Below are 53,967 nucleotides of genomic sequence, written 5' to 3' on the forward strand. Positions count from 1 at the left end.
AAACGGCCGAGGCAAACACCGTCGGCGATGACGATCTGCGCTGGAAGCTTTCGCGTCCACGCCCACACATTGACCCTGGCAACAAGGCGGTAGGGCCAAAGCAGGAGACGGCTGGCCAGCGACACGCGGCCATCAGCTGTTTTCTGGAACACTTTGGCGCCGGCGCCGGCATAGGCGAAAGCGACGATGGCCAGCGCCAGTGCCGGCCACAACAGGATGAGCCACAGCGCCGAGACCAACGCGCCGGCAGCGGCACTGGCCAGCGCAAGGCTTGCGCCGAGCGCATAGAACAGCGCCAGCCGCCGCGCTTTCGGGTCAACGCTCAGGCGGAAGCCGTCGAATGGCAGCTCGCCGTCGCGCGGAAACAGCCACAGAGCGAAAAGGCCGAGCAGCGCGCCGGTCGGAATGTCGATGAAATGGTGCTGCCACGTCGTCAGCACCGAGGCGCCGATCAGGAAACACCAGACATGCCAGGCGGCGCCGGCGATGCCGGTCAACCTGTGACGCCAATGGTCCCAGATGATGACCAGTAGTGCGATGTGCAGCGACGGCGCCTGGTTGAAGGGCTTGTCGAAGCCGCCGAGCACGGCGAACATGAAACCGGGCAGGCCGCTTGTCTGCGGACGCACGAAGGTCGCCGTCAGCGGGAACAGGATAAAGCAGGCGACGGCGATGATCTGCGCCGTCAGATAGCGGCCGGCGAGGCGGTCGACGCCGTTCTTCGAATTGTTCAACAGCAGCGACAGGCCGTAGAATAGATTGATCGACCAGTAGGGCACGATCGTCCAGGCAAGGAACGGGATGCCATGCTCCCAGCCGAAGACGATGCTGCCGACATCGTCGCGCCGCGACGCCAGCCAGTTGGCGAAGCCGTAGGTGGAGTAGAAGAACGGCGCCAGAAATGCCAGCCACAGCGCGGCGCGCAGGACTATCCCGGGATACGGCTCGCGCGGCAAGGCCGGAAGGGCAGGGGCATCGCGAGGCAAGGCAGAGGCAGGCAAGTCCATGCTCAGACGCGCCGGGCGATCGAAACGGTGAAGATGCCCCACTGGTCGATGCGCTGGTCGAGCTTCTCGAATCCGGCGCCCGCCACCAGCTGGTCCATCTCGGCCTGCGTGCGCCGACGCATCACCCAGGCCTGGCCGCCGCGATGCGAGGTCAGGCTGCGCGCGATCATCTCGAGCTGCGGATGCCAGGGCTGGTTGGTGTAGACGAGCAGGCTTCCGGGCTGCATGGCGCCGGCCAGTCCACCGAGCGAGCGGGCGATCATGGCATTGTCGGAAAACAATTCGTAGAGCCCCGAGACGATGGCGAGATCCGGCGCCGGGTCGAGGCCGGCCAGCATCGTGGCGTCGAAGGCGTCACCTTGATGGAACGAGACGCTCGCCGGCAGCTTGCGCTCGGCGATCAGCTTGCGGCCGAGCGAGATGTTGAGCTCGGAGAAATCCTGCAGCCGCACGCTGGCCGGCGGCTCGGCGCATTTCTGCACAGCATCGAGCACGTAGCGGCCATGGCCGGCGGCGATATCGACGATATGGACCGGCCGGCCGGCGGCCTTCAGCGTCTCAGCGGCACTGCCGATCAGCTCTTCCAGATGCAGCTTGCGCTGGCGGATGCCGCGCCAGCCAATAGCATCGAGAAAGGTGCGGTCGATCATGCGGCCGCCGGGGCCGATGCCCCGCGCATCGTTCTCGTAGACATAGTCGAGCGTCGAGCCGGAATCGAAGCCGGTGGCAATCCCGGTCTTCATGCCGGACGACAGCCATGCGCCCATGCGGATCGAGGCGCGGCTCGTTGCCCAGTAGAGACCTTTGGGTGACAGTAGCGGCAGCGGCGAGGCCAGCCGGTCGGCCTCGTCGCGTGTGTAGCCGGCGCGGTCGGCCCCGGTCAGGTCGAGCGGCTTTTCCGGCGCCGCGAACTGCTTTTCGAGGAAAGGCCTGATCAGGTCGAGTGCCTTGTGGCGGTCGCGCTCGCCCAAAGTGTCGTGGAAGAAGCCGGGCAGCACATGCCGCTCCTTGGCCGGGCTCGCCAGATTGACGAAAAACTCGTGCTGCGGTCCATGCCGCACCACCCAGTCGCTGCCGGAGATCAGAAGCTGTGTCGGCACGGTGATGGCGCGGGCATCGGCGACGATGCGCGCTGCGTGGTCGTAGAGTTCGACCAGGATGTTGGAGGCGATCGGCCGGGTGATCAGTGGGTCGGCGTCGAAGGAGGCGATGCGCTCGGGATCATGCGTCAGGAATTTCGCCTTGACGTAGGAATTGACGAAGAAACGGCCCTTCAGCTTCTGCCACAACGCAATGCCTTGCTTGGCGAAGGGCACGTAGAGCTTGACCGAGAAGGCCGGCGAGGCCAGCACCAGGGCGCGAATGTCAGGCGCATAGTCGTGCACCCAGGCGGCGGCAAGCACGGCGCCGAAGGATTGCGCGATCAACGCTATATCGCGCCGGGCAAAGCCGTCACTGCCGATCTCGTGCACGAAGCAATCGATGTCGCGCACCAGCGCGGCAAACGACGGCGCATAGCCGCGCTCGCCGGCGGAGCGGCCATTGCCACGCGCGTCCCAGGCATAGAAGGCGTGGTCGGGCATCTGGAGCTCGTCGACCAGATGCGCCATGCGGCCGCCATGCTCGTGGCCGCGATGGAACAGCAGGATGGCACCCTTGCGATGTTCCGACAGCGCCGGCCAATAGCGATAAAAGATCTCGGTGCCGTCATGGCTCTTGAAGCTGCGCTCCTGCGCCACCCGCTCGACGTTGGCTGGAGCCACGGCGGCAACCGTCTGTTGGTGAAGCATGTTGTTCTCCCTGGCGAGACCGGAATTCAGCTGCCGTTCCCGTTAAGGCCGCCGCGTATCCGGTTGATGGCGGTCACCAGCGAGAGTGTAGCCATGGCCGGAAACACGAGCGGCGTGAGCGCCGGGACCCACAGGCCGGACGCGATAAGCACCGCGAGGATGCCAAGCGCCAGCGCCCGATCGCTTTTGCCGAAGGGGCCGGCATAGTTGCGCCCCGCTCCGGCCGCGATGCCGAGCACGCCGGCGAATTCCGCAATCACCGCCGCGATAGCGAATGCAACGACGCCCCAGGCAGGAAAAATGACGGCAAAGGCCAGGATCAAAGCGAGATCGGAGACAACATCGCAGAGCTCGTTGAGATACATGCCGAGCTTCGAGGCCTGGCCATGTTCCCTTGCCAGCATGCCGTCGATCGCGTTCAGCGCCATTCGCGTAAACAGCACGAGCGGCATCAGCAGAAAGACCATGCGGTGGCCGGCAAGGGCTGCCACCACAAGGCCGGTGACGAGCGAGAGGGCAGCGGCCAGCAGCGTGATCTGGTTGGCGGTGACGCCGGCCCTGGCCAGTCCGTCGGCAAGCGGCCGCAACCTGGCCTGGAAGGCCGGTTTCAGCTCATAAAGCGTCGGCATATGCGAACCCCCCGGCCGCGGTGCAAATAATGTTGGCGAGGATGGTCAATTGGCGCGCAAGACGCAAGGGCGCCGCCCTGCCACTTTTCGACATCCGGATGTGTCGGCGCTAGCTTTCGCTGTTGACATTGTCGCCCGGGAACAGTGCGGGCAAGCTTTGTTCGGCCGCCGCCCACGCGCGACTGTGGTAACGCCGCAGGATGAGAATGCATGCGGCGAAGACCAGCAGCCCGCAAATCACGCCGAGCGTCATGCCCCCGCCAAACGCGGACTTTACAACGATGCCGGTGAAGACGCCGGCGATGGCGCCATTGATCGTGCCCACCATCCCCGCGGTGGTCATGAAATATTGCAGCGGTGAGGGCCTGAGGCCCTTGTCGACCAGCACCGCCGAGGGATCGTCATGGGTGGAATTGACAAGGTATCTTTGCAGGACGGGCGTCAGCTCGACGAAATAGTGGCGGATCCTGGCCATGCCGCGGGCATGCACCATGTCCTCGATGGCAACCTGCACCGCGCGCACGAAGGTGACCAGGCCGATGAAGAAAAGGCAAGGCAACAAGATCAGGCTGAACAGCACGAACGGCCTGCCCATCTCCGTGACCTGCGCGACGAAGGACAGGGCAATGGTTGCGCTCGAGACCGAGGTTAGGAACAGATCGGCTCGCTGGTTCGCTTCCTGAATGGTCGCGGCGCGAGCATTTTGCAGCACGAAATGCTCGGTCGTCAGGCACTGCAGGGCCTGCTGTGCCTGGTCAGGCGGAACCGGAGCGTCGGGAGAACGGGTCATCGACAGTTGCCCTCTTCCAAGAGCCGGCGCTCCCGGGGTTCGCCGGCCCCATTTCGGCGACCTGTGCTTTCGATCTGGTGGTCGTCCGCCGCAAGTCAAGACCCGGTGGTTTTCTTGTGCCGGAACGTGGCGCCAATCTCGCAAAGAGGCGCCGTCGGCGAAGTTGCCAATCTCCCCCTCTAGTGTCCCTCTAGTGGAGAGATTGGCGGTTTCGCCAGCTGGCTTCAATCGCCAACGTCGACTTCCCCCGGCCGGTTATTGTCTGCCGCAGGTCAAGACCCAGATTCTTGTGTTGCCGGGCCCATTCCCGGCACTCGCAGATGGAGCTGACCATGACACGCGACGAGATCATTTCTGTGCTGGGCCCGGTCGACGATGCCGTCATCGCCGACATTGCGGCGACGGACGGGACGGTCCAGGAATTGCGTGAGGCCCTGGCCTGGATCGCCGCCGACGAGGCGCTGGTGAACGAGGGCCGACCGCTGCCGACGGCAAGAGTAGCGATGCTGATCGAACTGCTGCAAGGGCCGGACGAGGAGGAATAACCGGCTTGCTCTTTAGTGGACGGTGATGATGCCGTTTACGGCCCGCCATTCGGAGGGCTGGATCAGGTGATGATGGGCGACGCGCACCGAATGCAACGGGCCTTCGATCTCGCGCTCCCAGAAATCAAGGAAATGCTTCAGCGTCGGGAAATCAGGGGCGATATCGTATTCCTGCCAGATATAGAGCTGCAGCAGGCTTCGATGATCGGGTAGGCGGTAATGGATCTCCGCCGTGGTGAGGCCAAACCCTTGCATCTGGAGCTGAAAGTCCCTGCTGGTCATGCAATCTTCCTTCCGTTGAAATCTCCGTCCGCGAAAACGCCTCTTGTTCCACATAGGTTCCAGTCGCGTCGGGAGAGCGACGAATGTGCAAGCAATTACAGTACATTGGCACTCTCATTGATCGAGTGCTAAAATTTTTGCGTGACCCTCTTGAAAGCAGAAAAAAGCGCGACTAGTTCGTATGCGCGCGATGCCTGATGAAGGGGTCGCGCACCCCGTGCCGGGCCGATATTGCCGGTCCGGTCAGGAGGATCTTCGAAAATCTGTTTGTCCCGAGAGGAGAACGACATGACGTTCCGTCCATTGCACGACCGTATCCTGGTCCGCCGTATCGAGGTCGACGAGAAGACCGCCGGCGGCATCATCATCCCCGACACTGCCAAGGAGAAGCCGCAGGAGGGCGAGGTCATTGCCGCCGGCCCCGGTGCGCGCGACGACAGCGGCCAATTGCAGCCGCTCGATGTCAAGGTCGGCGACCGCATCCTGTTTGGCAAATGGTCCGGCACCGAGATCAAGCTCAATGGCGAGGATCTGCTCATCATGAAAGAGAGCGACGTGCTGGGCGTTATCGAGGGCGCCGGCGAGATGAAGAGGGCTGCCTGAGGGGGGCCTGAACAAGCATTCCAGTCAACGAAAAGCTGCCTATTCGAAGGAGTGATCCAATGGCTGCCAAAGATGTGAAATTTCATACCGAAGCCCGCGAGAAAATGCTGCGCGGCGTCGATATTCTCGCCAATGCGGTGAAGGTAACGCTCGGTCCAAAGGGCCGCAATGTCGTCTTCGATAAGTCGTTCGGCGCGCCGCGCATCACCAAGGACGGCGTGACTGTCGCCAAAGAAATCGAGCTCGAGGACAAGTTCGAGAACATGGGCGCGCAGATGGTGCGCGAGGTCGCCTCGAAGACCAGCGACACCGCAGGCGATGGCACCACGACCGCGACGATTCTTGCTCAGGCCATCGTCAGGGAAGGGGCCAAGGCGGTCGCTGCCGGCATGAACCCGATGGATTTGAAGCGCGGCATCGACAAGGCGGTCGACGCCGTCGTCGCCGACCTGAAATCCAATGCCCGCAAGGTGACCAGGAACGACGAGATCGCCCAGGTCGCCGCCATCTCTGCCAATGGCGATGCCGAGATCGGCCGCTTCCTCGCAGAGGCGATGGAAAGGGTTGGCAATGAGGGTGTCATCACTGTCGAGGAAGCCAAGACCGCTGAGACTGAGTTGGAAGTGGTCGAAGGCATGCAGTTCGACCGTGGCTACCTCTCGCCCTATTTCATCACCAACCAGGATAAGATGCGCGTCGAACTCGAAGAACCCTATGTGCTGATCCACGAAAAGAAGCTGTCCAACCTGCAGGCCATGCTTCCTGTGCTCGAAACCGCCGTGCAATCCGGCAAGCCGCTGTTGATCATCGCCGAGGACGTCGAAGGCGAGGCGCTGGCGACGCTGGTCGTCAACAAATTGCGCGGCGGCCTGAAGGTTGCGGCCGTCAAGGCGCCGGGCTTCGGTGACCGCCGCAAGGCCATGCTCGAAGACATCGCCATCCTGACCGGCGGCACGGCGATCTCGGAAGACCTCGGCATCAAGCTCGAGAACGTCACACTGGAGATGCTCGGCCGCGCCAAGAAGGTGCTGATCGAGAAGGAGAACACCACCATCGTCGACGGTGCCGGCCGCAAGGATGAAATCCAGGCGCGCATCAGCCAAATCAAGGCGCAGATCGAGGAAACCACCTCCGACTACGACCGCGAGAAGCTGCAGGAGCGGTTAGCCAAGCTCGCTGGCGGTGTCGCCGTCATCCGCGTCGGAGGCTCGACCGAGATCGAGGTCAAGGAGCGCAAGGATCGCGTCGACGACGCCATGCATGCCACACGCGCGGCGGTCGAGGAGGGTATCCTGCCCGGCGGCGGCGTGGCGCTGCTGAGGGCGGCGAAGGCGCTCGATAACGTTGTCGTCGACAATCCCGATCAGAAGACCGGTGTCGACATCGTGCGTCGCGCCATCGAAGCGCCGGTGCGCCAGATCGCCGAGAACGCCGGTGCGGAAGGTTCGATCATCGTCGGCAAGCTGCGCGAGACGACCGACTTCGGCTGTGGCTGGAACGCCCAGACCAACGAGTTCGGCGACCTGTACGGGCAGGGCGTCATCGATCCGGCCAAGGTCGTTCGCACTGCGCTGCAGGGTGCCGCCTCTGTTGCCGGCCTGCTGGTGACGACCGAGGCGATGGTGGCCGAGAAGCCGAAGAAGGAAACGCCCATGCCTCCGATGCCCGGCGGTGGCGGCATGGACTTCTAAGATCAGGCTTTCAAAGCGAGATTTCGAAACGGCAGATGGGCCCTGTCCGCCAACGCGGGCACGGGCTTGCCGGTTCGGGTCGAATGCTGAGCAGGTGTTGCCATGGATATGATGGACAGTTTTGGGAAGATCGCGGCGCCGACCCGCCCGAAGAACGATTTCAACTATGAAACCGATTGCAGGGCGGCGCTGGCGCCTTTGGTCGACGGCCTGCTGGATATGGCCGAGTCGGCCGGCTGGGACCGCCGCAAGGCTGCCTACACGCTGATGTTTCTGTCGGCTCAACGCGTGGGAGCCGGCAAGGAAAGAGCGTAAATGATCGCGGCGCGGATGCGCGATTGCCTGCTCTAGTGGGGAAATTGGCAGCTTCGCCGACAGCGCTCTAAGCCATCGGTAGTAACCGGCGCATAATCAGCGAGGCGTGGCCGCCCACCCCGTGTGCAGCCGGCCGGCGCTCGACCACTTCGAAACCGTGCTTGCGATAAAAGGCGATTGCCCGGTCGTTGCCCTCGATCACCTCCAGCGCGATGCTGGGAATCCCCGCATGCGCTGCAAGAACCGCGTGCAAAAGATCGGCCGCCAGCCCGGTGCCGTACTCGCTTTTGTCGATATGGAGCCGCTCGAGCATGACATCGCCCTTGTTGCCCATCGCGGCCATCGCGTAGCCGGCGAGCGAGCCGTCCGCCCGCTCGGCCACGAACCACATCTTGCTGTCGTCCCCGAGCTCGGTCACCAGCCGCTCCGGCGCGTGCTTCTCATCCGACAGCCGTGCCGTGGTCTCGGCACCCAGGATTGGCGAATAGGTGTGGCGCCAGGATTGGCCCAGCAGCCGCGATACCGAGGGCACGTCCTGTTCGGTCATGGTTCTTATTTGGGTCATTGGCACCTCGCCTCAGAAACCTGCCCCTTTTGAGCGGAGATGTTCGGCAGGACAGAGAGGTGCTGTCCCGCCGATCCTGCACGGCCGAGTTCAGCGCACATCCGCGCCGGCCGTCATGACTATGTGCTGGCAGACATTGTCGATATCGCGAATGACGTCGTCGTTCCAGAAGCGCAGGATAGTCCAGCCCAGCGCTTCAAGGCTCGCGCTTCTTGCTGCATCCGATGCCGAAGCTTCGGCCTCAGCATGCTGAGAGCCGTCCAACTCGACAATGAGTTTTTTGTCCGGACAGGCAAAATCGACGATAAAGCCGGCGATGGGCATCTGGCGCCGAAATGGCAGTCCCATGAGACGATGCGCCCGGACCTCATTCCAGAGCTTCAGCTCGGCATCCGTCATGGCCTTGCGCATCTTGCGCGCATTGCCGCGACTACGGGGAGGTACGGGATAGTGGTTCACTACTTCTGTTCCTCAGCGCGAAACTTGCCTATCCCTCTCCGCTGCGCTTGAACACCCCCCTCTGTCCTGCCGGACATCTCCCCCTCAAGTGGGGAGATTGGCAGCTTCGCCGAAAGCGCGCTTCTTTGGAGAGTGGCGAAAGCTGGAGCGACATCCGATCTCCCCCCTTGAGGGGGAGATGTCCGGCAGGACAGAGGGGGGTGCTGTCCCGCCGACCTGACCTGGATCACCGCCTTACCCGCGATTTCAGCCAGCGGTCGAAGGCGACGGCGAGGATGAGGATCAGGCCGATGACGATGCTTTGCGTGTATGACGAGACGTTGTTGAATTGCAGCCCGTTCTGCAGGACGCCGATCAGCCCTGCACCGACCACCGTGCCGCCGACGCTGCCGATGCCGCCGAACAGCGAGGTGCCGCCGATGACGACCGCCGAGATCACCGTCAGCTCGTAGCCGATGCCGGCGACGGCTTCGGAGGAGTTGAGCCGCGCCGACAAAACGAAGGCGGCAAGGCCGGCGAAGAAGCCGACGATGATGTAGACCGAGATCAGGATGCGGTCGACGCGCAGGCCGGAGAGCCGCGCGGCCTCGGCATTGCCGCCGACGGCGTAGACGGCGCGACCGTAGCGCGTGTAGCGCAGCACGATGTGGCACAGGATTGCGGCAATCGCGAAGATGATCGCCGGCACCGGCACCGGGCCGATCAGGCCGGTACCGAACCAGCGCATCGAGGCGTCGAAGCCGGAGATCGGGCCGCCATTGGAGATCGTCAGCGTTAGGCCGCGAAACACGGTGAGGCCGCCGAGCGTGACGACGAAGGGCGGTACTTTCAGCCTGGTGATGGCAAAGCCCTGGACACCGCCGGCCACGGCGCCGACGACGACGGCGGCGAGAAGGGCGGCGAACCAGCCATAGCCCAGCGTGCCCGTTGTCGACAGCGACAGCGTGTTGGCGGTGCCGCCCTTGGCCACCACCGCCGCGACCATGCCGCAGAAGGCGAGCAGCGAGCCGACCGACAGGTCGATGCCGGCGGTGAGGATAACGAAGGTCATGCCTAGCGCGATCAGGCCGGTGATCGAGATCTGGCGCATGATGTTGAACAGGTTGATCGGGTCGATGAAGCTCGGCTTCAGCACGGTGAAGACGACGATCAGCACCGCCAGGAACATCAGCGGGCCGAAGCTCATCAGCAGGCGCGCAAGATTGACGCCGCCGCGCTGGCTCCGTTCGGTCGTGCTGGTCATTGCGTTGCTTCCTGATTCTGGGCTTCCTGCTTCTGGTCGAGCGCCATCAGTTCCATCAGTTTCTCCTCGGTCGCCTCGATGCCAGGCATCTCGCCGGTGATGCGCCCGCGCCGCATGGTGACGATCCTGTCCGACACGGCAAGCACTTCGGGCAGCTCGGACGAGATCATCATGATGGCGATGCCGCGCGCAGCGAGCTCTACCAGGATCTGATGAACCTCCGCCTTGGCGCCGACGTCGACGCCGCGCGTCGGTTCATCGACGATCAGCACCTTGGGATCGCGTGCCAGCCAGCGGGCAAGGATGACCTTCTGCTGATTGCCACCGGACAGTCCCTCGATCGCCTGCTCGGGCGAGGCCATGCGGATCGACAGCATCTTCCTGTAGTTCGCCAGCGCTTCTCGCTCGCGCCGCTCGGCCATGAAACCGACATTGGAGTAGCGGTCGAGCGCGGCGATCGAGAAATTGGTGAGGATGGCGAGTGCGGCGAAGATCGCCTGGTGCTTGCGGTCTTCCGGCACCAGGCCGATGCCGAGCTCGATGGCATCGGCGGGTGAGGCCGGCGCGATCGGCCTGCCATCGAGCCTGATGGTGCCGGCGGCAATGCGGTCGGCGCCGAAGATGGCGCGGGCGAGCTCGGTGCGGCCGGAACCGACGAGCCCGGCGACGCCGAGGATTTCGCCCGCCTTGAGGTCGAGATCGACGCCTTCGAGCACGATGGCGTGCGGCGCCTGCGGATCGCGCACCGTGCGCAGGCCGCGCACCGAGAGCCGGACGTCGCCGGCGACATCGCGCTGCGTCGGCCTCGCATAGAGCTCGGAAGCGGCGCGGCCGACCATCTTCTCGATGATCTTCGGCAGTTTGATCGGCCCACCTTCGCGGTCGAGATGGCCGGCCAGCCTGCCGTCGCGCAGCACCGTCATACGGTCGCAGATTGCCGATGCCTCCTCCAGCCGGTGGGTGACGAACATGATGGCGACGCCGTCTTTGCGCAGCCGGCCCATAATCGCCATCAGCTTCTGCACTTCGGTTTCGGTCAGCGCCGAGGTCGGCTCGTCCATGATGATCAAGCGGCTCTTCAGCGATAGCGCGCGGGCGATCTCGACCAGCTGCTGTTCGGCCACCGACAGTGCGGAAACCGGCGTCGCCGGGTCGAGATCGAGGCCGACACGAGCGATGATCGCGCGGGAATCTTCCTCCATTCGCCGCCAACTGACCAGCCCGAACCGGCCGAGCGGTGCGCGGCCGATGAAAATATTCTCCGCCACGGTCAGCGTCGGGATCAGGCTCAGTTCCTGGTAGATGGTAACGATGCCGTGGCGTTTCGCATCCTGCGGATTGTGCGGATTGAATTCGACGCCGTCGAAGACGATGCGACCGCTGGACGGCGGCATCACGCCGGACAGGATCTTGAGCAGCGTCGATTTGCCGGCGCCGTTCTCGCCGAGCAGGCCGAGTATCTCGCCGGGGCGGACTTCGAGCGAAACGTCGTTCAGCGCGGTGACGCCGGCAAAGCGCTTGGTCACGCCCTCGACGGTGAGCAGGGCGGGGGAGGGCACAATAGCGGCTGCCTTGGGCAAAGTTTGCTCCTCGATCATTCGGTTGTACGCAAGGCTGGCGGGACAGCACCCCCCTCTGTCCTGCCGGCCATCTCCCCCTCAAGTGGGGAGATTGGCAGCCTCGTTGGCCTCGCTTCTTCTGCAAGATCGAAAATTAGCGAAAGCCCGGGTAACATCCAATCTCCCCCTTGAAGGGGGAGATGGCCGGCAGGCCAGAGGGGGGTGCTGTCCCGCCGGCTTCGCCTACTTCGTCTCGCCCAGCCTCTCCGCCTTGTCGAGATTGTCCTTGCCGATGACGATCGGCGTCAAAAGCACCAGCTTTTCCTTCGGCTCGGTCTTGTCCCTGGCGTAGGCGACCGCGATCTGCACGGCGGTGCGCGACTGCTCGCCGGGGAATTGCTCGACCGTGCCGGCCAGCTTGCCGTCGCGCACAGCGACCAACGCTTCGGGAAGCGCGTCGAAGCCGTAGATCTTGACGTCGGTGAAGTTGCGCGCCGCGCAGGCTTCAACCGCGCCAAGCGCCATGTCGTCATTGGCGCAGATGATCGCGTCGGGCTTGCCGTTGGCGGCAAGGCCGGCCTCGGTGACGGACAGCGCCTCGGCGCGGGCGAAGTTGGCGGTCTGCTCGAAGATGATCTGGTACTTGTCCTTCATGGGATCAAGGACGTTGTGCACACCCTTGTTGCGGTCGATCGCCGGGCCGGCACCGGGCTGGCCCTGCAGATGGAAGATCTTGGCGCCGTTCGGGAACGCCGCCACCATGGCCTGTGCTTCGGCCTCGCCGCCCTTGACATTGTCGGCGCCGACATGGGCGAGGATGCCTTCGACGCCCTCGACGCGGCGGTCGATAGTGACGACGGGAACGCCGGCCTTCACCGCTTCCTCGATGGCTGGGGCCAGCGCGTTGACGTCGAGCGGCGAGATGACGATGGCGTTGACCTTTTGCACCAGTGCCGCCTCGATGTCGGCGGTCTGCTTGGGCGCCGAATTCTGGCCGTCGCTCTCGACCAGGTTGACGCCTTGCGCCTGCGCCTCAGCCTTGATCTGGTTCAGCATGTGCACGAAGAACGGAAAGCCGAGGCTCGGCACCGAACCGAGGATGGTCAGCTTGTCCTGGGCGAAAGCCAATTGCGGAGCGGCCAGCGCCAAGGCGCCCATCGCCGCGGTCGACAGCAGGAATTCACGTCTGTTGATCAATTTAGTCTCCTCCCAGATGAGCGCACGACCCCGAAACCGGAATGGGTTTTCCGGAAGGTTCCTTGCGTCGATTCAAAAATGGAGTGTCCTTCGAGCGCCCAACTCGTGTTTGAAGGGACGCAACGGCGCTCCAGCCGGTCCACCGCGACGTTCTCCTCCGCTCGGTGCCTGCCGGCGGATGCTAGCCAAGGCCGGAGCTTTGCGCAAGAACGGGAGAAGGCAAGACCTACCGATCGATCATCACCATGGTGCGCTCGCCGTAGCGCGGACCGGCGACCTTGCCCGGCGCCAGCGCGTCGTCGAGCACCTGCATCTCGGCGGCGTCGAGCCTGATCGAAGCCGCGGCGACGTTCTCCTCGAGATATTTTCTGCGCTTGGTGCCGGGGATCGGCACGATGTCGATGCCGAAGTCGCTCCCCTTGTGGAGCAGCCAGGCCAGCGCGATCTGGCCTGGCTTGACGCGCTTGGCCGCGGCGATGTCGAGTACCGTGGCTGCCGCCTGCATGTTGGCGTCATAGTTGGCGCCCTGGTAGCGCGGATCGCCGCGCCGGTAATCGCCCTCTGGATAGTCTTCGGCGCGCCTGACATCGCCGGTGAGAAAACCGCGGCCGAGCGGCGAGAACGGCACCAGGCCGATGCCGAGCTCCTTCAGCAGGGGAATGATTTCCGGCTCGAGATTGCGCTCCCACAGCGAGTATTCGCTCTGCACTGCCGACACCGGATGCACGGCATGCGCCCGGCGGATATTGGCGGCGCCGGCCTCCGAGAGGCCGAAGAAGCGGACCTTGCCCTGAGCAATCAGCTCGCCGACAGCACCCGCCACCTCCTCGATCGGTACCGCCGGATCGACGCGGTGCTGATAGAGGAGGTCGACGTGGTCGCTGGCTAGCCTCCTCAGCGAACCTTCGACAGCCTCGCGGATATGCTCCGGCCGGCTGTCGCGCTCGGTGCCGACTTGCTTGCCGTTTTCGATGCGAAAGCCGAATTTCGTCGCGATCGTCACCTCATCGCGCCGGCCCTGCAGCGCGCGGCCGAGCAGTTCCTCGTTAGCGTGCGGCCCATAGACTTCCGCAGTGTCGAGGAAGGTGCAGCCGAGTTCGATGGCGCGGTGCAGCGTGGCGGTCGATTCCGCCTCGTCGGCCGGGCCGTAGGACTGGCTCATGCCCATGCAGCCGAGGCCGATCATGGAAACCTGCAGCCCCTGGCCGCCGAGTTTGCGTGTCGTCAACGTCATGTGAAGTTCTCCAGGTCAGCATCGCGTTCCAAGCCGCCACGTTCAATATAGCGCGCCGGCTCGGTTTCCACAGAGCCAGAGACGCCACCGCGCGAGGGCTCGCAGCGGCCGCCAAATTGACAGCCGACCCGCTCTCGGCCATCCTTAGGCATGCCGCCTTGCGGCTTTGTGCGTGAGTAACCAGCATGGCCAGTTCCGTCACCAGCCAGAAATCCAAGCGCGCCGCGGTGCGCAAGGCGCTCGACCGCCACAAGGTCTACATCACCGCGCAGCGTTTTTCCGCCGGCGGCTACAGTGCGCGGGTGCTGGTCGACGGCGAGGCCTATTGGGTCGACGAATTCCGGCTCAGCCAGCTGCAGCAGGGCCTGTCGCCGGCCGAGCTCGAATTGACGCCGGCCACCGACGATTGAGCGGCGTGACCTCCCATCCTTCGTCATCCCAGGGCGGAGCAGGAGCGAAGCGACGTCGCGGAGACCCTGGGATCCATGCCGTGACATTGGAGCGCCGCTGCGATGGGATTTTGATGCTGCGTTCGTTGCTTTTGCCCACCACCTACGCCTAGTCCATGCCAGCTCCTTCGAAGCTCAAGGCCTATCGCGCCAAGCGCGAGTTCACGAGGACGCCGGAACCGGCCGGTGGCCTGGCTGCCGGTGAAGGCAACCGCTTCGTCGTCCACAAGCACCACGCCACCGCCGATCACTATGATTTGCGCCTGCAGGTCGGCGACGTGCTGAAGAGCTGGGCGGTGCCGCGCGGCCCGTCGCTGAACCCGGCCGACAAAAGGCTGGCGGTCGAGACCGAGGACCATCCGCTCGAATATATCGATTTCGAGGGCGTCATTCCCGAAGGCGAATATGGCGGCGGACCGATGATCGTCTGGGACACCGGCGTCTGGGCGCCGATGGACGACGTCGAAAAGAGCCTGCGCACCGGCTCCTTCAAGTTCCGGCTCGCCGGCGAGAAGCTCAATGGCGGCTGGATGCTGACGCGGCTGAAACCGAAGCCCGGCGAGGATGAGGGCAAGAAGAACTGGCTGCTGTTCAAGGAGCGCGATCTCGCCGCCGATGCCACGCTCGACATACTGGAAGCCCGGCCGGAAAGCGTCAAATCCGGCCGTCGTATTGAGGAACTGGTGGCACCGCCGAAGCCTGCCGCCAAACCTGCCAAGCCGGTGGTGCTGAAACCCGGCGCTTTGCCGGGCGCCGTCAAGGCGCCGCCGCCTTCCCGGATCGAGCCGCAGCTGGCGACCTCCGTGGCCAAGCCGCCGGGCGGTGAGGATACTGGAGAGGAATGGCTGCACGAGATCAAGTTCGACGGCTACCGCACCATGGCGCACCTGGCCGACGGTGCGGTCAGGCTGATCACCCGCGCCGGCCTCGACTGGACGAAGCGCTATGGCGACCTGCCGCTTGCCTTCGCCAGGCTGCCGTGCCGGGAGGCGATCATCGACGGCGAGGTCGTCGCGCTCGACGCCAGGGGCATCAGCCGCTTTGCGCTTTTGCAGGACGCGCTGGCCGAAGGCGCCGGCAACAAGCTTCACTTCTACGCTTTCGACCTCGTCTATCTCGACGGCTGGGACCTGACAAAAGCGCCGCTTCGGCGGCGCAAGGCGCTGCTTTCGCAACTTCTGTCCGGTCTCGGCGCCAACTCCGCCATCCAGCTCAGCGATCATGTCGAAGGCGACGGCCAGGCGCTCTATGACCAGGCATCCGAGATGGGGCTGGAGGGTGTGGTGTCGAAACGCGCCACGGCGGTCTACCAGAGCGGCCGCACCAAAACCTGGACCAAGACCAAGGCGCTCCAGACCGGCGACTTTGTCATCGCCGGCTACACCGTCTCCGACGCGGCCGAGGGACTCGCTGCACTTGGCCTCGGCGAATTCGAAGACGGCGAGCTGCACTATCGCGGCAAGGTCGGCACCGGCTTCGATGCCGCGACCGCAGGCGAATTGCTGGCGCGGCTGGAGCCGTTGCGGGCCGGTGCATCCGCGCCCGAGGGCGTTCCGCGCGAGATCATGCGCGAGATGAACTGGGTGCGGCCGCTGCTTTCGGCGCATATCCATTACGCCAACCGGACCACCGACAATGCGCTGCGCCATGCCGTGTTCCGCGGCCTGCGTGACGTCGGCCTGTCGACGCCGGTTTCGGCCAAGCGCAAGCGGCTGATCGCCGAGGCCGACCTCGCCACAATCTGGGTGACCAACCCGACGCGGCGGCTGTTCGGCAAGACCGGCCCGACCAAGCTCGACATCGCCGTCTATTACGCGCTGGTCGGCGATTTCATGCTGCCGCACATTCTCGGCCGGCCGGTCTCGCTGGTGCGCTGCCCGACCGGCAAGCCGCAGGACTGTTTCTTCCAGCGCCACGCCTTCACCGGCATGCCTTCCTCGGTGGCGACCTTCGAGGCGACGAATTCGGAGGGCGAGACCAAATCCTATCTCTCGGTGGAAGACGCCAAGGGCTATCTGGCTCTGGCGCAGTTCGGCGTCGTCGAGTTCCACACTTGGGGCACCCATCGCACGCGGCTCGACAAGCCGGACCTGATCGTTTTCGACCTCGACCCGGGCGAAGGGATCGCCTGGCGCGAGGTGGTTGAGGCGGCGGTGCACATTAAGGGCGAGCTGGAAGCGCTAGGGCTGGTGCCGTTCGCCAAGACCTCCGGGGGGCACGGCATCCACATCACCGTGCCGGTGACGCAAAAGCAGAACTGGAAGAAACTGCACCAGGCGACCAGCGCCATCTCCACGCATCTTGCCGCCACCGCGCCCGACACTTTCACCACCACCATGGGCAAGGACAACCGCAAGCGGCGCATCTTCATCGATTTTCACCGCAATGCGCGCGGCCACACCTCGGCGGCTCCCTATTCACTGCGCGCCCGCACCAATTTGCCGGCCTCGACGCCGGTCAGCTGGAGCGATCTGGAATCCATCGATGCTCCGCAGGATCTGAATTATTCCTCGCTGCCGGGCCTTCTGGCGACGTCAGGCGACCCTTGGGCCGACATGGAAGATTTCGCCAGGGATTTGCCGGCGATAGGCACCGCGACGTAGTTCTGCGAGCGCGGCCCAGACTCCATCGACGCTCCGGAAAATTTGAATTATTCTTCGCCACGGACCTCTTGCCTGCAGGCGGCTCCCAGCGGAGGAAGATTTCGCTAGGGATTTGCCGGTATTGTAAGGGGCAATGTAGGATTTCGGCAGCCGCATTCGTCCTCCGGACGAAACAGCGCTGCGAACAGTTCGACAGCACAAGGCCGCGTAGGAGTATTTCATGGCGCCCAGGGCAAGTTGGAAAGGTTACCTCAAGCTCAGTCTGGTCAGCTGTCCGGTCCGGCTCTATCCGGCGACCAGTGCCAGCGAGCGCATCAGCTTCAACCAGCTGCACAAGAAGACGCACAACCGCATCAACATGAAGCCGGTCGACCCTGAACTCGGGTTGGTCGAGCGTTCGGACCTGGTCAAGGGCTACGAATACGAGGACAAGCAATACATCATCATCGACGATACCGATCTCGACGCGGTGCGCATCGAATCCAACCATACGATGAACATCGAGGCCTTTGTCGACGAGCGTTCGGTCGACGTCATCTACCAGGACGCGCCCTATTACCTGGCGCCGGATGGCGCAATGGCCGAGGAGACCTTTGCCGTGTTGCGCGAAGCGATGCGCAAATCCGGCAAGCTGGCGATCGCCCGCCTTGTGCTGTCCAGCCGCGAGCGCGTGGTGACGATCGGCGCGCGCGAGAACGGCATGTTCGTCTGCACCTTGAGGAATCCGAACGAAGTGCGTGGCACGGCTGAATATTTCGGCAATATCCCGGCCGGAAACCCCGATCCGGAAATGCTGCAATTGGCCGAAGCGCTGATCAAGCAGAAGGAAACCACCTTCGACCCGAAGAATTACGAGGACCGCTACGAGATCGCGTTGATGACGATGATCCGCGAGAAGCTCAAGGGCCACAAGCCTATCATCGCGGCGGCACCTGAGCGCGGCAACGTCATCAATCTCATGGATGCGCTGAAGGCGAGCCTGTCGCAGTCGGCCAAGCCACCGGCCAAGTCGAAGAGCAAGGCCGATGAAACAGCCAAGCCTGCGGCGAAATCCGCCAAGGCCGGCGCTGGCGCGGCCAAGGAAAACCCGCTCAAGGCGAACCTTCTCAAAGCCGTCGGCAAGAGCAAGGCGTGACGGCTCTTGCCGGCACGGTCTTCGGCATCGTCGGCGCGCTGGCGGCCTTTCCGCTCAGGCTGGCGGCGCGCGAGGTCGCGCGCCAGCACGGCCAGTTGCGGCGCGGCGTCACTCGGCGCACCACGCATGTCGTGTTGGGCCGCATGTTGCTCGCCAGGGCCGGCGACATCGAGATCGAGCGCCGCGTCGCTGCGGAACGTGCAGCCGGGCGCAGGCTGGTCAGCGAGAACGGCTTCCTGCGGCTGCTCGGGTTGATGAAGGCACCGGAAGCCTCGACGCTGTCGCGGCAGTCGCTGATCGATCAGTCGCGGCTGACCGGCGCCGATCTCGACCTTTTGTCGCTGTTCGACGCCTTCGAGCATGATTGCGAACCGTATTCCTTCCGCGACCTGATCCTCGCCCGCAAATATGCCGGGCTGGTCGCCGGCGGCGCCTCATGGGGGGCGATCGTGCGGTCGGTGCATCGCTCCGGCCCGATCGCCTCGCTCACCGCCAAATCGCTGAATGTCGGCTCGCAGCACGGGCGGGCCGACGCGATCTATCTCGAGGGCGGCCAGAGCGAAGTCAACGGCCAGCTGCTGTTCGATCTGGGAACGCAGGATGACGACACGCTGGAAGAGCTGTTCGCCGATGCCGAGGCGGCGGAAGAGGCTGAAGACCACGAGCAGGCCGCGGCACTCTACCAGCGCTGCCTAGCCATCGACCCGAGCGATGCCATCGCCGCCTTCAACCGCGCCAACTGCCTGCGCGCCTCCGGCCACGCGGCCGAGGCGGCGCACGACTATGCCCGCGCCATCAAGTGCGACCCGGTGTTCGTCGAGGCATGGTTCAATCTTGCCGGGCTGATGAGCGAAGAGGGGCGGGTGGCGTCGGCTCGGCGGCATCTGCTGAAGGCGATTTCGCTAGATGCGAAGTACGCCGATGCGGTGTTCAACCTTGCGAGGCTGGAGTTCGACGCCGGCAATCTAGCCGAAGCGCGGCGGAACTGGGCGCGCTACCTCGAACTCGACGCGGATTCCGAATGGGCACGTATGGCGGCCAAGGGTATCCAGTTCGTCGATTTGCAGCTGGCGCGGATGTCGGCGGGTTAGGGCTTCATTTGGTCACGCTTGAACACCCCCCTCTGTCCTGCCGGACATCTCCCCCGCAAGGGGGGAGATCGGCAGCTTCTCCTTACCGCCCGCCTTCCAACGTTGGTGATTGGCGAAAGCGATGGCGACATCCAATCTCCCCCCTTGCGGGGGAGATGGCCGGCAGGACAGAGGGGGGTGCGAAGGAACTCGGCCTTCATCTGCGGGCCACCCCATGACGACCTTCCTCTTCGACGGCCCCGACACCGCCCCAATCACCATCCTGCTCGCCCATGGCGCCGGGGCGCCGATGGATTCGCCCTCGATGACCGCGACGGCAAAAGCGCTGGCCGAGGCCGGCTTCCGCGTTGCGCGCTTCGAGTTCCACTACATGGCGGCCCGCCGCTACGGCCATCGCAAGCCGCCGCCGCGCGCCGAGACGGTGAACCCGGAATATATCAAGGCAATCGCCGATCTCAGGGCGAAGGGCGTGAAGGGTCCGCTCATCATCGGCGGCAAGTCGATGGGCGGACGCGTCGCTTCGATGATCGCCGACGAGATGTTTTCAAAGGGCGAGATTTCAGGGCTGCTGTGTCTCGGCTATCCCTTCCATCCGCCGGACAAACCGACGCAGCTTCGGACGAAGCATCTCGCCGATCTGAAGACGCCGACATTGGTCTTCCAGGGCACGCGCGACGAGTTCGGGACCAAAGACGAGGTCGCGACCTATGCTCTGTCCGACGCAATCGAGATCTTCTGGCTGGAAGACGGCGACCATGATCTGAAGCCGCGCAAAAACATCTCCGGCTTCTCCACCGCCGATCATCTGAAGACGCTGGCTGATGCAGTGAAGGCGTGGACCGAACGGATCGTGCGCTGAAGCAGGCCGATGAAGATCGCCACCTTCAACGTCAACAACATCAACGGCCGGCTGCCAAACCTGCTCGCATGGCTGGCCGCCGCCAAACCCGACATCGCCTGCCTGCAGGAGCTCAAGGCCAGGCAGACGCAGTTTCCGCGCACCGCGCTTGCGGCGGCCGGCTACGGGGCGGTGTGGGTCGGGCAGCCGACCTGGAACGGCGTCGCCATCCTTTCGCGTGGCTCGGAGCCGGTGCTGACCCGCGAGGCGCTGCCCGGCGACGACGGCGACCAGCAGGCGCGCTACATCGAAGCGGCGGTCAACGGCATCCTCGTCGCCTGCCTCTACGCGCCGAACGGCAATCCGCAGCCCGGCCCGAAATTCCAGTACAAGCTGGCCTGGCACGAAAGGCTGGAGACGCATGCGGCGCAGTTGCTCGACACCGGCCTGCCGGTGGTGCTGGCCGGCGACTACAACATCGTGCCCGAGCCGCGCGACATCTACCCGACCCGCTCCTATGACGACAACGCGCTGGTGCAGCCGGAAAGCCGGGCATCGTTCCAGCGGCTGCTCGACCAGGGCTGGCTTGATGCGCTGCGCAAGAAGCACCCGACGGAGACGCTCTACACATTCTGGGACTATCGCCGCAATCGCTGGCCGCGCGATGCCGGCCTGCGGCTCGACCATATCTTGCTCAGCAAGAAGCTGTCGCGCCGGCTGGTAGCGGCGGGCATCGACCGCGACGTGCGCGGCGAGGTCGGCGCCAGCGACCACGCGCCGGTCTGGCTGGAGTTGAAGTGAGGCACGAAAGCTGGCGCCGCCTTTCCGGGCGGCAACCAGTCAGGTTGGCCGCGCCGCTTCGCGGGCGAACGCCTCGATCAAAGGGGCGTATCCCTCAAGGTCGGGCTGAGTAGCGAAACTGTAGGTAGCGGCGGTCGAAGCCCAGGGCAGCTTTTCCGAAGTGAAGACTTCGACGAAGGGCACATACCAATGGTGCTCGTCCAGCATGGTCGCGCGCACGTTGACAAGGAAATCCAGGCCATGCGGACGCGTGAACATCCAGTTCTTGCAGTGCGGGCAATAGAGCTGCCGGTGCGGGCCGTGCAGGCCGCCGACCACCGGCTCGCCTTGCGTTATGGCGAAACCGTCGCTGGGCACGGCGATGGTCAGGGAATACGCGCTGGCGCTCAGCTTCTGGCAGCCGGTGCAGTGACACGCCGTCGTCAGCAAGGGCGGCGCGCTGATGCGAAAGCGTATTCCACCGCACAAGCAACCGCCGTCCCAAGGTAGCTTCCAATCGTCCATCGCTGGCCTCGCCTTAGCCTCTGCCAGCGATCTAGCGCGCGACCGCCAAGCTGCAATCTCACCCTTGAGGGTCCCAGAAGGGAGGAGATCGGCAGCTTCACGTCCTTCCCCCAGGAATCGTGAACACCACGTCGGCGCGGCCGTAGCCGCCATCGGCGACCTCCTCGATCAGCACCATCGTGTAGGGGCGCATGCCTTCGCCGAACATCTCGACGAACAGGGCTGTGGTCTTGTGGACGAGGTCCTCCTTCTGTCCGGCGGACAGCGCGCGCTCAGGCACCTTGAAATTTGCAAACGGCATGATGTCGATTTCCTGTTGATTGTTGGAGGTAAAGTCAGACCGTGCCGCCATTGGCGCGCAGCACCTGGCCGTTGACCCAGCCGCTGTCCGGTCCGGCGAGGAACGACACCACGCCGGCGATGTCGGCGGGCTGGCCGAGCCGCCCGAGCGGGATCATCCTGGTGATCGTTTCGACCAGTGCCTCGGACTTGCCGCCGAGGAACAGTTCGGTGGCCACCGGCCCCGGCGCCACGACATTGACGGTGATGCCGCGCGGCCCGAGTTCCTTGGCCAGCACATGGGTCATCGCCTCGACGCCGGCCTTGGTGGCAGCGTAGACACCGTAGGTCGGCTGGTAGAGCCCGACCACGCTGGACGAGAAGCTGATGATGCGGCCGCCCTCGCGCAGCCGCCTTGCGGCCTCGCGCATGCCGCGGAAGACGCCGCCGAGGTTCACCGCGACCTGTTGCTCGAAACCGGCGTCGTCCGTCTGCGCGATCGGCGCGAGCTTCATGATGCCGGCATTGTTGACCAGCACGTCGAGGCCGCCAAAGGCCTGCTCGGCTGCGTCGAACAGATGCGCGACCCCCTTGGGATCACCGACATCGGCTTGAACTGCGATCGCCGTGCCGCCTGCCGCCTCGATCTCGCGCACCACGCCTTCGGCGGCTTCTGCGCCTCTGGCATAGTTGATGACGACCGAAAAGCCGTCGCGCGCCAGCCGCCTGGCAATTTCGGCACCGATGCCCTTCGAGGCGCCGGTTACCAGTGCCACCTTTCCATTCCGCGTAATCATGTCAGCTCTCCAAAATTTTTGTCGACTGAAAATAGGTGATAAATCTTGCGGGATAATCGCCCGGGACTTGCCAACACCATTCGGATATGGCGAACAATGGCGATGGACAGTCTCGACCGGATGCGCCTGCTTGCCCGTGTGATCGAGCGCGGCAGCTTCACTGCGGCGGCCGCCGATCTGTCGATGTCGCGATCGACCGCCACCGAGGCGATCAAGGGCCTGGAGGCGCGGCTGGGGGTCAGGCTGCTCGAACGCACCACGCGCCATGTCACGCCGACGTTGGACGGCCAGGCCTATTACCAGCGCTGCCTCGCCATCCTTGCCGATGTCGAGGATGCCGAGGCAGGCTTTCAATCGGCGCAGCCGCAGGGCCTTTTGAGGATCGACGTGCATGGCTTCATGGCCCGCCATTTCATCCTGCCGCGGCTCTCCGAGTTCCTTGACCGCTATCCCGGGATCGACCTGCATATCGGCGACGGCGACCGGCTGGTCGATCTGGTGCGCGAGGGCATCGACTGCGTGCTGCGTTCCGGCGAACAGGCCGACAGCGGCATGATCGTGCGGCGGGTGGCAACATTGCGCGAAGTCACCTGCGCCAGCCCCGCCTATCTCGAAAAGCACGGCATGCCGGCAACCCCCGACGATCTCGAAGGCCATCTGATGGTCGGCTTCCGCTCGTCGCGGACCGGCGAGGTCATGCCGCTCGAATTCACCGTTGGCGGCGCGTTGCGCTATGTCAGCCTGCCCAACCGGGTGACGGTCAACGGCTCCGACACGATGGCGGAGCTGGCGCGTCTCGGCTTCGGCCTGGTGCAGGCGCCGCATTACCGCTTCGCCGGGGATTTCGCACGCGGCACGCTTGTCGAAGTGCTGCCGGAGTACCCGCCGTCGCCGACACCGCTGTCGGCGCTCTACCCGCAGAACCGCCAGCTCGCGCCGCGGGTACGCGTGTTCATCGACTGGGTGACCGGGATTTTTGGCGAGGATGGGACATCGGGCCGGGTGTGAAATGCACCGGGGCCGCCGGGCTACTTTGCGAAGGGCCGCGATACTTCACGCCCCCCTCTGTCCTGCCGGACATCTCCCCCACGAGGGGGGAGATCGGCGGCTTCAACGGCGGCGCCGAGCATCCTTGACCCACCTACCACCCACGCTATGCTCGCATCCATGTCAGGGACCAGCCCCGCGGCCACCGCACCGCTCATCGTGATCGACCTTCAGACCGGCATGTTCGACGGCGTTGCCGAGCCGCCGATCCATGATGCCGACGGCATGGTTGCCCGGACCCGCGCGCTGATCGAATGGGCACGGCGCAGCGGGCGCAAGGTCGCTTTCATCAGGCACGACGGCCCGCAGGGCGATCCTCTGGCGCCGGGTGAGCCGGGCTGGCCGGTGTGGCCGGCGCTTGGCCAGGCCGAGGACGAGCCGACTTTCGCCAAGCGTGTCGGCGATGCGTTCAGCAATGCAGCCCTTGCAGAATGGGTGGCCGGGCAGGGCGCCGGCGAGGTCGTTCTCATCGGCGCGCAGACCGATTTCTGCGTGGCGGCCACGGTGAAGGGCGCCTTTGCAGCGGGCCTGGGCGTCACGGTGGTTTCCGACGCCCACAGCACGCTCGACGCCGCCAGCGAGACGGCCGCGGAGATCATCGCCCGGCACAATGCGGCATTTGCCGCCACCGGGGTTAAACTGGTGACGACAAAAGCCCTGACCGATAGCTGATCCGCCGGCTCATCCCTACGCCGTCAAAGCCTGATCCAGCCGGGAAGAAACTGGCGGGTTCAGACAATTTGGCGCGGGGCACCTCACCACTTGCGGGCTTCCGCAAGCGCGGCCTATCGCGTATTGGCGCGGGAACGCTCCTTTGGCCTTTCCCGGAAAACCATGATTCGTCTCGAAAGCATCAGCAAGCAGAACGGCAGGCAGATCGTCTTCATCGAAGCTTCGGCCGCCTTGCAGAAAGGCGAGAAGGTCGGGCTGGTCGGTCCCAACGGCGCCGGCAAGACGACGCTGTTTCGCATGATCGACGGCGAGGAGCAGCCTGACGAAGGCCAGGTCTCGGTCGATCGCGGCGTCACCATCGGCTATTTCAGCCAGGATGTCGGCGACATGTCCGGCCGCAGCGCCGTCGCCGAAGTGATGGACGGCGCCGGGCCGGTGAGCGAAGTGGCGGCCGAGATGCGCGAGCTCGAGCACGCCATGGGCGACCCTGACCAGGCCGACCAAATGGACGAGATCATCGCCCGTTACGGCGAGGCGCAGCATCGTTTCGAGGAGCTCGACGGCTATGCGCTGGATGGGCGCGCCCGCGAAGTGCTGGACGGGCTCGGCTTCAGCCAGGAGATGATGGACGGCGATGTCGGCAAGCTGTCCGGCGGCTGGAAAATGCGCGTGGCGCTGGCCAGGATCCTTTTGATGCGGCCCGACGCCATGCTGCTCGACGAGCCGAGCAACCATCTCGACCTCGAAAGTCTGATCTGGCTGGAGCAGTTCCTGAAGAACTATGACGGCGCGCTGCTGATGACCTCGCACGACCGCGAGTTCATGAACCGCATCGTCAACAAGGTGGTCGAGATCGACGGCGGCTCGCTGACCGCTTACTCCGGCAACTACGAATTCTACCAGCAGCAGCGGGCGATTGCCGACCGGCAGCAGCAGGCGCAGTTCGAGCGCCAGCAGGCGATGCTGGCCAAGGAGATCGCCTTCATCGAGCGCTTCAAGGCGCGGGCGTCACATGCCGCCCAGGTGCAGAGCCGGGTGAAGAAGCTGGACAAGATCGACCGTGTCGAGCCGCCCAAGCGCCGCCAGAAAGTGTCGTTCGACTTCCAGCCGGCGCCGCGCTGCGGCGAGGACGTGGTGACGCTGAAGAACATCCACAAAAGCTATGGCAGCCGCTCGATCTACGAGGGGCTGGATTTTCAGGTGCGTCGCCGCGAGCGCTGGTGCGTGATGGGCATCAACGGCGCCGGCAAGTCGACGCTGCTGAAGCTGGTGGCTGGCGCTTCCGAGCCGGATAATGGCACGGTGGCGCGCGGCCCGAGCGTCAAGATGGGCTATTTCGCCCAGCACGCCATGGAAGTGCTGGAGGGCGAGCGCACCGTGTTCCAGACGCTGGAAGACGCGTTTCCGCAGGCCGGCCAGGCGCCGCTCAGGGCGCTGGCCGGCTGCTTCGGCTTTTCCGGCGACGAGATCGAGAAGAAATGCCGCGTGCTGTCGGGCGGCGAGAAGGCGCGGCTGGTGATGGCACTGATGCTGTTCGATCCGCCCAATTTGCTGGTGCTGGACGAGCCGACCAACCACCTCGACATCGCCACCAAGGAGATGCTGGTCACGGCACTGTCGCAGTACGAGGGGACCATGCTGTTCGTCTCGCATGACCGGCATTTCCTGGCGGCGCTGTCGAACCGGGTGCTGGAACTGACGCCCGAGGGGATTCATACCTATGGCGGCGGCTATACGGAGTATGTCGAGCGCACCGGGCAGGAGGCGCCGGGGTTGAGGAGCTGAGGCGCGGACCCAGCTCTGCCGCTCGATTCCTGAGGCTAAGCACGAGCTGTTCAGCCGTGTATCGCAATTTCGCGCAGCGGATCGCCGCCGTCGATGAACAGCCGGCCTTGCGCGGTCAACACAGCGCCGAGCCGTTGCAGGGCGATTTTTCCCGCTTCGGAATGACGACCGTCCAGCGCGCCGACGCGCACCGCAACGGCAATGTCGAAGCGCTTCTCGTCGGCCTCCAACTCGAAATCTTCGATCGCGACCTGGCGAAGACTCAACCGGCCTGCCGCAATCTCGGCGCGCGAGGCGGCTCCGGCCTGTGCGATGGCCTTGGCGGAGCGATCGATCGCCAGCACATGCCCGCCGCCGATCCGGCGCGCGATCTCGCGCGCCGCAGCACCTGGTCCGCAGCCGATCTCCAGCACGCGCATGCCCGGCCGCAAAGGCAGCGCGTTGATGATCGCCAAAAGCCTTGGCGACAAGTCGTTCGCCATTCCCTGTTCTCCAGCTTTTTCGCGATCCGAGATTAGCGACCGCGGCCGGCGACGGGAAGAGACGCGGACATCGCCGATGCATTCACCCAGCTGCCGGGTCGAGGAGGGACATGATCAACATCGAAGAGAACTGGTCGGTCGCCTCAATTGCGGCGGCCGAGCGGCCCGGCGTCGTTGACCTGAGGGGTAGGGAGGGACTGGCGCCGAGCCTAACCGGTGGGGGGTAGATTACCGGCCGTTTATGTGTATACGCTCAAGCTAATATAAGAGCAAGCTAATGTTATGCGTCAGCGGGCGGGACGTTGGTTTCTGATCAGTGGACGGCCGCCGCCTCCTGGCCGCGCACTCCAACCGGCCCAACACCGCTTATTGCCTTCAAGTCGTGGCTCCAATGCTGTACCCAGCCCGAATTCAAGGAGCCTCCATGACCTCACATCCCGACATCCCCGACGCCAGCATGGCCGTCGATGCGGCCGGCATGACAGCCGATGACGAGCGTGCCGACGAGGCGGATGCCGCATGGCAGGACGATGTTCGCGAGGGCGTGCGGCACATAGGCGATCTGGATTCCCTGCCGCTGTCGCCTGCCGAGCGCGCGGCGGCCGAAGCCGCGGCCATGCGTCACAAGGTTCGCATTCCCAAGGCCTATCTCGACCTGATCGACTGGAGCGACCCGGCCGATCCGATACGGCTTCAGGTCATCCCGTCGCCCAATGAACTGACGGAGCAGGAGGGCGAGCTCGACGATCCGATCGCCGACCACGCCTTCAGTCCGGTGCCGAGATTGACGCATCGCCATGCCGACCGGGTTCTGCTGTTCCCGACCTATCAATGCGCGGTCTATTGCCGGTTCTGCTTTCGCAAGGAGTCGCTGACCTCGATCGGCCGGGGTTTTTCGCGCGAGGCGCTGGAGCCGGCGTTCGCCTACATCGAGTCCCATCCGGAAATCCGCGAGGTGATTCTGACCGGCGGCGATCCGCTCTCCCTGCCGGACAAGGCGCTGACCGAAATCCGCGCCCGCGTCGAGGCGATCCAGCATGTGCGGCTGTTGCGCATCCACACCCGCGTGCCCGTGGCGCTGCCCTCGCGCGTCACCGGCGGGCTGGTTCAAGCCTTGCAGGGCCGGCTGATGGTCACGGTCGTCACCCATTTCAACCATCCGCGCGAGATCACCGAGGCGACCGAGCGGGCCTGCCGTACTTTAAGGCAGGGCGGCTTCGTGCTGCTGAACCAGAGCGTTCTGCTGAAAGGCGTGAACGACACGGTCGAGGTGCTGGAAGAGCTGTGCCGCGAGCTGATGTACCGCCTTGGCGTCAAACCCTATTACCTGCACCACGGCGATCTCGCGCGCGGCATGGCGCACCGGCGCACCACGATCGCCGAGGGCCAGGCGCTGGTCAGCGCCTTGCGTGCGCGCCTGTCGGGCATCTGCAACCCCGTCTATGTGCTGGACCTGCCGGACGGCGGAGGGAAACTGCCGCTCGGCCGGTCCTATCTCGAGGCGCGGGACGGGGAGACGTGGCAGATACGTGGGCTTGATGGGGTTGTGAGGGCGTACAGGGAGGTTGCTGGGGAGTAGGGGACGCGCAGCCACCGAACCGTCGAGGTCGCGTTCAGCTTATGTAGTAATGTCCCATATAGATATCATGGTCTAGACAGGACATGTTCGGTTCTGGGAATGTGCATTGGACGTTCCGCTAGTTTAGTCAACTAATATATATCGCCCAACTCATATCGTCGGTTTTGGGCTAGCGGGAAAACCTGCCTCCTGCTTGTACGACGGTGCCTGAGGCCACACTTTACAACCGGCTGGCAAAGCTCCCTTTTGTTGATGTCAGCCTAAATCCGGCTGGTGTTTCGATGCGGCGTTGAGGCTATAAAGCCGTTCAACCGGGCGGCCTTGAGATGCATTTCGGTCGGTCGAGAGGGGGTATGGTGATCGACGGAACGCCAAACGTGATTCTGCTGATCGGCAGCGCCCCCGATGTGGTGCGCTGCGCGGCCTGGCCCAAGCAGGCCTTCGGCAAGATCGTCGCCATCAACAATGCCTGGCGCGTGCGCCCCGACTGGGATTTCCTCGTCCATGCCGGCGATTTCCCGGCGGAGCGGATGCCGCAAGGCGATCCCCTGCAGCAGGCGCAGATCTTCAGCGCCTCGCATTACGTTCCGGCGCAAAACAGCTTTGGCGGCTTCGTCTATGCCGGCGGCACCATGTCGATGACGGCGGCCTACTGGACGATCCACAGCCAGAAGCCCGACGTGCTGGCATTCCTTGGCTGCGACATGATCTACGACCAGCCCGGCAACACGCATTTTTACGGCGTCGGCCGCGCCGACCCTTTGCGCAACGACGTCACGCTGCGCAACCTCGAGGCGAAGTCGGCCCGCCTGCTCATCCATGCGCTCCGGCGCGGGTGCCTGTGCGTCAACCTATCCGACCTGCCGCGCAGCCGGCTGATCTTCCCGCGGCTGACGCTCGACGAACTCGATGCGCTTTCTTCCTCTCAGCTTTCGGAAATGAAGGCGGAGGTGCTTGCCGGCCTGCGGCTCGATCGCGCGGAGGAGGCCGACAGGATCGAGAAGGAACTCGGCTATTTCTTCGAGGACGGTATGTACTGGAAGCACCTCGACAAGCTCGACGAGAAATTCCTGGCCGATATCGACCGGCTGTGGATGGCGGCGGTGGAGGCGAGCCAGCCGAAGCTGCCAATCTCCCCCACGAGGGGGGAGATCGGCGCGTCGTCCGCTTAGCTTTTGGCCGCCTCGAGCTTGTCTTGCGTCTTCGTCTCGAAGTCGCTGGCGTCATGGCGCTCGTGCAGCTGCATCGAAGGCTGGCCGAAGGTGCGGTTGACCATGCGGCCGCGCTTGACCGCCGGCCGGGCGTCGATGGCGTCGGCCCAGCGCTGCACGTTCTTGTACTCTTCCACCTGCAGGAACTCGCCGGAATCATCATACATGCGGCCCTTGGCCAGCCCGCCATACCAGGGCCACACCGCGATGTCGGCAATCGTGTAGTCGCTGCCGCCTAAATACTCGCTTTCGGCCAGGCGCCGGTCAAGCACGTCCATCTGCCGCTTGGTCTCCATGGCGAAGCGGTCGATGGCATATTCGATCTTCATCGGCGCATAGGCATAGAAATGGCCGAAGCCGCCGCCGAGATAGGGCGCCGACCCCATCTGCCAGAACAGCCATGACAGGGTTTCGGCACGAGCCGGCTGCTCTGTCGGCAGGAATTCGCCGAATTTTTCGGCGAGATAGAGCAGGATCGAACCGGATTCGAAGATGCGGATCGGCTTTTCGCCGCTGCGGTCCATCATGGCCGGGATCTTGGAGTTGGGGTTGACCTTGACGAAGCCGCTGCCGAACTGGTCGCCGTCATTGATCCTGATCGGCCAGGCGTCGTATTCGGCGCCGCTGTGGCCGAGCGCCAGAAGCTCCTCCAGCATGATCGTCACCTTGACGCCGTTCGGCGTCGCCAGCGAATAAAGCTGCAGCGGATGCTTGCCGACCGGCAGTTCCTTGTCATGCGTCGGGCCGGCGATCGGCCGGTTGATGCTGGCGAAAGCGCCGCCATTTGGCTTGTTCCAGGTCCAGACTTTTGGCGGCGTATATTGGTCCGTTGTGTAGTCGTTCATGTCGGGAGGCCTTTGGATTGGAAGGATTGGGGATTGGAAGGATTGGGGAGGATCTCAGGGTATCAACTTGGGTGATGGAGGAGGAACTTTGCATAGGACAGCTTCGGATAGCCGTAGGTACAGATAGGGCGGCCGGCGCTGTTGCAAAACCCCGGCGCCAACGGCGAGGCGCCGGTCCACACCAAAGCCGGCGCCGCCTCTTGCGCCTGGTCACCTGCGCCATACCTATAGCCCATATCGGCCTGCGAACCTCATATCAGCCTGCGAACATTGCCAGGAACCAAAGCATGAATATCGAGCCCCTTTTGCGATCCATCGTGGCCGTCCGCGCCACCGTCCCCGAAGACGCCTTCACGGCAGACGCGCTGGGCACCCGCCGCGAAGGCAGCGGCGTGGTCATCCGCGGCGACGGCTTGGTGCTCACCATCGGCTATCTCATCACCGAGGCCGAGGAGGTCTGGCTGGCCGACCAGGACGGCCGCGTGGTGCCCGCCCATGCGCTTGCCTACGACCAGGAATCGGGCTTCGGCCTGGTGCAGGCGCTGGCGCCGCTCGGACTGCCCGCCATTGCGCTCGGTGATGCGTCCAGGGCGAAGATCGGCGATCCCGTCGTGCTCGCCGACGGCGTCGGCCGCTCGGTGCGGGCGCAGATCGTCACCAAACAGGAATTCGCCGGCTATTGGGAATATCTGCTCGACGAAGCGATCTTCACGGCGCCGGCCCACCCCTCATGGGGCGGCGCCGGCCTCATCGGCGCGGATGGCAGGCTGCTCGGCATCGGTTCGCTGCGCCTGCAGATGAGCCGCAACGGTGAGGTCGCCGACATCAACATGGTGGTGCCGATCGATCTGCTGCCGCCTATCCTCGACGATCTCCTGACGCGCGGCCAGGTCGCCAGGCCGCCGCGGCCGTGGCTCGGCGCCTTCTCGGCCGAGAGCGACGGCAAGGTCGTGGTGATGAGCGTCGCCGAGGGCGGCCCGGCCGCCCAGGCGGGCCTACGCCAGGGCGACGTCATCTCGGATGTCCGCGACGCGGCGGTCGACGGGCTCGCCGATTTTTATCGCAAGCTGTGGAAGAGCGGCCCGGCGGGCGCCGAGATCCCGATCCGCGTGCTGCGCGACGGCCGCGAAACCTGGCTGCGCGTCAAATCCGCCGATCGCAACAGCCTGCTGTGGAAGCCGCCGCTGCAGTGAGGCAACCGAAACCTCTCACGCTCCGCAAGCGCTGAAGCCAGTGCCTGGGGTCCACTCCGCGAACGGGATGACCTTGCCTTCGACCGATACGGTCGCGTGCCTGGTGGTGCCGTCCGCCAGCTTCTTGCTGCTTTTGCCCTTGCCGGTCAGCACATTGTAGTCGCAGTCGCCGGCAACATTGTCGTCCATGTAATCCCAATATTCGTAGGCGAAACCGGCGACGACGAACGTGCCGTTGCGCCAGGCGAGCGTCAGCGTCTTGTTGGTCCGCTCGCTGCCGATCTCCATCGCCGGGATATAGAGCTTGATCGAGCCGTTGGGGAGCGCGGTGAGTTCGGGCTCGGCGTCGGATGTGGCGGGGCCTGGCCGGTCGTAGTCCTTCCATTCCGCGTAAATCTGTTCATGCACGACCCCGGCAGGCCTGAGAAAATTGCCGTCGCGGTCCCTGAGGAACAAATGCAGGTCCATGGAATAGCCGGGCTCGGTCTCGACGATCATCGCCAGATCGGCGGCGCCATCGCCGTTCCAGTCGCCGGTCGCCGCCGTGATGATCTTCTGGGTCTCGATCGGCTCCGCCAGGGCGGCGGCCGGCAGCAACAGGACCAGACCGAATATTGTCGATCGCATGTAAATCCCCCGAGCTTGGGCAGGCCTGAGACGCACGCGATTCTCAGGAGGCCCGGCTCTGCCGCGTCTCGGAACGGCTCGTCTCGTTGAGCAGCCGGCAGAGCGAAACCGCTTCACGACGGCTCAGGCCGATCAGCGCGATCTGCGAAAATTGCGCCGGCAGATCGTGAACGATGTCCCACACCATCCATCGTCCGTTCGGCTCCAAGACACATTCGTAGCGCAATAGTTGTTCCTGCATCCGACCCCCCGGCTTTGCTCACCGGACTGGTACAGTGTCGAGGTAAATGAGTTGTTGCGCCGCGAGAGTATTCCACGGCTATCAAAACCAGGCGTTGAATCCCGCAGCGGCGAGCCTGACACACAGCAGGCCGCCCGGCGGGGCGGATCTCGACAAGGCGGCAGGGCAGGGACGCTTCTGGCGTGAGCGGCGCCGGCCGCCAACGTGGATCAGGCGTTGCGGCTCGCCATATGCGCGTCGAGCTTCCTCCTCGAGGGGCCGTAGCGCTTGATAATGGTCGCGGCCTCGCTTTGCGGTATGCCGTATTTGCGGGCAAACGCAGCGACCTCGTATGGCTCTTCGCCGGAGACCAGTTTGCGATCCTGCTTGGTCTTGGATTTGTCGTCGGCCATGGCGTCCTCCATCACATCTGGTCGTTATAGGGCTCCTTGGTCCGGCCGACCATCCTGGCCAGTTCGGCAAAGGACGGCACGCCGGTTTCGCCCTGGGCATTGTTGGCCGCCTGCAGCAGCCTGAGCGGAAAGCAGACGGCGTCGCGGTTGGACGGCGACATGTCTTCATAGAGACGCTCGTCGCTGGTCATCGCCGCCTCGGCCCGGCGCAACGCCATGTCGACTTCGTCGACCGATAACAGGCCCTTGTGGACCAGCGCGTTGTTGACGGCCGCGATTGCCATCATCAGTCCTTCGAGCTGGAGATTGGCGACGTTCATCGTCTTGCATCCTTGCCGGGCTTCTTGACGGTAGCCTTGCCGTCTGGACGGATCGCTGCGCGCGGCGGGTTCTGGCCCTCCGAATGCCGGGTCTTGTCGTCGAAATCGTCAGCCGGCCTGGTCAATCCCATGCCGCCGGGAGGTGGCTTGTTGCCGGCCGCATCCTGCGAGAATTCGTCGGCCGCGTCGGGGCTCGTCTTTGCCGGATATTTCCTCGCTCCGGTCTCGTAGCGGTTCTGGTCGTCGGCCATGTCCTGTGCTCCGGTTGCAATGAGCAGATAACTTTCATGCGACGGCAGCGGTTCCGTGGCGAAATCGACCTTGCCGGTGCCGCAGCCTTAGCAATCTGTCGGGTTTTCGTGCATTCTTGTGCATGCCAACGATGCTTCGCTCCGACGCGCCGGCAAAATGCTGCTCCTACTGCGGTGGGCGCGACCACAATTACGAGGATTGCCCGAAGCGCAAAAGCGATGCCGAACGGCAGAAGGACGCGTCAGGCAACGCCTACCAGCGCGGCGCTGCGCTGGAGTGGAAGTCCGCTAAAGCGGTTCCAGAAAAGTGTCGGCGGTTTTCCGTCCGGAACTGCGTCAAACAGACAAGCGGTTTTCAAAGCCAATCTCTATTGTCCGCCTAGCCTGGCGAGCTACCAATCGCTACCTTGCATAAACAGGTAGCATGTTATATACAGCCATTGAATTGGAAGTTACGCATGACCGACTCGATCCAGGTGCAGTTGCGAAAAGGCGCTCTCGAGTTGTGCGTCCTGGCCGTGCTGTCGCGGGGCGAAAGCTATGGCTACGAGATCGCCAGCACGCTGGTCGCCGCTGTGAACATGGGAGAAGGCACGATCTATCCGCTGATGCGGCGGATGCAGAATGACGGCCTCGTCGCCACCCGCATCGTCGAGTCGAGCAGCGGGCCGCCGCGCAAATATTACCGGCTCACGCCGCTCGGCCAGCAGGCTTTCGAAGCTCATCGCCGCGACTGGCGCTCGCTCGCGGGCGCAGTCGACAAACTTCTTGAGGATTTGCCATGACCAGGGATGCCTTCCTGCGAAAATTGAGACTGGGGCTCGCCGGCCTGCCAACTCAGGAGATCGAGGATATTATTGGCGACTACGCCGCCCATTTCGCCGATGCCTCGGGCCGCAGCGAAGCGGAGGTCGCGGCGGCCCTGGGTGACCCGGCCAGGCTTGCCCGCGAACTCCGCGCCGAAGCTGGGCTGCGCCGTTTTGAAACTCATTGGAGCGTGTCGAACATGTTGGCGGCGACGTTCGCGCTTGCCGGCCTTGCCTTCGTCGACATCGTCTTCCTGCTGCCGCTGCTCATCACCGCGGTCGTGCTTGCGCTCGGCCTTGGCATCACGCTTGTCGCCATCGGTGCGCTGGGCATCAAGATCATTCTGACCACGCTGCTGTTCGAGCCCGGCGGCACGCTCACGGCGATGCTTGGCCGCGTCTTCATCGGCGCCGGACTGGTGTGCGGGTTCCTCGGCGGCGGCGCCCTGCTGTTGCTGGGGTCGAGCGCCGGCATACAGGTCTTCGGGCGCTATGCCCGGATGCATTCCCGTCTGACCCACCCGGACCGCAACCAGGCTTGAGCGGTGCCAAGATCGCAATTTGTCATCACGTTGAAGGAAACGGACCATGACGGGAAAACTGGCATTCGTCGCAGCGGCGGGACTGGCCGGCGCCGCGCTCTTCCTGGCCGTCGGCATCGGGCTGGCCGGGCCGGACTGGATCAACGCCGGGGGTTCATGGATTGGCGGACAATCCACCTGCGGAGCAACCACATCGACCAGAAAAGAGGTCACGCTGCCGTTCCGCAACGACGGCAGTTTCACGATCGCTTTGCCGGCTTCAGTCCGTTATCAGCCGGGTGACAAGGCCGAGGCCGTCGTCAGCGGCGAGTCGACCCTGATCGACCATGTGCGGATGGAAGGCAGCAGGCTCACCTTGGATTGCGAACCGGGCTGGTTCGCGTCCCGGTTCGATGTCAGCGTGTCGGGGCCGGCAATTTCAGACTGGAAAGTGGTCGGCAGCGGCGACCTTGCCCTGTCGCAGATCAATCAGCCCGGGCTGCAGCTGAACATCCGCGGCAGCGGCAGCGTTACCGCAACCGGAACCGCCCAGACGGTCGATCTGGATATCCGCGGTTCGGGCACCGGCCGGCTCAGGAACCTTATCGCCCAATCCGCGCGGATCGAGATCCGCGGCAGCGGCGATGCGGAGATTACCGCACAAGCGTATGCGGACGTCACGATTTCCGGCAGCGGTGACGTCGACGTCTATGGGCACCCGACCATGCGGCGTTCGGAGGTCAGAGGCAGCGGCAGCATTACGCAGGTGCCGTAAAGCAATTTCGGCGTAGGGAATTGCCCTGGCCGGCCCGAACCACCCGGCCGGTCCGACCGGCCGGCGCGAACATCCTTCCATGTCCAGAGGATTGCAATGCCGCCACTATTGTGGGCAAAACCAGCACGGGCAATCAAGTTGGGGTGGGCAATGACCGATACGCAAGGCAATTCGGGCCGTCCGCAGGGCAAGCCGGGGACGGCGTCGATCGGTTCCGGCCTGATCGCCCTCGTCATCGTGGCGCTCGGCGTCTTTGCGCTCCTGGGATCCTGGTACACGATCGACCAGGGCGACCGCGGCGTGCTCTTGACCAACGGGGCGCTGAGCTCGGTCGTCGATCCCGGGCTGCATTTCAAGCTGCCATGGCTGCAGCGCGTCGAGAAGATCAGCCTGCGCCAGCAGGTGCTCAAATGGGGCTGCGAGAACCAGAACGATTGCAGCGGCCTGCCGGCCATGCAGGCCTATTCGCGCGACCAGCAGCCGGCGGACATGCGCGTCACCGTCAATTTCCACGTGCCGGCCGCCGAAGTCAGCAACGTCTACACCAATTACGGGTCGATCGAGGCACTGGCCGACCGTGTCATCGCCAGGAAAGCACCGCAGGAAATCAAGACGGTGTTCGGCCAGTACGACGCGGTGTCGGTGATCCAGAACCGGGCGAAGTTCAACAAGGACGTCGCCGAGGCCATTGCGGCGGTAACCGATGGCCCGGTGATGATCGACAGCGTGCAGGTCGAGAACATCGACTTCTCCGACGCCTACGAGCAGGCGGTCGAAGCCAGGATGACGGCGCAGGTCGAGGTGCAGAAGCAGGAACAAAACCTGCAGCAGGAAAAGATCAAGGCCGACATCGCCGTCACCCAGGCCAAGGGCCGCGCCGACAGCGTCAAGGCCGAAGCCGAAGCCAGCGCCTACAAGACCAGGATCGAAGGCGAGGCGACCGCGGAAGCCATCAAGGCCCGCGCCGCCGCAATCGCCAACAATCCGCTGCTGGTCGAACTGACCAAGGCGGAGAGATGGAACGGGGAATTGCCGAAGTCGATGATCCCGGGCTCAACCGTACCGTTCCTCGAACTCAGCTCGCCGGCCGCAGCATCGAACTGAGGCGCGGCATCGCGGCGCAACCAGGTCAGAGCGGCGGCGCGGTAGCCGTCCTGATGCGGTCACGGCTGAAGCACGGCGCCTCGGGCGCTTGCTTGCGTTTGCCCGAGAAAAGCCGTCAGCAGCTCCATTCCCGCCGGCCAGTCGCCGAGCCCGCTGTCGCCATTGATGTGGCCAAGCGGTCCGGCGATATGGAGATCGCTGCCCCAGCGCTCGGATTTTGCCCTGACATAATCCAGCGAGCCGTAGGGATCGTTGGTGCTGGCGACAATCAGCGAGGGAAAGCGAAGCCGTTGTTGCGGTGTCTCGGCGAAGGCGCGGGCGGAGGAGGGGAAGGCCGGCGACGCAGGGTCCGGAACCGCAACCAGCAACGCGCCGCCGACCTCGCGGGGCGAGATCCGCTGCCAGTGCGCGACCAGCAGGCAGCCGAGGCTATGGGCGACGAGCACCGGTGGTGTCCTTGCCAGGCCTACAGCGGCTTCCAGCGCAGCCACCCAGTCGTCGAAGTCCGGCGCGTCCCAACTCGCCGGGCTGAACCGCCGCATCGCCAGGTCCGCCTGTTGCCAACGTGTCTGCCAGTGGGCTTTGCCCGATCCGCCGATGCCCGGCACAATGATGAATTCGGTCATGCGAAGCCCTTCTCTCCTGATGCAACGCGCGCAATTCTAGGTCTTCTCCCAGGCGGCGGAATGAGAGATCATCGGAAAGCAGCGAAGAAATCCGATGGATTAAAGGTGATCATGCGGAACGGCGATTATCGGCCAAGGCTCGATCCCACCGATCTGGCGATCATCGAGATCATGCAGGAGGATGGCCGCATCGGCATCTCCGAGCTTGGCCGCCGCGTCGGCCTGTCCCAGCCCGCCGCTTCGGAACGGGTGAAGCGGCTGGAGGAGCGCGGCGTCATCACCGGTTACAAGGCGGTGATCAATTCGGCAGCGCTCGGGCTCGGCACCATGGCGGTCATCCGCTTGCGCACCACGCATGAGCATATCCAGGCCTGCCTGAAGAAGTTCGCCCAGTTGCCGGAGGTGATCGAGGTGCTGCGCGTGACCGGGGAGGACTGTTTTCTGGTCAAAGTCGTAGTCCCGTCACCGCCCGACCTTGAAAGCATCGTCGACAGCATCGGCCACTACGGCACGGTGACGACAAATGTGGTTCTGCGCGCCGAGCCACCGAAGCGGCTGGGGCGCGAATTGGTGACGAGGGCCTGACCGGGGCGCCGCCCCGCCGCCCGTCTATCGCTTTGTCTGCGTATGCCCGACGGCATTGGCGAACGAGATGCCGCCCTTGATCTCGCGCATCGCCATCGAGGTAATCGTGCGCCGCACGCCGGGTAACCGGCTGAGCTCCTCGCGCAGCATCCTGTCGAGCGCCATCATGTCGACGGTGACGATCTGCAGGAGATAGTCGGCCTCGCCTGTCGTGGCGTGGCAGCGGCGGATCAGCGGATGCTTCTGCACCGCCGCCTCGAAGGCGTCCGACAGCTCGAAATCGATCGACACCTGGATAAAGGCTTCGATGCCGAAGCCGAGCTTGGCCGGGTCGATGCGGGTCGAGTAGCCGCGGATGACGCCGGCGTCCTCCAGCGCCTTGACCCGCTTCCAGCACGGCGTCTTGCTCAGGCCAACCTCGTCGGCGAGCGCGGCAAAGGAGATGCGGGCATCGCGTTCGAGCGCCGCGACGATCTTCCGGTCGACCGCATCCAGCAGCATTCGTTCTTTCCTTCCGCTTCAGATGCAGTTTTTGTCCTTTGTTTCCCGCCAGCCGAATAACAGAAAGGGACAATGTTCGGCAAGAAAGCGATTAGACTCGGGGACCGGGACCCAACAAGCGCCTGCGGCCCGACGGCCGGGGCAAGGAGCATGGCCATGGACAAGCAGGACTATTATGCCCGCATCGAAACGCCTGAGATGCGCGACTATGGCGTCTACCTCAAATGCGACAGGCTGCTCGCCTGCCAGAAGCCGCTGGCCGAGATGGTCAATGCCGACGAGCTGCAGTTCCAGATCGTGCATCAGGTCGAGGAACTGTGGATGAAGCTCATCGCCTATACGCTGGTCGACGTCGTCGATTTCCTGGAAAAGCAGGACACGCATCGCATCGTCACGCTGATGGGGCGCGTGCACCGGCTGATGCGCATGATGACGGCGCAGCTCGACCTGCTCGAAACCATGTCGCCCAAGGAATACCAGCAGATCCGGTTGCAGCTCGGCAATGGCAGCGGCCAGGAATCGCCGGGCTTCAAGCAGCTGCTGCGGCTGCCGCCCGATCTGTGGCGGGCCTTCAAGGCGTCCTACCTCGATGGCCGCGGGCTCTCGGTCGAGGACGTCTACGATGCCGGCTACGATCACGGCGACAGCTATGTCGTTGCCGAAGCGCTGGTCGAGTTCGACGAGCTGTTCCAGAAATTCCGCGCCAACCACCTCTACCTCATCCACCGCACGATCGGCCTCGGCGCGAAATCGCTGAAGGGCCGGCCGGTCGAATTGCTGGAGGCCGGCGCCCGCCACCGCTTCTTCCCGGAGCTCTGGGACATACGCTGGGCGATGACCGACCGCTGGGGCAGCCAGTATGGAACGATACGGGAGCCGATCAGCAAGCCGGGGGCCAAGGTGGGGTAGTCCTGAACCTGGTTCCTCGCCCTAGTAAAGGCAGGCAATCGATAGGGAGTCCCCCTCATCCGGCCGCGGAGCCTGTCCTCGGGCTTGCCGGAGGCAAGACCCGTGGGCGGCCACCTTCTCCCCGCTGGGGAGAAGAGGCTGGCATCAACGCAGGCGACCTCCTCTCCCCTCGGGGAGAGGTCGGACTGCCCCGAATTGCCCTTCGCAATTCGGTTGGCAATCCGGGTGAGGGGGCACTTGCCCATATGCGCCCTGCCTCCATTGGGCGAGGAACCAGGTTCTGCAATGTCTGGCCCGCTACGCGCTTGTATCCTGCAGGTTTTTCGGGGGATGATGTCGGGCTTGCGGCTGGTGGTGCGTCCTTGGGGCGAAACCGTCGCAACTCTTGGGAGGACATCATGACCTTGGAAACCACTCAATCATCCGTTCAGTCGCCGTGGCAGACCGCGGCAATCCTTGTCGCCCGCCTGATCTTTGCCGCCGTCTTCCTGATGGCCGTGACCTTCAAATTCATCGATATCGGCGCCACCGCCGGCTATATCGCGGCGGCCGGATTTCCGTTCCCGCTGTTCCTGGCCTGGTGCGCAGCCCTGCTCGAGGTCGTCCTCGTCCTATGCTTCCTGACCGGCGCCTTCTTCTCCTGGGCAGCACTCGTCGCCGGCGCCTATGTGCTGTTCCTGGGCTTCGCCTTCCACGGGCCATCGCACTGGGCCGGCAACCAGGCGGAGTTCGGCTTCTTCGTCGACCATTTCACCTTCCTGGCCGGGCTGCTGTTTGCCGCCGTGCACGGGCCAGGCCGCGTCCTGGCGCTGAAGCTTGGCAGGGGGTGATGCCGGAATTTCGGATCCGGCGTCTCGATCCGCACCAGCATCGTCGTGACATCGAGGACGGCCGGGTCCCGTCATTCAGGCCATCGCAGGTCGAGTGCAATAAAAGCGACAGCTAAAGTAACGGGCGTTCTAGGTTTATGCTTTTTGTAGAGGCGCCTGCATTCCCTCTGTACTTCCAACTTTCGACGGGCTAAGCAAGACACGGGTCTTGAGGGGGAATTCATGAACATCGCCACGCGTTTTGCTGCCGCCATGATCGGCGCGTCACTGCTTGCCGGCTGCACCACGTTGACCGAAGGCGAATTCAACACGATGCATGCCACGCTTGAAGGCAGCCCTGCCGTGAAGCGCCTGGTCATCAAGGACTGCATTGCAAGAGAGAAATCCACGTCGCTCGGCGAAAAGAAAACGTACGCTGCGTTCATGAATGTGAGCGTGGCGAAGTACGAGACGGCCCTGTGCAGCCGTATCAGCAATGCCATTGCCAGTGGCAGACTGACCTACGCCGACTATGTGAAGCTGCATTCGCCAACCGCCGACAACAGCAAGGTCATCAGGATCATGCAGGGCCGCTAGCAGTCGCCGCCAGCCCGGCACGGCAGCCGTTATCGCTGTGTCAACTCCGATCGCGGCGCCAGTTATGATCGCCGCGTCACATCTGGTCGTTGTAAGGTTCCTTGATCTGACCGACCATGCGCGCCAGTTTCGAGAAGGACGGCATGTCCGTCTCCGGCTGACACTGATTGGCCAACTCCAGCAGTCGGATCGGGAAGTTGACGGCGTCGCGGCTCGACGCCGACATGCCTTCGGACCTTTCCTCGTTGGTCTCGCTGGCTTCGGCCTTGCGCAAGGCGATGTCTATCTCCTCGACGGAGAGCACGCCCTTGCGGACCAGAACCTGATTGATCGATGCGATGGCCATAAGCAGGCCTTCGAGTTGCAGATTGGCGACGTTCATGGCTTTTGCTCCCATTGGCTAAGCTTCAAACGCGCGAATGCCTGTTCTGATCCGGACGGTGGCGTCTCGCCGGCCGGTGTGCCTCGCCCACCACCTCGCATTTTTTGCCGCCGCAACGTATTTTGTTCTTGCTTTGTGCCGGCAGCTATGCTACTAATCTGGGTATGGTGCTAACTGGCTCCAACGATCCGCCCGCCGAGGCGGGTTTTTTGTTTCAGGCCGGTTTGGAGACGATCACGGCGAGCGAGGCGAGCTTTCCGTCACTCAGGCTTCGGATGTAGTTGCGGCGGCGCTGCAGGAATTCCGCGCCCATGACGCGCTTTCATTTGCCTGCTGCTGCGCCGGCGAGGGCACGATGCCGGAATTGGCTCTCTGCAGCGCCAGCTCAACATGTTCGCCGGTTTCGTCGAAACCCGGCATCTGCAAACAGGGTTTTCAATTTTTCCCGATCGGCGAGGTGACTGGTCGCCGGCGAAACCGCCCAGGGCGTGGGGTAGTACGGCTCGCCGCCGGCGAGCACGGCCTCGGTCCAGATCAGCCTGCCTCGCGGTTTCAGCACGCGCCAGGCCTCGTCGATGACCGCGGCCTTATTCTCGATGTTCATGCCGACATAGAAGCAGATCGCCGCATTGAACGTGCTGTCGCCAAAAGGCAATTTCGTCGCGTCGGCCTGATGGAAGCGAACCTTGTCGGACAATCCGCTGAGTGCGGTCAGTCGGCTCGACGCGGCGACAAAGGCCGGCGTCAGGTCGATGCCGTCGACCTGGCAGCCATAGGTCGAGGCCAGAAATCTTGCCGGCCCGCCAATGCCGCTGCCGATATCCAAGATCCGATCTATCGGCGAAGGCGCAAGACGGGCAGCATGCTCCCGCGTGGCGATCAGTTCGCGGCCATGGAGCTGATCGAATGGATAGAGTTGCGCGGCGGCGAGTTTGCCGGCCGGGTCGGCGTCCGGGATCGCGGCCAATATGCGATCGACGATGCCGTCGCTGCCGTAGTGACCGGTGACATTGCCCATGACGCGTTCCCCTCAAGCGCAAACACCATCCCATCAACGCAAGTCTCACGCAATGCCCCGCCTTCTCGCCAAAGAACCCCTCTTTCCAGCCGTCCACCGATGAAGGGTGCGAGGTCGTCAGTGCATTTTTTTCCGCTGTTGCCACATTTTGTTCTTGCTTTGTGCCGGCAGCTATGCTACTAATTTGGGTATGGTGCCAATTGGCTCCAACGACCCGCCCGCCAAGGCGGGTTTTTTGTTTCAGGCTTCCTTTTCGATCGAATGGTGTGCGTGCTGCCGGCTGTAAGTCGGCGGGACAGCGCCCCCCTCTGTCCTGCCCTCTTCCCACCACTTGGCATCTCCCCCACGAGGGGGGAGATCGGCAGCTTTGGCGACAGCACCTTTTTTGCATCCTACAAAATTGGCGAAAGCGGTGATGACAGCCAATCTCCCTCCTTGTGGGGAGATGTCCGGCAGGACAGAGGGGGGCGCGAAGGAACGCGACCTCGACGATCCTCAGATTAACGCGCCCGCGTGCGCCCATCCTAGGAAACGCACCATGTCCAACCGTTACGCCACCATCATCACCGACGATGACGGCCACGAGGTCGTCAGCGCCATTGGCGAGTTCGCCGGCGCCGCACCCTATGCACGCATCGGCCGCTTCGAACTGGTCGCCGCCGGCGTGCGGATCGGTATGCTGCGTGGCGGTACCGTCGATGCGGTCGGCGGCTTCGGCTTCCCGTCGGAAGCACTCGACGGCAAGGCGGTGGCAATTCTCAGGGCACGGCTGAATGCCTTGCCTGACGCCGGTGCGATGAAGCCCGGCACGCCGACTGATGCGAAGCCGGCGAGCCAGCCGCACAAGCCGAAGTCGGCACGCGCCGGCAAGAAGGCCAAGCCGCGCAAGCGCATTGTGCGGCCAGCCAACAAGAAGCCGGCGATCTCCGCCGGGACGGCAGAGTAGGGCATGGCCAAGGCTCCTTCCACCGGCGATCCCCAGCCGCACGATCAAGCACCCGGCAAGCGAACCAAGCGGGCGAAGAAGACGCTGGCCGACGGCTTCCTCGAAGCGATCCGCGCCGATTTCCGCGCCCATGGCGCCGGCGTCATCGCCGAGGTGCGCGCCGAAAAGCCCGATCAGTATCTGAAGCTCGTGCTCTCGGTGCTGCCCAAGGATCTTAGTGTCAACATCAACAATCTGGATGAATTGAGCGATGACGAAATCAGGCAGCGCATCCGCGGCCTCGAAGCCGTCCTTAGGCCGTTCCTCGAGAAGCCGGACTTCGCAAAAGGCTTCGCCCAGCCGGGCGGCAAGGAAGGAATATCTCAGCCTGCTGGCGGAACTGGACCGGAGGCGCCGCACTAACCAGCTTGCCGCCTATCGGCCCTATCCCCGACAGGCCGAATTTCACGCAGCCGGCGCGACCAATCGCGAGCGCCTGTTCATGGCCGGCAACCAGCTCGGCAAGACCAGGGCGGGCGGCGCCGAGTGGGCGATGCACCTCACCGGCCGCTATCCCGATTGGTGGCAAGGCAAGGTTTTCGATTGTGCGGTACGGATGTGGGCGGCCGGCGTCACCGGTGAAAGCACGCGCGACAACCCGCAGCGCATCCTGATCGGCCCGCCGCAGCAGCAGGCGGCCTGGGGCACCGGGATGATCCCGGCCGACGCGATCGTCAGCACGATGGCGGGACGGGCGCCGGGCGCGCTTGACAGCATCGTGGTGCGCTGGGGCGGCGGTGGCGATGTCCAGGCCGACGAATCGGTGCTGTCGTTCAAGAGCTACGAGAAAGGCCGCGAGAAATGGCAGGGCGAAACGCTGCACGGCGTCTGGTTCGACGAGGAGCCGCCGCTCGACATCTATTCCGAGGGACTGACCCGCACCAACGCCACCGGCGGCATCACCATCGTCACCTTCACGCCGCTGCTCGGCATGTCGGACGTGGTGCTGCTGTTTTTGTCCGCGGAGCAGGTGGGAGGGATGGGGAGGGGATGACAGGGCTGCGAAATCGCGCAACTCGCGTTCCTTCGCGCCCCCTCTGTCCTGCCGGACATCTCCCCTCTAGTGGGGAGATTGGATGTCGCATTGGCTTTCGCCAATCTCCAATGCTTGCGGATAAGCGAGACGCTGAAGCTGCCATCTCCCCCCTTGAGGGGGAGATGTCCGGCAGGACAGAGGGGGGCGCTGTCCCGCCATCATGAAAACATCTTACCGAACAGCAGCATACGTCCAACACCTGCCACCATGATTCAATGCCGCGAGGGTGAAAACAATGACCCGTCACGTCACCTTCATGACCATCGACGATGCCGAGCATTATACGCCGCAGCAGCGCGCCGAGATCATTGCCGCCTATCCGGCGCATGAGCGTGAGGCGCGGGCCAAAGGCATTCCGGTGCTCGGCTCCGGCCGCATATTTCCGGTGGCCGAGGAGCTGATCGCCTGTGAGCCGTTCCCGCTGCCGCGCTATTGGCCGCGGCTCGGCGCACTCGATTTCGGCTGGGACCATCCCTCGGCGGCGGTCGAGCTCGCCTGGGATACGGAGGCCGACGTCGTCTATGTCACAAAGGCCTGCCGCGCTTCGCAGCAGACTCCCGCCATGCAGGCGCTGACTCTGAAACCGTGGGGCGAATGGCTGCCATGGGCATGGCCGCGCGACGGCCGCCGCGAGACACTGGAGGGTGCCGGCACCGCGCTTGCCAAGCAATATTCGGCACATGGGCTGAACATGCTCGCCAGCCATGCGCAGTTCGCCGACGGTTCGGTATCGGTCGAGGCCGGGCTGATGGACATGCTCGATCGCATGCAATCAGGCCGCTTCAAGGTGTTTTCGACGCTTTTGCCGTGGTTCGAGGAGTTCCGGCTCTATCACCGCCGGGATGGCCAGGTGGTGAAGTTGCGCGACGATTTGATGGCGGCGACCCGCTATGGCGTGATGATGCTGAGGGAAGCGGTGGTCGACCCGGCGGTGTTCAAAGCCGCGCGGCGGAAGGCGGGGCAGGCCGATCCGCTGGGGGCGTTTCGGTGACCATCCGCATCATCCCCGCCACACTGCGCGATCTCTCCTATATCGCCGCCAACCTGCGGCCGGAGGACCGAGCCGAGATCGACTGCCAGTTCGACGAGTGGTCGCCGGCTTTGCTGGCGCTGACGGCGCTGCAGGGGTTTGCCTATGTTGCCGAGCTCGACGGCAATCCGGAGGCCGGCTTCGGCGCCGCCGAACAGCGCAGCGGGCTGTGGATCGCCTGGAGCTGGGGCACGCGCCGCATGAGGCGCTGCGTGCCTGGGATTACGGAATTCTTTCACGCCGTGCTCGGGCCGCAGGTTGCGGCGCACGGCGCCTGGCGGGTCGAGGCGCGAGCGCTGGCCGCCAATGAATTGGCGCTGCGCTGGCTGGCCCGGCTTGGTGCCACGCAACGCTGCCGCCTGCCGGGCTACGGCCGGAACGGCGAGGATTTTCTGCTCTACGACTGGACGAGAATCTCTCACTTTGGAGAAAACCATGTGCCTTTTTCAAAAGCCGCCGGCGCTGAAGCCGTTGCCGCCGACACCGACCATTGCCGACAAGGACGTGCAGGCGCGCGAGGCCGCGTTGCGGGCCCAGCTGGCGGCCAATGATGGGACCGCGGGAACGGTGAAGACCGATTTGTCGCCCAGTGAGCTCACCGGCCAGCGCCGCGTGCTGCTGGGGGTTTGACATGGGCGCGATGAGAAGAGTGTTCCGCAACCGCGTGCTGGCGTGGTGGTACTGGCGCCGGCACGCAAGGTTGGTGAAGAAGAGAGGCGGGTGATGCTGCCGATCTCCCCCCTCGTGGGGGAGATGCCCGGCAGGGCAGAGGGGGGCACTGTCCCGCCGGCCTTGGTGATCAATTTGTAAGTTGCCGCCATCGGCTCATTCCGGCGGGAAACGAAAACAGAGGCTGGCGTTCCTTCGCGCCCCCCTCTGGCCTGCCGGCCATCTCCCCCTCGAGGGGGGAGATCGCAGCTTCCGCGTTTTCCGTAACAACCGAGCGCAAATCGTGTTCCTTCCGCACGGTTGACATTCTTCCCTCAGCCGCCATGCTGCATTGCAACATGGCTATCGAGAAGTTCGGCATGACGGAAACATCGCGCATCGAGTGCCTGGACGGGCTTCGGGCGCTCGCCGCGATCTGGGTGCTTATCGGGCACTGCCTGCTGTTGACCGGCTGGCAGGTTCCTATCCTCGGCGAACCGGACCTCGGCGTCGATCTGTTCATCATGCTGTCCGGCTTCCTGATGGTGTTCCATTACCAGCTGCGCCAGGACAAGGAGCCCTGGCAAAGGCCGGAAACCTGGCTGAAATTCTGGACCCGCCGCTACTTCAGGATAGCGCCGCTGTTCTACATCATGCTGTTCGCTGCCCTGGCGCTTGGCCCCTATCTCTACCAGTCGAGGATGGTCATCGACGAGTTCCTGCTGAGGTCGCCGCAGGCGCCCGAGCGTTATCTCGACAGCGGCCTGAAGAATATTGGCGCCCATCTGCTGTTCCTGTTCGGCCTGGTGCCGAATTTCGCCTATCGCACGCCGCTGCCGGACTGGAGCCTCGGGCTGGAGATGCAGTTCTATGCGGTGTTTCCGGCGATCATGCTGCTGGTGCGCAGGCTTGACTGGGTATGGAGCGCCATTCTGGTCGCGGCCACCGGCAGCGCGATCGTGTTGTTGATGGGGCAATTGTCGGTGCATTTTCCGATGCCGTCGTTCCTGCCGCTGAAGATGCAGATTTTCCTGTGCGGGATGCTGCTGGCGGGCGTCGTCCATCAAAGGCAAAAGCGGCCCTTCGCATATCTGGCGTTGGCCATGGCTCTGGCCGCGCTGCCCTTCGGCGGCGGCTATGGGCTTGGCAAGCTTTTGATGCGGGAAGCGCTCGTATTGGGTTTCTTTGCCCTGGTTCTCTACCGGATGCTGCCGGGAATGATGGGCATCGTGGCCAGAAAGATCGCCATGACGCTCGCCAACAGGTTCTTTCATCTGATGGGTGAGCTTTCCTTCAGCATCTATTTGATCCATCTGCTGGTTCTCCAGCCGGTCGCGGCCCTGGTCATCACCCAGTTCGGCCACGAATTGTCGGCGCCGCTGCGCTTTGCGGTCGTCACTGTCGTCGTTCTGCCGGTGGTGTGCCTGCTGTCCTGGATCACCTACACGCTGATCGAAGTGCCCGGCCAGAAGATGGGACGTTTCGTGGTGCAGCGTTTTGGGCGGAGCCCGGCGCTCGAGGGCAGCGCATGATCAGCTGAAACTGCCGATCTCCCCCCCCTCGTGGGGGAGATGCCCGGCAGGGCAGAGGGGGGCGCTGTCCCGCCGGCTTGTGGATCATTTGTAACGCGACGTTAGGCGAATTCCGGTTGGGCGAATCCGGTCGGAAAAACATAAAAAACGCAGGCTTGCGATCCTTCGCGCCCCTCTGTCCTGCCGGACATCTCCCCCACAAGGGGGAGGTCGGCAGCTTCGGCGTCCCGCCGCTTCTTTTCAATCAAATCCATCAAGCGAGGCTGACCATGAGCGATTCCCGTGCTCGCGATATTCTGTCGCGACAGGCAGAACTGGAGAGCGAACGCAGCCAGTATGAGCATGTCTGGGGGGCGGTTTCCGAATTCTGCGATCCCGATGCGCCCGACATCTGGAGTGGCCGCCGCCAGGCCGGCACGGATTCGCAGGCCGAACGGCAGGAGCGGCGCGGTGCGCGCGTCTACGCCAACACCATCAACTCGGCCGCCAACCGGCTGGCCGCCGGGCTGGAAAGCCTGATCATCCCGCAGTCAGAGAAATGGCATGGGCTGTCGACCGCGGCAATCAACGACGAGGAAACCGACGAGGAAAAGGAATGGGCGGAAGCGCTGCGCGATTTCCTGTTTTCGCTGCGCTACTCCGCCAATTCGAACTTCGTGCCGGCAACACAGGCATGCCTGCGCAATGTCGTGCGCTACGGCCCAGCCTATCTCTACGCCGAGGAGGGTTTTGGCGGCACGCTGATCCGCTATGCCTCGATCCCCGTGGTCGAGGGCTATCTCTCGCGCAACCGCTGGGGCCAGGTCGATATTTTCCACCGCCGCTACGAGCGCACGGCGCGGCAGGCGGCGCAACTGCTCGGCTATGAAAAGCTGCCGGTGCGGATCAAGGTTCTGGTCGACGACCCCTCGAAATGCGAGACGAAGATCTCGCTGATCCAGTGCATCCAGCCGCGCGACGAGCGCAAGATGTACAGTCTGAGCGGCACCTATCAGTATCTCGATACGGCGTTCGCTTCCTATCACGTCATCGAGGACGAGGAGGTGATCGTCAGGGAAAGCGGTTTTCGCTCGTTCCCGGTATCGTGCTTCAACTGGCGCCGCTACGAGGGCGATCCCTACGGCATCTCGCCGACCATCGAGGCGCTGACGACGGTGCGCGAGGAGAACGCCGTGCGGCGCTCCGGCCTGCGCGCCCTGCAGCAGATCACCGATCCGGCGACCGCGTCCAAGGCGCGGCTCGACTATGTGCCGGTGCTCAATCCCGGCGAGAATTATCCGGGCCTGATCGACGATGCCGGCCGGCCGCTGATCGCGCCCATCGCCACCGGCCAGAACCCGACCTATGCGTTCAATTATGCCGACAGCCGGGCCGAGGAGATCCGGGACATGATGTTCGTCAACCTGTTCCAGACGCTGGTGCAGAACCCGCAGATGACGGCGACCGAGGCCTTGATCCGGCAGGAGGAGAAGGGCGCGCTGCTCGGGCCGTCCGGCTCGATCATCCAGGCCGGCTTTGCCAGCAATCTCGACCGCGAGCTGGGTATTCTGGAAGACAAAGGACTTTACGAGGAAGACAGCCGCTTCCTGCCGCCGGCGAGCCTCGCCGGCAAGGCGCTGCGGCCGACCTTCACCGGCCCGCTCGACGTGCTGCGCCGCTCGGCCGAAGCCCGCGACACCATCCAGGTGGTGACGACGGCCATGCAGATGGCGCAATTCGATCCCGGCATCATGGACAATATCGACGGCGATGAAGCACTGAAGATCGTGCAGGGCGCGGGCCGCAGCCCGCAGCGCATCTTTCGCCGCCAGGACGAGGTGGCCGGTATTCGCGATGCTCGTGCCAAGGCCCAGCAGGAACAGGCCGGCATGGCGGCGGTCGCCACCGCCGGCAAGGTCGCCAGGGATGCCGTGCCCGCCGCAGTGCAGGCGCGCGACAGCGGCCTGCTCGATGGGCTCGGCGGGCTGATGCCGCAGGGTGTGCAAGATGCTTCGGGCGGGCAGCGCGCATGAGCGGCAAACGCTTCGCCCATTCCAGCCAGGCCGGCGGCCCGGCCAAGGCGCGGGATGCGCTGGCCAAGGCCTATCTCAGGGTGTTCTCAGGCCAGGACGGCGAAATGGTGCTGGCCGACCTGACGGCCGCGACCGGCTATTATCGCCGGCCATCCTATGGCGAGTGGCTGGCCAAGACGAAAACTCCGAACGGCTTCGAGCTGCACAGCGCGCTGAGCAACGCCCGCGCCGAGGTGGTGCAGCACATCATGGGGTTCCTGACGCTGGACGAAGCGCAACTGGCGGCACTGGAGAAGGCGGCGAGGGCGGAGGGGAGGTAGGGTTTGGGGCTACAGGATATCTGAACGCGAATAGCCATCGGTTCTGCGGTGCATCAATTCTGCAAGGCGCAGTCCAAATACCACGTGTTCAGATATGTTGGAGTTTGCAGCGTGACCCGCGCCTTGGTCGGAGGACCTTCAACATCTGCTGTCCTCATAACGAACGTGTCGAGCATGAATGTCGTGCTATCAAATGCAGCGACCTGATACACGCTGCGTTGGAAGATATCGTATTTCGTTGAGGATGGTTTGAACGTGCTCGATTTGCTGGTTACAATGAAGTGATCGGCAAATTCTTGGATATCGAATTTCCTGGCCTTGTTATTTGCGACGAATTCCGGGCTACCAGATGACGGTATGTCGGACCACGTGCGGAAGTCGCTCACCGTACATAAGAAGACGTCGCCGTCTTTCGAGTTTGCCGGCTCCATCGCAAACAAGCAAGCCAGCAAAAGGATTACGAGGCGGAGGATCACCGGCCTCGAAGTTGCAATAGCCCGCATCGCTCGTCCCCCTTGGTAGGGAAGATAGCGCTGACCTCTAATCAGCGGAAGGACCAAATCAGGGAAAAGGATGCGCCGAGGCTGAAGCTGCTTCCCTCTCCCCGTTTTACGGGGAGAGGATGCCGGCAGGCAGGTGAGGGGCGGTGCCGGCATTTCAGAAGTTTGCGCTGCCCCTCATCCCCCTGCCGGGACCTTCTCCCCGCAGAACGGGGAGAAGGGGGCACGCTCAATAATCGCCGTTATAATAGCGGTCGTCACAGGGGGCGGTGTAGATGCGGCCGCTGTTGCGATCCTGATAACGGCAAAGCTGTTCGCCGCGCGGCTGCGGCGTGGTGGCGTTGCCAACCACGGCACCCAGAAGGGCGCCGGCGCCCGCGCCGATGACCGTGCTCTTGGTGTTGCCGCCGATCGCCTGGCCGGCGAGAGCGCCGGCGCCGGCACCGAGCAGCGCACCGGTGCTGGTTCTCTGCTGTGCTTCGGTCTGCGCGCAGCCTGCCAATGCGGCAGTCACAAGCATGGCGGCAATGGCTTTGTACATGGTCATCATCTGGTACTCCCTTGAAGCCTATGAACTAATACGCTGGCTGATTTTGCCAAGTGCGGTGGCATTTGCGGCGGAACATAGGCACTGAGCCTCACGAAATAAGACATGGTTGTTTTAGTCTGACAGCTCGGTTTCGGAAAGAAATGTAACCGAACAAGACGACGGAGCTTCATCTCAAATCGACCTTCGAGGGGCTACGCTGCCTCGATCTGCATCACCTTTTTTGCCGCAGCGGTCAGAAATCCGGATCGGCTGTAGCCGTGGCGCTCTGCATATCGATCGATCTGATCGAGGATATCTTCCGGAATGGTGACATTGACGCGCACGACTTTCGCCGCTTCGGCTTTCAAGGGAACCAGGATGGCGACACCGCTCAGATTGTCCTTGTCCGACATCACTTCCTCCAGGGACGACGGCTCGGGAATTGCTTCGCCATCCTCGACCAGCCCCTCGACATGAAAGGCCAGTGCTTCCTCGGCCATGGCGCGGGCATCATCCAGATTGACGCCTGCTGTCACCAGGCCCGGAAAATCGGGGAAGGAGACGCCGAAGTCGCTGTCCGCTTGCTTGTGGATCAGTCCGATGTAGTTCCGCATTTCTCTACCTCAGCTTCAAGCCGGATTGTTTTTCGATACTCTTGAGAGTGCCGATCGGGATGTCGCGCTTGGGATGCGGAACCGTCACCCGGCCCGGCTTGGCTTTGTGCTTGAACTGGGCGTGACTTCCTTTTCGAGCCACTTCGTACCAGCCATCCGCCAGCAGCCTATGAATGACATCGGCGCTCTTCATGTTGTGTATAGATACACACAGAAGGGCTAAATGTCCATGAGATTTGCGGCAGATTACGTGCGCGGTCCAGTTGAACCTTCCTCATCCCCAAAAAATGGAGATACCAGATGACCCGAGGTCTTCCCCGGACGCTTTCGCGTGCCGCCGCCAGAGAAGCCGGCCTTGCCCCGCCCAAGGCGGGGCTTACCGCCAGGACGACCGGGCAGGGCGGCGCCTACCGCACCGTCTTCTCCTTCAATGCCATGCCGGTGCCAGTAGCAGATGCGCTGGCCTATGCCAGCCAGAAGCTGTTCGATTTCCTCGACGGCAAGGTGCGGATCAAGGGCGGCACGGCAAGGTTGCAGTTCGCCGTGCTGACGCCGCGAGCCTCGACCATCAACGACAATGCCGCGCTGACCTGGTCGCTCGGCTCGACGGCGGCGTCGAGTGCTGCGCTCGCCGGCACCATGGTCAATGTGCTGGGCGCGACCGGCCGTACGCTGGATGGCGCGGGTGCCGCGCTGTCGAACGCGTCGATTGCCGATGTTGCCGCAGCCGCTACGCTCGACGGCACCGTGACGCCGGTCGACCTCTATCTCAACCTGGCGTTTGCCACCGGCACGGATATCGACGCTGACGGCACGGTTGCCGTCACCGGCACTATCACGCTGCTCTGGGAGAACTGGGGCGACAATATCTAGGTTCCCTCCAGATACGGGTGATTGGCGAAAGCGGAAGTGACGGCCAATCTCCCCCCGCGTGGGGGAGATGCCCGGCAGGGCAGAGGGGGGCGCTGTCCCGCCGGCTTATCCAGCTGATTCGTGCTTGCAATCTTTCCCGGGGCGTTGGTGACGAAGTGCACCGGATCCTCGCGTTCCTTCGCGCCCCCCTCTGTCCTGCCGGACATCTCCCCCACGAGGGGGGAGATTGGCAGCTTCGCCATCGGCTCTCCTCTGAAACCTCAACAAAAGGAATCTTCTCATGACAGATCTGGCAGACGCCGGGTCCGTGGTGGCGGCGCCACCGGCGGGCAACCTTGCACGGCCACCGGCCAACGGGGACAACGGGTCCGCCCCGCCTACGGCCAAAAGTTGGTTTGACGGTCTTTCCGAAGGCAACCGCAAGCTTGCTGAAACCAAGGGCTGGACCAAGCCTGAAAGCCTCGATCGGGTTCTCACCTCTTATGCGGAGCTGGAGCGGCAGCAGGGTGAGAGCCTGCGCGTTCCGGCAGCCGATGCAGCCGCGGAAGACTGGGACAGGTTCCATGCCCGACTGCCCGAGGCGATGCGTCCGCTGACCTCGCCCGACAAGGTCGAGTACAGGCGCCCCGACGGGCTCCCCGAAAACTTCGCCTATTCGGACGAGCTCGCCAATGCGTCCAAGGCCTGGGCAGTCGAGGCAGGTGCTACCCCGAAGGTCGCGCAGGCCTATCACGACCGCTTCGTCGGCTACATGGCCGAGCAGGCCAAGGCACAGCAAATCGCCGTTGCCCGCTCGGTCGAGACGACCCACGACGACCTTGTGCGGGATTGGGGACCGACCGGCAGCGATGGCTTTCGCCAGAAGCTCGAGGTCGCCAACAGGGCGATGAAGAAGCTCGGCCTGGTCAATGCCTATAAGGCGAAGGGCATCCTTCTGCCGGATGGCGCCTTGACCGACCCGCAGATCGCCAAGGCGTTCCACGCCATCGGCGAGGCGATGTTCCGCGAAGACACGATCGACGGCGGCGCGGCCTTGAGTGGAGGCAATCCCTTCAAGCGCAATGCTGCCGGCGAGCGCAACCTGACCGGCATCTCGGCGCTGGTCAAAAGCGACCCCGCCCGTGCCCGGCGGCTGGCACGCGAGGCCGGCGAAAACCCCGATCTATGGATGCCCAACAACCCTCTCTGAAATTGGATCATGATCTTTTCCGAAAATCGGTTTCCACTTTTCTGGATCATGGTCCGCCAATCTCCACAAACCTGACGGAAGACAAAAATGGCAGACGCCTATACCCGCATCGCGGACGCGATCGTTCCGTCCGTCTATGCGCAATACTCGTTCGAAGAGCATGTCCAGTCGCTCGACATCTACCAGGCCGGGATCCTGTTTTCCGACCCGGCCATCGCCTCGAAGCTCTCCATGGGCGGGCGTTCCGTCGACATGCCCGGCTGGAAGGATCTCGGCAACGATCCCTCGGAGCCGGTCAATGACGACCCGGCCGACTCGATCGAGATGAAGAAGATCGGTGCGCGCCGCGAAGTCGCGGCCCGCAATGTGCGTGCGCAGGCCTGGGGCATCCCGGACCTGACTTCGATCCTTGCCGGCGACGATCCGCAGAAGCTCATCGTGCGTCGCCAGACCGACTACTGGCAGCGCGCCAACAAGCTGACGCTGCTCGGCATCCTGAAAGGCGTGCTGGCCGACAACATCGCCAATGACGGCAGCGATCTGGTGCGCGTTACCGGTGCTTCCATCGTCGACACCGACATCATCGAGGCCGCCTATCTGATGGGCGACCGCGCCGACAAGTTCAAGACGATCTGGATGCATTCGAAACAGATGAAGGCGCTGAAGCTCGCCGACCTCATCGACTATGTGCCGTCGTCCGAGCAGGGCGGGCCGCTGATCCCCTATTACATGGGGCTCAGGGCCGTCGTCGATGACGATATTCCGGTCGCCGGCGGCGTCTACACCGCCTTCATGTTCAAGGACAAGGCGATCCTGTGGAACGAGCTGCCGGTCAACACCGAAGGCGGCCCGCTCGAGTTCGACCGCAAGCCGCGGCAGGGCCATGGCGGCGGCGTCACCGAAATGGTCGGCCGCCGGCATTTCGTGCCGCATGTGCCGGGCACCCGCTTCCTCGACGCGTCCTCGGCCGGCGAATTCGCCACCGATGCCGAGCTGGCACTGGCAGCAAACTGGG

At 63.9% G+C, this 53,967-nt stretch carries 64 protein-coding genes (2 of these 64 running past the window's edge); 35 read left to right on the forward strand and 29 right to left on the reverse strand.

Features of this window, described 5'->3' with window-relative positions; all coding sequences use genetic code 11:
• From NKH63_RS00590 to NKH63_RS00605, 4 genes are all read right to left on the reverse strand, one after another.
• Positions 1–1,007 carry the 5' portion of a phosphatase PAP2/dual specificity phosphatase family protein gene (locus NKH63_RS00590; RefSeq protein ID WP_352481644.1) on the reverse strand. Its footprint begins 337 nt before the window's first position, so only the first 1,007 of its 1,344 coding nucleotides appear in the window; its start codon is at positions 1,005–1,007; the stop codon falls past the left edge of the window.
• A gap of 2 nt (positions 1,008–1,009) precedes the next feature.
• Positions 1,010–2,797 (reverse strand): bifunctional alpha/beta hydrolase/class I SAM-dependent methyltransferase, encoded by a 1,788-nt coding sequence (locus tag NKH63_RS00595; RefSeq protein WP_352481643.1) that lies wholly within the window; start codon positions 2,795–2,797, stop codon positions 1,010–1,012.
• 26 nt (positions 2,798–2,823) lie between these two features.
• Positions 2,824–3,426, reverse strand: a complete 603-nt coding sequence (locus tag NKH63_RS00600; RefSeq protein WP_352481642.1) for a CDP-alcohol phosphatidyltransferase family protein — start codon at positions 3,424–3,426, stop codon at positions 2,824–2,826.
• A 109-nt stretch (positions 3,427–3,535) separates the two neighbouring features.
• A complete protein-coding gene (locus NKH63_RS00605; RefSeq protein WP_352481641.1) occupies positions 3,536–4,444 on the reverse strand; it encodes a hypothetical protein in 909 nt (302 codons plus the stop codon).
• Positions 4,445–4,548: 104 nt separating this feature from the next.
• Between NKH63_RS00605 and NKH63_RS00610 the strand changes: the two genes are divergently transcribed.
• Complete coding sequence (locus tag NKH63_RS00610) at positions 4,549–4,761, forward strand: hypothetical protein (RefSeq protein WP_292664633.1); 213 nt, start codon at positions 4,549–4,551, stop codon at positions 4,759–4,761.
• A gap of 12 nt (positions 4,762–4,773) precedes the next feature.
• Here the strand turns inward: NKH63_RS00610 and NKH63_RS00615 are convergent, their stop codons facing one another.
• A complete protein-coding gene (locus tag NKH63_RS00615) occupies positions 4,774–5,043 on the reverse strand; it encodes an usg protein (protein WP_023718102.1) in 270 nt (89 codons plus the stop codon).
• Positions 5,044–5,331: 288 nt separating this feature from the next.
• On the opposite strand from NKH63_RS00615, the gene NKH63_RS00620 reads away from it, so the two are divergent.
• From NKH63_RS00620 to NKH63_RS00630, 3 genes are all read left to right on the forward strand, one after another.
• On the forward strand, positions 5,332–5,646 hold the full coding sequence (locus NKH63_RS00620) for a co-chaperone GroES (RefSeq protein WP_023718103.1): 315 nt from the start codon (positions 5,332–5,334) through the stop codon (positions 5,644–5,646).
• Between the two features lie 59 nt (positions 5,647–5,705).
• Positions 5,706–7,337 carry a chaperonin GroEL gene (groL, locus tag NKH63_RS00625; protein ID WP_352481640.1) on the forward strand — a complete coding sequence of 544 codons (1,632 nt, stop codon included), beginning with the start codon at positions 5,706–5,708 and terminating at the stop codon, positions 7,335–7,337.
• Positions 7,338–7,439: 102 nt separating this feature from the next.
• Positions 7,440–7,652 (forward strand): hypothetical protein, encoded by a 213-nt coding sequence (locus NKH63_RS00630; RefSeq protein WP_352481639.1) that lies wholly within the window; start codon positions 7,440–7,442, stop codon positions 7,650–7,652.
• A 67-nt stretch (positions 7,653–7,719) separates the two neighbouring features.
• On the opposite strand, the gene NKH63_RS00635 is transcribed toward NKH63_RS00630, so the two are convergent.
• The 6 genes from NKH63_RS00635 to NKH63_RS00660 all read right to left on the reverse strand — a co-directional run bounded on the left by NKH63_RS00635 (position 7,720) and on the right by NKH63_RS00660 (position 13,909).
• A complete protein-coding gene (locus NKH63_RS00635; RefSeq protein WP_023718106.1) occupies positions 7,720–8,199 on the reverse strand; it encodes a GNAT family N-acetyltransferase in 480 nt (159 codons plus the stop codon).
• A gap of 108 nt (positions 8,200–8,307) precedes the next feature.
• Positions 8,308–8,676 carry an endonuclease domain-containing protein gene (locus tag NKH63_RS00640; RefSeq protein WP_352496058.1) on the reverse strand — a complete coding sequence of 123 codons (369 nt, stop codon included), beginning with the start codon at positions 8,674–8,676 and terminating at the stop codon, positions 8,308–8,310.
• A gap of 226 nt (positions 8,677–8,902) precedes the next feature.
• Complete coding sequence (locus NKH63_RS00645) at positions 8,903–9,919, reverse strand: ABC transporter permease (RefSeq protein WP_023718108.1); 1,017 nt, start codon at positions 9,917–9,919, stop codon at positions 8,903–8,905.
• Complete coding sequence (locus tag NKH63_RS00650) at positions 9,916–11,499, reverse strand: sugar ABC transporter ATP-binding protein (RefSeq protein ID WP_023718109.1); 1,584 nt, start codon at positions 11,497–11,499, stop codon at positions 9,916–9,918. Before NKH63_RS00650 ends, NKH63_RS00645 begins: the two co-directional genes overlap by 4 nt.
• Positions 11,500–11,721: 222 nt before the next feature.
• Positions 11,722–12,672: a substrate-binding domain-containing protein gene (locus tag NKH63_RS00655; RefSeq protein WP_023718110.1), complete on the reverse strand. Its 951-nt coding sequence runs from the start codon at positions 12,670–12,672 to the stop codon at positions 11,722–11,724.
• A 229-nt stretch (positions 12,673–12,901) separates the two neighbouring features.
• The gene (locus tag NKH63_RS00660) at positions 12,902–13,909 is read right to left on the reverse strand and encodes an aldo/keto reductase (RefSeq protein ID WP_023718111.1); all 1,008 of its coding nucleotides are present in this window, start codon (positions 13,907–13,909) and stop codon (positions 12,902–12,904) included.
• Between the two features lie 185 nt (positions 13,910–14,094).
• Here NKH63_RS00660 and NKH63_RS00665 point away from each other — a divergent pair, with 185 nt between their 5' ends.
• The 6 genes from NKH63_RS00665 to NKH63_RS00690 all read left to right on the forward strand — a co-directional run bounded on the left by NKH63_RS00665 (position 14,095) and on the right by NKH63_RS00690 (position 20,826).
• Entirely contained in the window at positions 14,095–14,319 is a 225-nt protein-coding gene (locus tag NKH63_RS00665; protein WP_023718112.1) for a hypothetical protein, read from the forward strand.
• Between the two features lie 155 nt (positions 14,320–14,474).
• Positions 14,475–16,961, forward strand: a complete 2,487-nt coding sequence (gene ligD / locus NKH63_RS00670; protein WP_352481637.1) for a DNA ligase D — start codon at positions 14,475–14,477, stop codon at positions 16,959–16,961.
• A gap of 220 nt (positions 16,962–17,181) precedes the next feature.
• Positions 17,182–18,096: a non-homologous end joining protein Ku gene (gene ku, locus NKH63_RS00675; RefSeq protein WP_023718114.1), complete on the forward strand. Its 915-nt coding sequence runs from the start codon at positions 17,182–17,184 to the stop codon at positions 18,094–18,096.
• Positions 18,093–19,187 carry a tetratricopeptide repeat protein gene (locus NKH63_RS00680; RefSeq protein ID WP_352481636.1) on the forward strand — a complete coding sequence of 365 codons (1,095 nt, stop codon included), beginning with the start codon at positions 18,093–18,095 and terminating at the stop codon, positions 19,185–19,187. The genes ku and NKH63_RS00680 overlap by 4 nt, the downstream gene beginning before the upstream one ends.
• 214 nt (positions 19,188–19,401) lie before the next feature.
• On the forward strand, positions 19,402–20,046 hold the full coding sequence (locus tag NKH63_RS00685) for an alpha/beta hydrolase family protein (RefSeq protein ID WP_352481635.1): 645 nt from the start codon (positions 19,402–19,404) through the stop codon (positions 20,044–20,046).
• Between the two features lie 9 nt (positions 20,047–20,055).
• Positions 20,056–20,826 carry an exodeoxyribonuclease III gene (locus tag NKH63_RS00690; protein WP_023718117.1) on the forward strand — a complete coding sequence of 257 codons (771 nt, stop codon included), beginning with the start codon at positions 20,056–20,058 and terminating at the stop codon, positions 20,824–20,826.
• 39 nt (positions 20,827–20,865) lie between these two features.
• Here the strand turns inward: NKH63_RS00690 and NKH63_RS00695 are convergent, their stop codons facing one another.
• The 3 genes from NKH63_RS00695 to NKH63_RS00705 form a co-directional block, all read right to left on the reverse strand.
• Positions 20,866–21,330, reverse strand: coding sequence for a GFA family protein (locus tag NKH63_RS00695; RefSeq protein ID WP_352481634.1), 465 nt, complete (start codon positions 21,328–21,330; stop codon positions 20,866–20,868).
• A gap of 97 nt (positions 21,331–21,427) precedes the next feature.
• A complete protein-coding gene (locus tag NKH63_RS00700; protein WP_023718119.1) occupies positions 21,428–21,631 on the reverse strand; it encodes a tautomerase family protein in 204 nt (67 codons plus the stop codon).
• A 34-nt stretch (positions 21,632–21,665) separates the two neighbouring features.
• Positions 21,666–22,406 (reverse strand): SDR family oxidoreductase, encoded by a 741-nt coding sequence (locus NKH63_RS00705; protein WP_352481632.1) that lies wholly within the window; start codon positions 22,404–22,406, stop codon positions 21,666–21,668.
• Positions 22,407–22,508: 102 nt separating this feature from the next.
• Between NKH63_RS00705 and NKH63_RS00710 the strand changes: the two genes are divergently transcribed.
• The 3 genes from NKH63_RS00710 to NKH63_RS00720 all read left to right on the forward strand — a co-directional run bounded on the left by NKH63_RS00710 (position 22,509) and on the right by NKH63_RS00720 (position 25,910).
• The gene (locus NKH63_RS00710) at positions 22,509–23,414 is read left to right on the forward strand and encodes a LysR family transcriptional regulator (RefSeq protein WP_352481710.1); all 906 of its coding nucleotides are present in this window, start codon (positions 22,509–22,511) and stop codon (positions 23,412–23,414) included.
• 159 nt (positions 23,415–23,573) lie between these two features.
• A complete protein-coding gene (locus NKH63_RS00715; protein WP_352481631.1) occupies positions 23,574–24,125 on the forward strand; it encodes an isochorismatase family protein in 552 nt (183 codons plus the stop codon).
• A gap of 162 nt (positions 24,126–24,287) precedes the next feature.
• Entirely contained in the window at positions 24,288–25,910 is a 1,623-nt protein-coding gene (locus NKH63_RS00720; protein WP_352917596.1) for an ABC-F family ATP-binding cassette domain-containing protein, read from the forward strand.
• A 50-nt stretch (positions 25,911–25,960) separates the two neighbouring features.
• Here NKH63_RS00720 and NKH63_RS00725 read toward each other — a convergent pair whose 3' ends face one another.
• Positions 25,961–26,392 (reverse strand): SAM-dependent methyltransferase, encoded by a 432-nt coding sequence (locus tag NKH63_RS00725; RefSeq protein WP_352481630.1) that lies wholly within the window; start codon positions 26,390–26,392, stop codon positions 25,961–25,963.
• A 424-nt stretch (positions 26,393–26,816) separates the two neighbouring features.
• Between NKH63_RS00725 and NKH63_RS00730 the strand changes: the two genes are divergently transcribed.
• A complete protein-coding gene (locus tag NKH63_RS00730; RefSeq protein WP_502896284.1) occupies positions 26,817–27,971 on the forward strand; it encodes a KamA family radical SAM protein in 1,155 nt (384 codons plus the stop codon).
• Positions 27,972–28,324: 353 nt separating this feature from the next.
• A complete protein-coding gene (locus tag NKH63_RS00735; RefSeq protein WP_352917597.1) occupies positions 28,325–29,143 on the forward strand; it encodes a hypothetical protein in 819 nt (272 codons plus the stop codon).
• Here NKH63_RS00735 and yghU read toward each other — a convergent pair.
• Positions 29,140–30,027: a glutathione-dependent disulfide-bond oxidoreductase gene (yghU, locus tag NKH63_RS00740; protein ID WP_352481627.1), complete on the reverse strand. Its 888-nt coding sequence runs from the start codon at positions 30,025–30,027 to the stop codon at positions 29,140–29,142. The two genes, NKH63_RS00735 and yghU, sit on opposite strands and share 4 nt — an antisense overlap.
• A 287-nt stretch (positions 30,028–30,314) precedes the next feature.
• Between yghU and NKH63_RS00745 the strand changes: the two genes are divergently transcribed.
• The gene (locus NKH63_RS00745; RefSeq protein WP_023718127.1) at positions 30,315–31,220 is read left to right on the forward strand and encodes a S1C family serine protease; all 906 of its coding nucleotides are present in this window, start codon (positions 30,315–30,317) and stop codon (positions 31,218–31,220) included.
• A gap of 15 nt (positions 31,221–31,235) precedes the next feature.
• Here the strand turns inward: NKH63_RS00745 and NKH63_RS00750 are convergent, their stop codons facing one another.
• From NKH63_RS00750 to NKH63_RS00770, 5 genes are all read right to left on the reverse strand, one after another.
• A complete protein-coding gene (locus NKH63_RS00750) occupies positions 31,236–31,847 on the reverse strand; it encodes a hypothetical protein (protein ID WP_023718128.1) in 612 nt (203 codons plus the stop codon).
• A gap of 43 nt (positions 31,848–31,890) precedes the next feature.
• Positions 31,891–32,088, reverse strand: coding sequence for a hypothetical protein (locus NKH63_RS00755; protein WP_031193725.1), 198 nt, complete (start codon positions 32,086–32,088; stop codon positions 31,891–31,893).
• A 209-nt stretch (positions 32,089–32,297) separates the two neighbouring features.
• Positions 32,298–32,480 carry a DUF3606 domain-containing protein gene (locus NKH63_RS00760; protein ID WP_023675702.1) on the reverse strand — a complete coding sequence of 61 codons (183 nt, stop codon included), beginning with the start codon at positions 32,478–32,480 and terminating at the stop codon, positions 32,298–32,300.
• 11 nt (positions 32,481–32,491) lie between these two features.
• Positions 32,492–32,800 carry a hypothetical protein gene (locus NKH63_RS00765; protein WP_023675703.1) on the reverse strand — a complete coding sequence of 103 codons (309 nt, stop codon included), beginning with the start codon at positions 32,798–32,800 and terminating at the stop codon, positions 32,492–32,494.
• Positions 32,797–33,051, reverse strand: coding sequence for a hypothetical protein (locus NKH63_RS00770; RefSeq protein ID WP_023718130.1), 255 nt, complete (start codon positions 33,049–33,051; stop codon positions 32,797–32,799). The genes NKH63_RS00765 and NKH63_RS00770 overlap by 4 nt, the downstream gene beginning before the upstream one ends.
• Before the next feature lie 458 nt (positions 33,052–33,509).
• Between NKH63_RS00770 and NKH63_RS00775 the strand changes: the two genes are divergently transcribed.
• From NKH63_RS00775 to NKH63_RS00790, 4 genes are all read left to right on the forward strand, one after another.
• Positions 33,510–33,836: a PadR family transcriptional regulator gene (locus tag NKH63_RS00775; RefSeq protein WP_023718132.1), complete on the forward strand. Its 327-nt coding sequence runs from the start codon at positions 33,510–33,512 to the stop codon at positions 33,834–33,836.
• Entirely contained in the window at positions 33,833–34,399 is a 567-nt protein-coding gene (locus NKH63_RS00780) for a DUF1700 domain-containing protein (protein WP_023718133.1), read from the forward strand. Before NKH63_RS00775 ends, NKH63_RS00780 begins: the two co-directional genes overlap by 4 nt.
• Before the next feature lie 46 nt (positions 34,400–34,445).
• On the forward strand, positions 34,446–35,153 hold the full coding sequence (locus NKH63_RS00785; protein WP_352481626.1) for a GIN domain-containing protein: 708 nt from the start codon (positions 34,446–34,448) through the stop codon (positions 35,151–35,153).
• A gap of 150 nt (positions 35,154–35,303) precedes the next feature.
• Positions 35,304–36,257: a prohibitin family protein gene (locus NKH63_RS00790; RefSeq protein ID WP_023718135.1), complete on the forward strand. Its 954-nt coding sequence runs from the start codon at positions 35,304–35,306 to the stop codon at positions 36,255–36,257.
• A gap of 59 nt (positions 36,258–36,316) precedes the next feature.
• Here NKH63_RS00790 and NKH63_RS00795 read toward each other — a convergent pair whose 3' ends face one another.
• A complete protein-coding gene (locus tag NKH63_RS00795; RefSeq protein ID WP_352481625.1) occupies positions 36,317–36,883 on the reverse strand; it encodes an RBBP9/YdeN family alpha/beta hydrolase in 567 nt (188 codons plus the stop codon).
• A gap of 111 nt (positions 36,884–36,994) precedes the next feature.
• Between NKH63_RS00795 and NKH63_RS00800 the strand changes: the two genes are divergently transcribed.
• Positions 36,995–37,468, forward strand: coding sequence for an Lrp/AsnC family transcriptional regulator (locus NKH63_RS00800; RefSeq protein ID WP_023718137.1), 474 nt, complete (start codon positions 36,995–36,997; stop codon positions 37,466–37,468).
• A 24-nt stretch (positions 37,469–37,492) separates the two neighbouring features.
• Here the strand turns inward: NKH63_RS00800 and NKH63_RS00805 are convergent, their stop codons facing one another.
• Positions 37,493–37,969, reverse strand: a complete 477-nt coding sequence (locus tag NKH63_RS00805) for an Lrp/AsnC family transcriptional regulator (protein ID WP_031193729.1) — start codon at positions 37,967–37,969, stop codon at positions 37,493–37,495.
• A 156-nt stretch (positions 37,970–38,125) separates the two neighbouring features.
• Here NKH63_RS00805 and NKH63_RS00810 point away from each other — a divergent pair, with 156 nt between their 5' ends.
• The 3 genes from NKH63_RS00810 to NKH63_RS00820 all read left to right on the forward strand — a co-directional run bounded on the left by NKH63_RS00810 (position 38,126) and on the right by NKH63_RS00820 (position 40,284).
• Positions 38,126–38,878 carry a tryptophan 2,3-dioxygenase family protein gene (locus NKH63_RS00810; RefSeq protein WP_352481624.1) on the forward strand — a complete coding sequence of 251 codons (753 nt, stop codon included), beginning with the start codon at positions 38,126–38,128 and terminating at the stop codon, positions 38,876–38,878.
• Between the two features lie 398 nt (positions 38,879–39,276).
• On the forward strand, positions 39,277–39,708 hold the full coding sequence (locus NKH63_RS00815; protein ID WP_352481623.1) for a DoxX family protein: 432 nt from the start codon (positions 39,277–39,279) through the stop codon (positions 39,706–39,708).
• A 222-nt stretch (positions 39,709–39,930) separates the two neighbouring features.
• Positions 39,931–40,284 (forward strand): hypothetical protein, encoded by a 354-nt coding sequence (locus NKH63_RS00820; protein ID WP_023718140.1) that lies wholly within the window; start codon positions 39,931–39,933, stop codon positions 40,282–40,284.
• A 76-nt stretch (positions 40,285–40,360) separates the two neighbouring features.
• Here the strand turns inward: NKH63_RS00820 and NKH63_RS00825 are convergent, their stop codons facing one another.
• Entirely contained in the window at positions 40,361–40,666 is a 306-nt protein-coding gene (locus tag NKH63_RS00825) for a hypothetical protein (protein ID WP_023675713.1), read from the reverse strand.
• A gap of 385 nt (positions 40,667–41,051) precedes the next feature.
• On the reverse strand, positions 41,052–41,684 hold the full coding sequence (locus tag NKH63_RS00830; RefSeq protein WP_352481622.1) for a class I SAM-dependent methyltransferase: 633 nt from the start codon (positions 41,682–41,684) through the stop codon (positions 41,052–41,054).
• Positions 41,685–42,222: 538 nt separating this feature from the next.
• On the opposite strand from NKH63_RS00830, the gene NKH63_RS00835 reads away from it, so the two are divergent.
• The 8 genes from NKH63_RS00835 (at position 42,223) to NKH63_RS00870 (ending at position 49,247) form a co-directional block, all read left to right on the forward strand.
• The gene (locus NKH63_RS00835) at positions 42,223–42,630 is read left to right on the forward strand and encodes a hypothetical protein (RefSeq protein WP_352481621.1); all 408 of its coding nucleotides are present in this window, start codon (positions 42,223–42,225) and stop codon (positions 42,628–42,630) included.
• A gap of 3 nt (positions 42,631–42,633) precedes the next feature.
• Positions 42,634–43,032 (forward strand): hypothetical protein, encoded by a 399-nt coding sequence (locus NKH63_RS00840; protein ID WP_352481619.1) that lies wholly within the window; start codon positions 42,634–42,636, stop codon positions 43,030–43,032.
• Positions 43,033–43,111: 79 nt separating this feature from the next.
• Positions 43,112–43,663 (forward strand): terminase large subunit domain-containing protein, encoded by a 552-nt coding sequence (locus NKH63_RS00845; protein ID WP_352642931.1) that lies wholly within the window; start codon positions 43,112–43,114, stop codon positions 43,661–43,663.
• A 277-nt stretch (positions 43,664–43,940) separates the two neighbouring features.
• Positions 43,941–44,696 carry a phage terminase large subunit family protein gene (locus NKH63_RS00850; protein WP_051409635.1) on the forward strand — a complete coding sequence of 252 codons (756 nt, stop codon included), beginning with the start codon at positions 43,941–43,943 and terminating at the stop codon, positions 44,694–44,696.
• Positions 44,693–45,286, forward strand: coding sequence for a hypothetical protein (locus NKH63_RS00855; protein ID WP_352496074.1), 594 nt, complete (start codon positions 44,693–44,695; stop codon positions 45,284–45,286). Before NKH63_RS00850 ends, NKH63_RS00855 begins: the two co-directional genes overlap by 4 nt.
• 477 nt (positions 45,287–45,763) lie before the next feature.
• Complete coding sequence (locus NKH63_RS00860) at positions 45,764–46,915, forward strand: acyltransferase family protein (protein WP_352516075.1); 1,152 nt, start codon at positions 45,764–45,766, stop codon at positions 46,913–46,915.
• Between the two features lie 269 nt (positions 46,916–47,184).
• Positions 47,185–48,927, forward strand: coding sequence for a portal protein (locus NKH63_RS00865; RefSeq protein ID WP_352917598.1), 1,743 nt, complete (start codon positions 47,185–47,187; stop codon positions 48,925–48,927).
• Entirely contained in the window at positions 48,924–49,247 is a 324-nt protein-coding gene (locus NKH63_RS00870; protein ID WP_023718149.1) for a Bbp19 family protein, read from the forward strand. Before NKH63_RS00865 ends, NKH63_RS00870 begins: the two co-directional genes overlap by 4 nt.
• Positions 49,248–49,300: 53 nt before the next feature.
• Here NKH63_RS00870 and NKH63_RS00875 read toward each other — a convergent pair whose 3' ends face one another.
• The 4 genes from NKH63_RS00875 to NKH63_RS00890 form a co-directional block, all read right to left on the reverse strand.
• The gene (locus NKH63_RS00875) at positions 49,301–49,903 is read right to left on the reverse strand and encodes a hypothetical protein (RefSeq protein ID WP_156948043.1); all 603 of its coding nucleotides are present in this window, start codon (positions 49,901–49,903) and stop codon (positions 49,301–49,303) included.
• A gap of 73 nt (positions 49,904–49,976) precedes the next feature.
• On the reverse strand, positions 49,977–50,294 hold the full coding sequence (locus NKH63_RS00880; protein ID WP_352524211.1) for a YMGG-like glycine zipper-containing protein: 318 nt from the start codon (positions 50,292–50,294) through the stop codon (positions 49,977–49,979).
• A 194-nt stretch (positions 50,295–50,488) separates the two neighbouring features.
• The gene (locus tag NKH63_RS00885; RefSeq protein ID WP_023718152.1) at positions 50,489–50,890 is read right to left on the reverse strand and encodes a type II toxin-antitoxin system HicB family antitoxin; all 402 of its coding nucleotides are present in this window, start codon (positions 50,888–50,890) and stop codon (positions 50,489–50,491) included.
• Between the two features lie 4 nt (positions 50,891–50,894).
• On the reverse strand, positions 50,895–51,083 hold the full coding sequence (locus NKH63_RS00890) for a type II toxin-antitoxin system HicA family toxin (RefSeq protein WP_352496017.1): 189 nt from the start codon (positions 51,081–51,083) through the stop codon (positions 50,895–50,897).
• Between the two features lie 107 nt (positions 51,084–51,190).
• Here NKH63_RS00890 and NKH63_RS00895 point away from each other — a divergent pair, with 107 nt between their 5' ends.
• The 3 genes from NKH63_RS00895 to NKH63_RS00905 form a co-directional block, all read left to right on the forward strand.
• Entirely contained in the window at positions 51,191–51,763 is a 573-nt protein-coding gene (locus NKH63_RS00895) for a hypothetical protein (RefSeq protein ID WP_352589717.1), read from the forward strand.
• Positions 51,764–52,043: 280 nt separating this feature from the next.
• Positions 52,044–52,952 carry a hypothetical protein gene (locus tag NKH63_RS00900; protein WP_352589720.1) on the forward strand — a complete coding sequence of 303 codons (909 nt, stop codon included), beginning with the start codon at positions 52,044–52,046 and terminating at the stop codon, positions 52,950–52,952.
• Positions 52,953–53,039: 87 nt separating this feature from the next.
• Positions 53,040–53,967, forward strand: the 5' portion of a protein-coding gene (locus tag NKH63_RS00905; protein ID WP_023718156.1) for a hypothetical protein. The gene runs 62 nt beyond the window's last position; the window shows 928 of its 990 coding nt (coding positions 1–928); its start codon is at positions 53,040–53,042; the stop codon falls past the right edge of the window.

It is taken from the genome of Mesorhizobium sp. M0960 (assembly GCF_040319055.1).
GTDB lineage: Bacteria > Pseudomonadota > Alphaproteobacteria > Rhizobiales > Rhizobiaceae > Mesorhizobium.

Coding starts and splice junctions, on each gene's coding strand:
- NKH63_RS00595 (WP_352481643.1), bottom strand. CDS start 2,797: ATGCTTCACCAACAGACGGTTGCCGCCGTGGCTCCAGCCAACGTCGAG.
- NKH63_RS00600 (WP_352481642.1), bottom strand. CDS start 3,426: ATGCCGACGCTTTATGAGCTGAAACCGGCCTTCCAGGCCAGGTTGCGG.
- NKH63_RS00610 (WP_292664633.1), top strand. CDS start 4,549: ATGACACGCGACGAGATCATTTCTGTGCTGGGCCCGGTCGACGATGCC.
- NKH63_RS00615 (WP_023718102.1), bottom strand. CDS start 5,043: ATGACCAGCAGGGACTTTCAGCTCCAGATGCAAGGGTTTGGCCTCACC.
- NKH63_RS00620 (WP_023718103.1), top strand. CDS start 5,332: ATGACGTTCCGTCCATTGCACGACCGTATCCTGGTCCGCCGTATCGAG.
- groL (WP_352481640.1), top strand. CDS start 5,706: ATGGCTGCCAAAGATGTGAAATTTCATACCGAAGCCCGCGAGAAAATG.
- NKH63_RS00630 (WP_352481639.1), top strand. CDS start 7,440: ATGGATATGATGGACAGTTTTGGGAAGATCGCGGCGCCGACCCGCCCG.
- NKH63_RS00635 (WP_023718106.1), bottom strand. CDS start 8,199: ATGACCGAACAGGACGTGCCCTCGGTATCGCGGCTGCTGGGCCAATCC.
- NKH63_RS00645 (WP_023718108.1), bottom strand. CDS start 9,919: ATGACCAGCACGACCGAACGGAGCCAGCGCGGCGGCGTCAATCTTGCG.
- NKH63_RS00660 (WP_023718111.1), bottom strand. CDS start 13,909: ATGACGTTGACGACACGCAAACTCGGCGGCCAGGGGCTGCAGGTTTCC.
- NKH63_RS00665 (WP_023718112.1), top strand. CDS start 14,095: ATGGCCAGTTCCGTCACCAGCCAGAAATCCAAGCGCGCCGCGGTGCGC.
- ligD (WP_352481637.1), top strand. CDS start 14,475: ATGCCAGCTCCTTCGAAGCTCAAGGCCTATCGCGCCAAGCGCGAGTTC.
- ku (WP_023718114.1), top strand. CDS start 17,182: ATGGCGCCCAGGGCAAGTTGGAAAGGTTACCTCAAGCTCAGTCTGGTC.
- NKH63_RS00685 (WP_352481635.1), top strand. CDS start 19,402: ATGACGACCTTCCTCTTCGACGGCCCCGACACCGCCCCAATCACCATC.
- NKH63_RS00690 (WP_023718117.1), top strand. CDS start 20,056: ATGAAGATCGCCACCTTCAACGTCAACAACATCAACGGCCGGCTGCCA.
- NKH63_RS00695 (WP_352481634.1), bottom strand. CDS start 21,330: ATGGACGATTGGAAGCTACCTTGGGACGGCGGTTGCTTGTGCGGTGGA.
- NKH63_RS00700 (WP_023718119.1), bottom strand. CDS start 21,631: ATGCCGTTTGCAAATTTCAAGGTGCCTGAGCGCGCGCTGTCCGCCGGA.
- NKH63_RS00705 (WP_352481632.1), bottom strand. CDS start 22,406: ATGATTACGCGGAATGGAAAGGTGGCACTGGTAACCGGCGCCTCGAAG.
- NKH63_RS00710 (WP_352481710.1), top strand. CDS start 22,509: ATGGACAGTCTCGACCGGATGCGCCTGCTTGCCCGTGTGATCGAGCGC.
- NKH63_RS00715 (WP_352481631.1), top strand. CDS start 23,574: ATGTCAGGGACCAGCCCCGCGGCCACCGCACCGCTCATCGTGATCGAC.
- NKH63_RS00720 (WP_352917596.1), top strand. CDS start 24,288: ATGATTCGTCTCGAAAGCATCAGCAAGCAGAACGGCAGGCAGATCGTC.
- NKH63_RS00725 (WP_352481630.1), bottom strand. CDS start 26,392: ATGGCGAACGACTTGTCGCCAAGGCTTTTGGCGATCATCAACGCGCTG.
- NKH63_RS00730 (WP_502896284.1), top strand. CDS start 26,817: ATGACCTCACATCCCGACATCCCCGACGCCAGCATGGCCGTCGATGCG.
- NKH63_RS00735 (WP_352917597.1), top strand. CDS start 28,325: ATGGTGATCGACGGAACGCCAAACGTGATTCTGCTGATCGGCAGCGCC.
- yghU (WP_352481627.1), bottom strand. CDS start 30,027: ATGAACGACTACACAACGGACCAATATACGCCGCCAAAAGTCTGGACC.
- NKH63_RS00745 (WP_023718127.1), top strand. CDS start 30,315: ATGAATATCGAGCCCCTTTTGCGATCCATCGTGGCCGTCCGCGCCACC.
- NKH63_RS00750 (WP_023718128.1), bottom strand. CDS start 31,847: ATGCGATCGACAATATTCGGTCTGGTCCTGTTGCTGCCGGCCGCCGCC.
- NKH63_RS00755 (WP_031193725.1), bottom strand. CDS start 32,088: ATGCAGGAACAACTATTGCGCTACGAATGTGTCTTGGAGCCGAACGGA.
- NKH63_RS00760 (WP_023675702.1), bottom strand. CDS start 32,480: ATGGCCGACGACAAATCCAAGACCAAGCAGGATCGCAAACTGGTCTCC.
- NKH63_RS00765 (WP_023675703.1), bottom strand. CDS start 32,800: ATGAACGTCGCCAATCTCCAGCTCGAAGGACTGATGATGGCAATCGCG.
- NKH63_RS00770 (WP_023718130.1), bottom strand. CDS start 33,051: ATGGCCGACGACCAGAACCGCTACGAGACCGGAGCGAGGAAATATCCG.
- NKH63_RS00775 (WP_023718132.1), top strand. CDS start 33,510: ATGACCGACTCGATCCAGGTGCAGTTGCGAAAAGGCGCTCTCGAGTTG.
- NKH63_RS00780 (WP_023718133.1), top strand. CDS start 33,833: ATGACCAGGGATGCCTTCCTGCGAAAATTGAGACTGGGGCTCGCCGGC.
- NKH63_RS00785 (WP_352481626.1), top strand. CDS start 34,446: ATGACGGGAAAACTGGCATTCGTCGCAGCGGCGGGACTGGCCGGCGCC.
- NKH63_RS00790 (WP_023718135.1), top strand. CDS start 35,304: ATGACCGATACGCAAGGCAATTCGGGCCGTCCGCAGGGCAAGCCGGGG.
- NKH63_RS00795 (WP_352481625.1), bottom strand. CDS start 36,883: ATGACCGAATTCATCATTGTGCCGGGCATCGGCGGATCGGGCAAAGCC.
- NKH63_RS00800 (WP_023718137.1), top strand. CDS start 36,995: ATGCGGAACGGCGATTATCGGCCAAGGCTCGATCCCACCGATCTGGCG.
- NKH63_RS00805 (WP_031193729.1), bottom strand. CDS start 37,969: ATGCTGCTGGATGCGGTCGACCGGAAGATCGTCGCGGCGCTCGAACGC.
- NKH63_RS00810 (WP_352481624.1), top strand. CDS start 38,126: ATGGACAAGCAGGACTATTATGCCCGCATCGAAACGCCTGAGATGCGC.
- NKH63_RS00815 (WP_352481623.1), top strand. CDS start 39,277: ATGACCTTGGAAACCACTCAATCATCCGTTCAGTCGCCGTGGCAGACC.
- NKH63_RS00820 (WP_023718140.1), top strand. CDS start 39,931: ATGAACATCGCCACGCGTTTTGCTGCCGCCATGATCGGCGCGTCACTG.
- NKH63_RS00825 (WP_023675713.1), bottom strand. CDS start 40,666: ATGAACGTCGCCAATCTGCAACTCGAAGGCCTGCTTATGGCCATCGCA.
- NKH63_RS00830 (WP_352481622.1), bottom strand. CDS start 41,684: ATGGGCAATGTCACCGGTCACTACGGCAGCGACGGCATCGTCGATCGC.
- NKH63_RS00835 (WP_352481621.1), top strand. CDS start 42,223: ATGTCCAACCGTTACGCCACCATCATCACCGACGATGACGGCCACGAG.
- NKH63_RS00840 (WP_352481619.1), top strand. CDS start 42,634: ATGGCCAAGGCTCCTTCCACCGGCGATCCCCAGCCGCACGATCAAGCA.
- NKH63_RS00845 (WP_352642931.1), top strand. CDS start 43,112: ATGGCCGGCAACCAGCTCGGCAAGACCAGGGCGGGCGGCGCCGAGTGG.
- NKH63_RS00850 (WP_051409635.1), top strand. CDS start 43,941: ATGACCCGTCACGTCACCTTCATGACCATCGACGATGCCGAGCATTAT.
- NKH63_RS00860 (WP_352516075.1), top strand. CDS start 45,764: ATGACGGAAACATCGCGCATCGAGTGCCTGGACGGGCTTCGGGCGCTC.
- NKH63_RS00865 (WP_352917598.1), top strand. CDS start 47,185: ATGAGCGATTCCCGTGCTCGCGATATTCTGTCGCGACAGGCAGAACTG.
- NKH63_RS00870 (WP_023718149.1), top strand. CDS start 48,924: ATGAGCGGCAAACGCTTCGCCCATTCCAGCCAGGCCGGCGGCCCGGCC.
- NKH63_RS00875 (WP_156948043.1), bottom strand. CDS start 49,903: ATGCCGGCACCGCCCCTCACCTGCCTGCCGGCATCCTCTCCCCGTAAA.
- NKH63_RS00880 (WP_352524211.1), bottom strand. CDS start 50,294: ATGACCATGTACAAAGCCATTGCCGCCATGCTTGTGACTGCCGCATTG.
- NKH63_RS00885 (WP_023718152.1), bottom strand. CDS start 50,890: ATGCGGAACTACATCGGACTGATCCACAAGCAAGCGGACAGCGACTTC.
- NKH63_RS00890 (WP_352496017.1), bottom strand. CDS start 51,083: ATGAAGAGCGCCGATGTCATTCATAGGCTGCTGGCGGATGGCTGGTAC.
- NKH63_RS00895 (WP_352589717.1), top strand. CDS start 51,191: ATGACCCGAGGTCTTCCCCGGACGCTTTCGCGTGCCGCCGCCAGAGAA.
- NKH63_RS00900 (WP_352589720.1), top strand. CDS start 52,044: ATGACAGATCTGGCAGACGCCGGGTCCGTGGTGGCGGCGCCACCGGCG.